The organism is Prolixibacter sp. SD074 (genome assembly GCF_009617895.1).
Classification (GTDB): Bacteria; Bacteroidota; Bacteroidia; order Bacteroidales; family Prolixibacteraceae; genus Prolixibacter.
In genome coordinates this window covers 2306516-2364186 of sequence record NZ_BLAW01000001.1, presented here as the reverse complement: position 1 = coordinate 2364186, position 57671 = coordinate 2306516, and the positions used below count along the sequence as shown (strand labels likewise).

The window sequence follows — 57671 nt, the reverse complement described above, 5'->3', positions numbered from 1 at the left end:
CCACTGTTCAATTGCAAGCGTTGCATATCCTGATCGGAAACGGGGCCAAATTTGGCACCAAGTACTGAGAAGGATTCTTTGAGAATACTTGTGTCTCCTCGTGTATTACGGAGGACTACTTTATATTGTTTCAGTTTCCCATCCCTTTTGATGGTTAAGGTTACCTGGTCGCCCGGACGATGTTTGGCAAGTTGTTCCATCAGTTCAGGATTGGTGTTCACTACTGTATTGTCTATCTTCAGAATAACATCGCCTTCGCGAATTCCGGCTTCTTTTGCGGCGCCATCTTCTGTAACTTTGCCGATATAAATACCTTCAACTTTGTCCAGGTCGTGTTCTTTTGCTACTTGCGAGGTAACTCTCTGAATTGTTACGCCAAGTAATGCACGCTGAACTTCACCATATTCCTTCAGGTCACTGACCACTTTCTCAGCGATGGCTGATGGAACTGCAAAAGAGTAACCTGAATATGAACCGGTACGGGATGCGATGGCTGTGTTGATACCGACCAGTTCTCCGCGCGTATTAACAAGTGCACCTCCGCTGTTCCCCGGATTTACGGCTGCGTCGGTCTGGATGAACGATTCCAGCGGCATTTTTCCGGCATTAATGCCGATGGCACGGCCTTTTGCACTGACAATACCTGCAGTAACTGTTGAAGTAAGATTAAATGGGTTTCCTACAGCCAGAACCCATTCACCTAATTTCAAGGCATCAGAATTTCCCCAGGTAAGGTAAGGAAGATTTTTTGCGTCAATCTTTACGAGGGCTATATCTGTATTGGGATCGCGGCCGATTACTTTCGCATCGTATTTTTTGTCATCGTTGAGGATAACCTGAATGTTCTCCGCACCGTCGACTACATGGTTGTTTGTGACAATGTATCCATCGGAACTGATGATGACACCGGAACCCGATGCCCGGGTGTATTGAGGCTGTTGCTGATATTGTCCTCCGCGGTCGCCGAAAAAGAAATCGAAAAAGGGATTTCCGCTGCCATTACCATAGCCCTGATTTTTTATCATGGTCTGGATATGGGCTACCGCATGTACCGATTTTTCGGCGGCAAATGTTAAATCGGGTACCTGCCCCTGAGGTGCACTGGGAAGACTGGTTAGTTGCACCGATTGCGAAGGTTCCTTAACGGTGACAACTTTTGTTTTGCCAACTGTCGTTGAATAAACAGCTATTGCGATGATTGCTCCTGCAAAAGCAATAAGTAAATTTGTTGTTACTTTCTTAAATTTATTCATACTCTGTATTTTTAGAGATTAACTATATTTCTGCGAATGTTGCCAGCAATTTATATACCATTGCCGGGCAAATTTATTGAAACAAACAATTTAAATGGATGTTGTATCGTCCTGATTAACATATTTTAACTAACTTTTTGAGCTGTTAGAACTTATGAAAACAAAGTTTTACAAATACCAGGGAGCAGGAAACGATTTTGTCATCCTCGATAATCGTGATGGACACTTCGACGGGGACAATGTGGAGCTGGTTGCTTCCATTTGCGACAGAAGGTTTGGCGTCGGAGCTGACGGGCTGATGCTGCTGCAGGTGCATCCGGAGTATGATTTTGTAATGCGCTACTTCAATGCCGATGGACGGGAGGCCAGTATGTGTGGAAACGGAGGGCGGTGCATCGTGGCTTTCGCCCGGAAATTAGGCATTATCCATAATAATACCCGCTTTTTGGCCGTTGATGGTATACACGAAGCGGTCATTGATGATAATGATCTGGTTAACCTGAAAATGCAAAACGTCCCGGAGGTTGAAAGTGGGGGAGATTATTTCTTTTTGAATACCGGCTCTCCTCATTACGTTCGGTTTGCAGATGATGTTGATGCGATTGATGTAGTGAAAGAAGGTAGAAAAATCAGAAATTCAGAACGTTTTGCTGCAGAAGGAACCAATGTCAACTTTGTCCAACTTCGTGACAATGGAATAAAAGTTTATACCTACGAACGTGGTGTAGAGGATGAAACCCTTGCGTGTGGAACTGGAATTACTGCATCGGCTTTATGTGCGGCCCTAAAAACCGGAAAAAAAGAAGGTTCTTTTCCGGTGGAAGCCAAAGGCGGGCAGCTGGAGGTTGCATTCAAACGTACCGGGAATCAATTTGCCGGGATTTGGTTAAAAGGCCCTGCCACTTTTGTTTTTGATGGAACAATCGTAATTGACTAATCCCTTTATATTTAATATTTTTCGATGAAAGAAAAAATGCGGGAACACCTAAACCTTTTTAAGTCGGTATCGATGCCCGGTTTTTTCGGTCGCGCGTTTTTTATTACTTTTTCGGTTACCTTCCTTTTAGTCTTCATCGTTTATAATTTTTCTGAGTGGTATAGTTTCCGGGTAAACAGAGCACTGCGTATTAACCAGATTTTTAATCAGGAAAAGTCAAATCTTGAAACGAAAGTGGATGGTGAAATTGATTATATCACTTATCGTCGGGCGGAATACATTGATAACCTGAAATCATCCCTCTCCCGAAGTGTTGAATCGGCTGCTAATATGGCTACGGCCATGTGGACCAGATACCATAATGTTTATCCGGAGCAAAAAGTAAGGGAAATGATTCTCACCTCGCTCTCGGCATTTATTGGGCCGGGAATGAAGGGGCAACTTTTTGTCAATACACTTGGCGGGAAGAGTGTCATCTTTCCGGGACACGAAATGGATACGGGAAAGAATCTAACGAGTTTTCATGATTCGCTGGGAAATTACGTCGTTAGAAAAGAGTTAAAACTACTTCGAGAGAAGGATAGCGGATTTTTGGAGTATTATGACGCGAACAATCAGCATCTGGATAAAATAGCTTTCGTTAAACGTGTTGATGCTTTGGGATGGTACATCGGACACCGGGTTTACCCGGAGGACTTTGTGGGCGAAATACAGAAAAGCATCGTTCATAAGTTGACTGAACAATGGAAGAACTCGGGTGATGTTATCTTTATCAATAAATTCGATGGAACCCCCATCATCGTGGATGGTTTACCTTACAAGGGGAAGGAGAATTTGTTAACCAATGCTCCTGAAAACAAAATCACAGTATTCCGGCAAGAGCTGAATTTGGTAAAGCAAAATAAGAATGGTGGTTTTTTCCAGTGTAGTTGGTACAACCAGGTACGCAAAACGTCTGACAGTATCATGGTTTTTGTGCATTCGGTTCCTGAATGGCACTGGATTGTCGGAGGTGTCGCTTATATGTCTGATGCCCGAAAACTTGCAGAAAAAGAGGATCAGCAACTAAAGAGTAAGTACTTTAAAACAGTTGTGACCACGTTGGTTGTTTTATGTGTTTTCTCACTCATATTTTTCTTCTTCCTGAATTTTTACTACAAACGGTTTTACGACGATATCAACTGGTTTATCAGTTATTTCCGGCACCCGAAAGGACGTTATATTCAGACCGGGAAAATTCATTTTAAGGAAATTCGCGCTTTAGGCGAATCCGCAAATACAATGATGACGGCCCGATTAAGAATCGAAGATGAACTGATTTTCAATCAACGTGCCCTCAAACATCTGTTTAATGTTGCTCCGGTAGCAATGGTCGTGGTTGTTGACGAAGACCAAATTGAAATGGCTAATCACGCCTTTGAAAAGCTTTTTGAGTTTTCTCAGCAAGAAGTGATTGGTAAATCGTTGAATTCATTGGTTTGTAAAGATGCATCGGATAGGATTTCCCTGAAAGACATTGGAAAGGAAGGTAATCGGGCCGGATTGGAACGTGAACTTATCCGTTATACACGTACAGGCAAGAAGTTGCTTGTTTCCGCCATTTTTACATTGCTAAACAGCCATGAGGGAAAGCATCAAATGCTTCATATTTACCGGAATATTACGGATGAACGCGAGCGGGAGAAACAATTGAAAAACGCATTGCACAAAGCGGAAGAAGCCGATAAACTAAAATCGGCCTTTTTAGCCAATATGTCGCACGAGATACGAACTCCAATGAATGCGATATTTGGGTTCACTGAATTGTTGGGTGATTCGGATATCCCTTCAGATGAACAGCAATTGTATATTACATACATACAGAAGAGCGGTGATACCTTGTTGCATTTAATCGATGATATCATTGATTTTTCGAAAATCGAAGCCGGACAGTTGGCACTGACCAAAGCACCTTTTACGGTGAACGGGGCATTAATTGATTTGATTCGACTCTATCAGAAAATGGTAGCTGACGAAAAGGGTGGAAAAGTAGAGATGCGTTTTCAACCAGGCCTTCCTGGTTCCTTTAAACTGAATTCTGATGTGGTACGCGTTCGACAGATTTTGAGTAACTTATTATCTAACGCATTCAAATTTACTTCAGAAGGGCATATTGTTGTAACGTATGAGGTGAAGGGGAATTACGTGGTATTTAAGGTTGAAGATACCGGTATCGGCATTGCTAAAAAGAATCAGCAACTTATATTTGAACGTTTCCGCCAGGCGGAACCTGCTTATAACCGGAGTTTCGGAGGGGCCGGACTGGGATTATCGATTTGCAAAGGCCTGGTAGAATTACTCGGCGGTGAAATTGGCGTCGAATCAGAATATGGCAAGGGTTCCGTCTTTTATTTTACCATCCCGCTAGACTGATATTTACTATTTTATTTTTCCCCCGGAACGTCAAACCATTTGGTTTTGAGCTCTTCAGGTTGGTAGCTTTTTACATAATTCATGGCATCTTGTGCGTCAGTTGCCACATAATACATCTTCTTGTATTCCTCCCGGGCAAATATTTCATCGTATGAGCGTTGAAACTGTTGTAGCAGTGCGTCATAGAATCCGTTTGTATTGATAAATACAATGGGTTTATTGTGATAATTGAGCTGCTTCAAAGTGATTACCTCAAGAATCTCTTCAAGTGTACCAAATCCGCCCGGAAGAGCAATAAAAGCATCCGATCGTTTCCGCATCAGGTATTTGCGCTCACGCATGCTGGGCGTTACAATCAGTTCGTCGTCGTACTCCGAAGCCAGGTTGCGGTCGTGAATGGATTGCGGAATAATGCCCAGCGAAACGGCTCCTGCCTGTCGTGCGGCATCAGCACAGGTGTGCATCAATCCAACATTCGAACCACCGTATACAATGTTATGGTGGTTGTCACCGATTAAGGTTCCCAGTAACCGGGCTTCCCCGAAATAAACATCAGCAATGGCATTGCTCGAAGAGCAGAAAACACAGATATTCACGGCTCAACAATTTAAAAATGAAACATAAAAAAAGGCTGGCTTTTGCCAGCCTTTAGGCTTATATATCGATATTCGCGTATGTGGCGTTGTCCTCTATAAACTTCTTTCGGGGTGGTACATCGTCTCCCATAAGCATGGAGAAAATGTGGTCGGCTTCGGCAGCGTTTTCAATGGTTACCTGCCGCAATGTCCGTTGTTCGGGATTCATCGTGGTATCCCAAAGCTGCTCGGCATTCATCTCACCCAAACCTTTGTATCGCTGAATATGCAGGTTACTTTCACTTCCACCTCCCCACTCCTCAATCAGGACGATGCGTTGCTGCTCCGTCCAGCAGTAGGTTTCTTTCTTGCCTTTTCGAACCTGATAGAGTGGTGGTGTGGCAATGTAGATGTATCCGGCCTGAATCAAATCTTGCATGTAGCGGAAAAAGAAGGTCATGATAAGTGTTGCGATGTGAGAACCATCGACATCGGCATCGGTCATGATCACAATCTTGTGGTACCGCAATTTTTCAATATTCAGCGCTTTCTGGTCTTCTTCGGTTCCTACCGTGACACCTAAGGCTGTATAGATGTTGCGAATTTCTTCACTTTCGAAAACCTTGTGCGACATGGCTTTTTCCACGTTCAGGATTTTTCCCCTTAAAGGAAGAATTGCCTGGAAACGACGATCACGGCCTTGTTTGGCCGTTCCGCCTGCCGAATCACCCTCGACGAGGAAAACCTCGCATTGTTCGGGGTCTTTTTCCGAGCAGTCAGCCAGTTTTCCCGGTAGGCCGCCTCCCGATAAAACAGTTTTACGCTGAACCAGTTCCCTTGCCTTGCGGGCAGCATGTCGCGCCTGAGCCGCAAGAACGACTTTGTTCACAATGGTTTTGGCATCTTTAGGATGCTCTTCCAGGTAATACGAAAGCATTTCGCTCACCGCCTGATCAACAGAAGCACTAACTTCCGAGTTCCCCAGTTTGGTTTTTGTTTGTCCTTCAAACTGAGGCTCTGCCACTTTTACCGAAACAACAGCAGTCAATCCTTCGCGGAAGTCGTCACCACTAATGTCAAATTTCAGCTTGGCAAGCATTCCGCTGGCTTCCGCATAGTTTTTCAGGGTACGGGTTAACCCGCGACGAAAACCGGTCAGGTGCGTACCTCCTTCAATGGTGTTAATATTGTTGACGTATGCGTGAATGTTCTCGGTGAACGAGGAATTATACGTCATCGCAATTTCTACCGGAACACTGTTTTTCTCTGTTGTAATGTGAATGGTCTCGTCAATCAACCGCTCCCGCGTACCATCCAGGTAATCAACAAATTCGGACAAACCAGCTTCAGAGTAGAATTCTTCTCTTTTAAATTCGCCGTTTTCGTCCCGCTCGCGTTTGTCGAAAATAACCAATCGGATACCGCTGTTCAGGAAAGCCAATTCCCGCAGGCGAGCCGAAAGAATGTCGTATTTATATATCGTTGAAGTGAAGATGGTATCATCGGGGCGAAAGGTAATAATGGTACCGCTTTTATCTGTTTCACCAATAATTTTCGTTTCATTGATGGGGACGCCCCGCTGGTACTCTTGTTCCCAAATTTTTCCATCGCGGTGAATTTCCGCACGAAGGTGCGAAGAGAGCGCGTTTACACACGATACACCAACACCATGCAATCCACCGGAAACTTTGTACGAGTCTTTGTTGAATTTACCCCCGGCGTGGAGAACGGTCATTACCACTTCCAATGCCGATTTATTTTCCTTGGTGTGGCGCTCAGTCGGAATACCACGTCCGTCGTCTTTTACTGAAATGGAGTTATCTTCGTTAATGATAACTTCGATGTTTTTACAGTAGCCGACCAGCGCCTCATCAATGGAGTTGTCAATTACCTCGTACACTAAATGGTGCAATCCTTTGACGTTAACATCACCGATGTACATTGCGGGGCGCTTGCGTACAGCCTCAAGGCCTTCCAGTACCTGAATACTGTCGGCCGAATAATCGGAGTTGTTATTCAATCCGTTATTTTCAAATTCACTCATTCTATGAATTATTTAAATTCTCAATCTCGCCGGAATCTTTCCGATTCCAACCCTAACCTGATTGCCAAAAAAACAAAATTGGTTTGCGGAGAAGGCCTTACACGCTGCCCCTATATCGACAGGTTAAGTACCGCATTTCCAGGTCGTTTTTCATGGAAGGCAAATATAGCAAAATAATCCGGGTTAACCTGATGTTTTGGCCCTAAAAACCGGGTTTTTATCAACAAATCATGGCAGGTTAAGTGTCAGATTATCAGATAAAAATAAACCCCGAAAAAGCTTCGGGACAAAACAGGACTGAAATGTCTTAATATGCTTAAAACGACCAGCTTGCACCGACCATAAATCGCATTCCCTGCGAAGTGTATCCCAACCATCTGTCATAGTGTTGGTTAAATACATTGTCGAGGCGGCTGAAAAGCTTCAAACGATAGGGTAATTCATACTCTGCTCCGAGATTCATATTCACAATCGGATCAAGGGAAACGGTTTCCCGGTAAGGAGAGGGCCTTGCTGAACTCATTGGATTGTATTGATACAGAATAATGGCCTTCCGGTTTCCGGTAATATTCATGTCGATGAAGCCGGTTAGCCGCTGGGTAAACCTTACTCCTGACGAAACCGTCGCGTCGAAGTTGGGCTTGTACGATGCAACATTCAGGCTGTCGAGCGTATAACTGTAATAATTGGCTTTGATTTGCAGGTAGTAATCGCTTCCGCTGAAGTAGGAAACCTCGGCATTCAGATTGAGGATACCGGCATCATCGTATTCCACATCGAAATCGTTCCGGTACAGCCATTCGTTGGTGGCAATGGGATACGTTGGATTGAGTACGGTCGGGTAGGCATTTGTGACAAAGAAATGCATATTGTGTGCCTTGCTGTATTTTACGCCGGCTTTGTAACTGATTTGCGGACTGATTTTTCCTTTGAAACCACCGAAGACGATGTATTTGTAGTCGGTGTTCCGGATATCGTGCCGTGGGTTGGCCCATGGGTTTTCTTTCGCTATCGCGGAATAGTTGTTATTCTGCAAAAATCCGTCGGCTCCGATATACAGCGTCATGATATTTCCCACCGGCTTCAATTCGATGTCGAGTTTGGGATACACTTTAAAAATGGCATTCCGGTCGTCATCTGAAACCGACCAGGTATTCAGTCCGGCACGAATTTTCCATGCATCGCCTCTGAGCAACACGGAGGGATTCAGCTTGAACCAGATACTGTTGCGTTTGAAGGATGCCGGATTGTCGAAATTGTCAATGCCGTCTGTCGAATAATAATCGAGCGACGATTCCAACAAACCATGCAGGTTGCCGAAATCATTGTCAAACCCGGCAATCATTCCGGCGTTATTTTCTGTTTGACGGGTCTTCGTGGTGAAGTTGGAATAATGCAAGCCGGCTTTGTATTGCAACTCACTCCGGGAGTTCTGGCTGCTTTTCAGTCCAACATTGAATCTCCAGTTTTGCATTCGCTGCTTGTCGTTAAAATAACCATAGCCGTTATTCTTAATGTAAGCAGGAATTGAATCCGGGTAACCGTAAAACTTCACCACGTTCCGGTCATAATTCAGGTTAACTGAAAATACCGATTTCCTGAAAAAGTATTTCCCGAAAATCTCCAGGTTGTTGTGGCTGTAAGGCGCATCGACTTTTTCGCCACTGCTATTCAACTTCACCCTTCCGGTTGAAGAAAGATGGCGGTAATGGGCTCCGAACATGGAGTTCTTGCCTTTGGGCTGGTTGAAGAAGAATTCCCCGTAAGGGGTGTTGTAAGTTCCCATTCCTAGTTTCAGATATCCATAACCGTTTTCAGTTGACTCGTGCAGATTGATGGCTGCAGCAGAAACGGGTACGGTTTTAAAGCCGGTTGTTACAGGCTCGCTGTCGATGTGATAGTCGAATTGTGGCCTGAAATGGGTCGTATCGTCAATTTCAGGCATCGGGCTGATTTTGTAGGCATCCGACACACTTGGGCGATAAGCTTTCACCACTTCCACCTGCTTGTTGATGGTCGTATCTTGTTTCTGGGCAAAAATGGTTGCTGCACTTCCCAGCCCAATTGCCGCAGTTAAAAATATGCTGAGTGAAATATTTTGATGTTTCATTATGCTTTTCGGATTATTGGTTGGAACGAATGGAACCGGTTGAGGAAGTTGTAACAGCGTCCTGCTGGCTTTGTGCAGCCGATTGTGCTTTCTGTTTTGCTTCCAAATCTTTCAGATAAAGTTCCGACTCCTTGATGATCCCATCGTCGGGCTCCCCGTAATTTTCGATGATACTCCGGAGGGTGTGTGTTGCCTGAAACAGGTCTCCTTCTTTTTCATACACATGGGCCAGCAGGATGAAACTTTTGGCCAGCCAATATTGGTGCGGCGTATTTTTATCGATGAAATTCATCACCTCATCTTCCGCGGCCTTCAATTGGTTGTGATCGTAATAGTATTGGCACACCTGGTATTTCGCTTCGGCACCCTCGGCCGTTTTGGTGTCCTTCGATAACTTGCGGAACAACGTGTAAGCTTTGGTTGGTTCGTTGAGTGCCTGGTAAGCTTTGGCCGCCTTGTATTCCGCTTCGCGCGAAATTTCTTCCGGTACTTTCTCTGTATTCCGGATTTTCCAGCCCGCTTCAGTCACTGCCTGGTATTTTTTCAATTCGTAGTTACAATGGAGTATTCCGGTTAGAGCAATCAAATTGTTTTTGGAATTGTTGGATTGCTTTTCGAGACGAGTGTACAAGGCAAGCGCTTTCCTGTAGTCTTTTTCCCGGTAGGCAATTTCAGATGCTTTGACCAGCGCCTGCTCAGAGAAGATATTTTCACCACGACTTAGTACGTAGTCGTAATCGGTGGCAGCCTGTTCGAGGTTTTGTTGATTGTAAAATAGTTCGCCACGGTAGAAATGTGCATTGATGGCAAATACTCCGTCCGAAAAGCGGCTGAGATAACTTGTCAACGCATCCATTGCTTGGGGGCTTTGCTTCATGTAAAGGTTTTCAGCCGAAGTATACAGCAGCGAATCTTGTTCTGATTGCGAAGGTGTGGCGGTTTTTCCTAAGCTTTGGGCATACGTGAAATAATCCTCTACCTGGTTCAACTCTACATAATTATTCCGGATACCCGTCAATGCTGCTTTTGCTTCCGGTGTATTCGGATATTTCTCAACGACCTGCTTGTAATACGAAAGCGAGTTGTTGTAATCATTTTCGTTAAAACTTAGGAGTCCCAATTGTAGCAGTGCTTTTGACTGATATGGACTGTTCGGATAATTGACGATCAGATATTTGAAGCTCTTCTTCGCATTGTCATCGTTGTTTGCCCGTTCCCATGCATGACCCGTTTCAAAAATGGCGTCATCGCGGTAGCGCGAATCGGGGAACTGAACCTGCAGTTTATTCAGGTCATTGATTTTTTGCTGTTGCTTATGTAGTAATCCATAGCAAAAAGCCGTTTGAAACAATGCGTAATCTGCATCGTAGGTGTTCATGTGGTACGCTTTCTGATACTGTGCGGTTGCATCCTGGAAATTGCGCTGTACATAAGCACAATCGCCTAACCGGTTATAGGCATCGGCTACCTGCTTCGGATCTTTGTCGTGCGGGAAGGTGAGAAACTTACGGAACCAACTGGCAGCCTGACCGTACTTTTCCTGATCGAAATAGGCATAACCGATGTTGTAGTTCGAAAGTGCATATTCTTTTTTCATCCGGTAAGAACCAGCTGTCGCCTGGAAACGACGGTAATCGAGGATAGCGGCTTCCTTATCGTTCAGGCGGTATTCCGCTTCCCCTTTCCAGTAATAAGCCAGCGCTTTCAGTTCGTCGTTGTATTGATTGTATTGTAATGACTTATTGAATAACCCAATGGCCTGCTTCAGTTTCGTATCGCGGAAAAATTCCAGCGCACGATAGTAGGCTACCCGCTGATACGCTTTTTTGATGGCCGGACTTTTTACTTTGATTTTATCCAGCGAAGCTAACGCATCTTTGTAGTTGCGTGTCGTCATGAACACTTTCACCAGGTAGTCATATGCCACATCGTTACGTTCCGAATTGGGATACAGTGTGATGTACTTATCGAACGCCTTGATGGCTTCGTTAAACGGCGAATAGTCGAGTTCGTAAGTAATTTTGGCATACTGAAACAGTGCATCTTCCTTTATTTTGGGATCGAAACTCATTTCCGACGCATTCGAAAAAGCCATCATCGCTTTTTGCTTTTGATCTTGTTTCAGATAAGCTCCGGCCAAATGGTAATAGGCGTTCTGTGCCACCGCATCTTTGTCACGTGTGGCCCGTTCCAGATCGGATATGGCCTGTTTATCGTCGCCGGTTTTATATTCACAAATCCCGATAACATAGTAATCGTCAGCTGTTGGTTTAGCCGTATTTTTCATGTAATCGCTCAGATACGGAAGCGCCTTGCCGTACTGTTCAGTTTGAAAATAAGAGTTCCCGATGATTTTGGAGATGTCGATTTTACGCTCCGGTGATGCGGCTTGCAGCAACGGAGGCGCCATCTTGATCACCTCATCATATTTTTTCTGCATGAAATAGATCTGTGCCGTGTAAAACGGGACAATCCCTGAATACTGCCGGTCGTCTTTCAGCTTTTGAAATTCCAGCAGTGCCGTTTCATAATTTCCTTCGAGGTAATTAATGTGCGCCCAGTAATAGGCTGCCGCATGGGAAAATTTGCCTCGTTTACTTTTCAAATCGTAGAAATAGGTTTTGGCTTTTTCGTTCTCTCCGTTGTCCAGATAGCAATAACCCAGCTTGAATTTATACTCGTCGCTTTCGGCTTTGGGCAGAAGGTAGGCATCTGTTTTCTCGTAATCCTTTATCGCCTGTCGGTAGCGTTTGTTGGCAAACACCACATTCGCCAGACGAAAATGAGCCATGGAGATCTGCGGAGAGTTGGGATATTTATCGATGAAATCTTCCAACTCCTGTTTTCCGTTTCTGTTTCCCATTTCCAGGGCACAAACAGCTTTATAGTAAACTGCTTCGGCATACATCCCCGATGAGGGCCCGCTTTGTTTGATGATCTTATCAAACTCCTGGTAAGCAGAGCTGAATTTTCGAGTTTGGAAAAGCTCCAGGGCTGTCCGGTAATTTTCGTCAATACCGGTTGGACGGGTTACCGGCTGAGCATAACCCGCCATGGTGACGGCCAATACCAAACAAAGCGTAACGAACGATTTAGATATGAATTTCATGAGATTTTTTTCAGTTCTGATTTTTGCAGGGCGTAATCAGTTTAAACACTGTTTGTTTCGGTTTAATGAAGAGAATCCACACAATTGTTCCGCAAAAAAACTTAGTTTTGTCTGAAGCTGCCTCGTACAAAAATATAATTTTCACTTAAACTTTCGATTACTAGTGGAAGCAATCATTGAACTGAAAGGTGCAGATATTTATCAACGTGAGAATCTCATACTGAAAGATGTTAATTTTCAGGTGGAAAAGGGCGAATTCCTGTATATTATCGGGAAAGTGGGAAGTGGCAAATCCAGCCTTCTGAAAACTTTTTATGTCGAATTGCCTCTGATTGTGGGAGAGGGTGAGGTTGTCGGGTACCAGTTGCAGTCCATAAAACGGAAAAATGTTCCCTTTCTTCGCAGGAAACTGGGAATTGTTTTTCAGGATTTTCAGTTATTGATTGACCGTAGCGTATATAAAAACCTGGAATTTGTGCTGAAGGCAACCGGTTGGAAACAGGAGCGGGCTATTAAGGATCGTATCCGGGAAGTGCTGGAGATTGTCGATATGCCCCATTCGGGCTCAAAAATGCCGCATCAGTTGTCAGGGGGCGAGCAGCAACGCATTGTTATTGCACGGGCTTTACTAAATAATCCGGAAGTTATTCTGGCCGACGAGCCTACCGGAAATCTGGATCCGGAAACTTCGGAAGCGCTTCTGAACGTTTTGAAAGGGATTAATCAGGAAGGAAAAACCGTCATCATTGCTACTCACGACTATCCGTTGATCAGGAAATTCCCGGCAAGGAAATTAGCCTGCGAAGATGGTACTGTTCGGGAAGTAGGCGAAGAAGAGGAAACGATTGATTTCGAATCGTTACTCAGCGACGGGCTGTCCTGATTCTTCGAGGAATGGCGCATAAATGGCCGCCAGTTTTTTCTCTTCGTTTTCCCAACACAATTCCCGTGATGCCAGCGATGCATTCTCTTCCAATATTCTACGGTGTTCTTTTGCCGAGAATAATTCGTTGATTTGTTGGGCTACCGCTTTGGGTGTCCGCTCTTTTAGTATTTCACCCACGTTGTAATTCTCCACCAGACGGCGCATTTCCGGCAAATCGGAAACAAGTACCGGAATGCCGGCGTGGATGTAATCGAAAAGCTTATTGGGCAGCACAAAGTGATAACTTAATCCCAGATCTTCTTCCAGCGAGATTCCTAAATCGGCCTGTGGTGTCAGGAAGTGTAGTTCAGAAAGTGATAATCTTCCGAGGAAGATCACTTCGCCTCCCAGATTTTCCCTGATGACCAGTTCCTGTAGTTCCTCTTTTTTGTCACCGTCGCCGGCCAGCAATAAAATACTTTTGGGGATATACTTCATGGCCTGAACCATCATCTCCAAACCACGTCCCATATTCAATGCTCCCTGGTAAAGAATGATTTGCTGATCGCCGAAATCCATCTGTCGGTCGCCCGGAATATAGGTTACCGGAGAAAATCGGGGCATATTCCGGATAACGGTAAATTCTTTCCGGTAAACGGACGAAAGGCACTCGGAAATGGACTGGCTTACCGTGTACGCGGAATGAACATGGGGCACCGAAAGTTTTTCCAGCCGTCGCCACACGCCTTGTACCCACGGGCGCTTAATCACTTCAGGAACTTCGGTGAAAAGTTCATGACTGTCATAAATTACAGGTAACTTACGCAAACTGGCCGCTACAGTTATTCCCGGAAGGGTATCCAAATCGTTGGCGACCAAAACGTCGTATTTCCCGAAAACGATGTGAAAAAAGAGCCGGATATTGAAAATTGCGTAAAAGAGCGGCCCTTTATTGAAAAGCAAGCGGAACCGACGGGTTTGGTAAGGTCGGGACAAGGACCCGCTTTTCCGGAAGCGTCTTCCCAAAAGTGTAACTTCGAAGCCCATCTTTTGCAAAGATGAGGCGACTTTATGTACACGGTGATCGGTGACGAGATCGTTTGTTACTGCCAGGAGTATTTTTCGCACAGTTGTGAAATTCTAGTTGTAAAGATATGCAGTTACAAAAGGAAACGTAAATATCCCTGCTTCTATTATCTTTGCCTTCAAAAATTTAATGCATGTTTATCCTCTACCATGATTATTCCCTGTTAGAACGGAACACATTTGGCATCGATGTCAAAGCTAAATCTTTTCTTTCTTTTTCGGATGCCGAAGGATTGATTCAGTTTTATCAATCAAATCCAGAATACCGGAATGTGGAGCATCTTATTGTTGGGCAAGGAAGCAATTTGCTTTTTCTGCACGATGTTGATGAGTTGGTGTTGTCTTCGGACGTTTTTGGAATTGGGGTTTTGAAAGAAGACAAGGAATCGGTTTGGATAGAGGCTGGAGCCGGCATCGATTGGGATGAGTTTGTTGCATTCTGTGTGGGAAATGGCTGGGGAGGAGTTGAAAATCTTTCGCTGATTCCTGGTAAGGTAGGAGCAGCTCCGGTTCAGAATATTGGCGCATATGGCGTGGAAGTTGGTCCTGTTATCCGGGAGGTTCATGGCGTTGATCTGCAAACACTGCAGGAGAAAACGTTTACCCGTGAGATGTGTCAGTTTTCCTACCGGAACAGTATTTTTAAACAAAAGTGGAAAGGACACTTTGTCGTTACGTCGGTGGTGTTTGAATTGAATAAGAAGCCAGCGTTTCAACTCGATTATGGTGATGTGGCAGTTGAAGTGGAACGTTTGGGAAAAGTTTCACTCTCCAACATTCGAAGAGCGGTAATTGCCATCCGTGAACAAAAGTTACCCGACCCGGAAACAATTGGAAACGCCGGTAGTTTCTTCAAAAATCCGGTGATGGAGGAAGAAAAAACCCATACGTTAAAAGCAAAATATCCGGATATCCCGCTCTATCCGGCTGGCGCCGGAAAAGTGAAAATTGCGGCAGCCTGGTTGATTGAACATGCCGGCTGGAAGGGAAAGCGTACCGGTAGGGCCGGCGTACACGATCGCCAGGCGCTTGTGCTGGTTAATCACGGCGGTGCCACAGGACAAGAAATCTTCGATTTGTCCGAACAAATTCGTAACGATGTGGAAAAAAAGTTTGCAATTCAGCTCGAACGCGAGGTGAATGTAATCGGTTAAGCCTACTTCTCTTATTTGAAGATGCGGTTTTTGTTCAGCGCCCGTTGGTAACGTGCTGCATTCCGGTTGTGTTCCCGCAAGGTCCTGGAGAAATTGTGGTAACCCGAAAAATCTTCCTTCGCACAGAAATAGAGATAGTTACTTTTCTCGTAGTTCAGTACCGCTTCAATGCTTTTGGGATTCGGGAAATTAATGGGGCCGGGAGGCAATCCTTTGTATTTGTATGTGTTGTATGGCGATTCAATTTCGAGGTGTTGATTGAGAATGCGCTTAATACTAAAATCTCCGACGGCAAATTTAACGGTCGGGTCGGCTTGTAACCGCCATCCACGTTTCAATCGGTTGATATAAACGCCGGCAATTTTATGCATCTCATCCGGTTTAACCGTTTCCTCCTGAACGATAGATGCTAATGTTGTTGCCTGAACGGGGGTCAGGCCTGCCGCTTCAGCTTTCTTTTTCCGTTCATCAGTCCAGAAGCGGTCGAACTCTTGTTTTATCCGGTCCACAAACTCTACGGGTGTAGTGGTCCAGTAAAACTCGTAGGTATTGGGAATAAACATGGCCGGGAATGAGGCATATGTGAAACCATATTTCCTGGCCACAGCGGTATCGGTTAGCTCTTTCAGAAAAGCAGTAGAATCAGCTTCGAGATAATGCGACAAGCGGGCCGCTAAATCTTTCCTGAATCGAATGTTGTTGAAGGTTACTTTGATCGGGGCCTGAGCGCCGGATCGTAAAACATCAATCAGTTTGTTGTTGCTCCAGTTCTTTTCAAGTTTGTACGCCCCCGGTTTGATTAAATCCGGATACTTCTTTTTATTGGCTACCCATTTTATGGACTTGTAGTTGGCCAAAAAATCACCAGCCTTCAGCGAGTCAATCACTTGATTATAAGTCGCATCATCGGGAATGTAAACAAAGCCCGTGTGTTTCACATTATTCTCGAAAATATACCCATACAGCTGAAAAGCACGAATGCCTGCCGCAATAAATCCAACGCTAACTAATATAATGACCCATTTTCCCACGCGAGGGAACACCATTAGCCTATTTCTGCGCTCAATTCCCATACTTAGTCTTTTTACGGTGGGTAAAAATAGTAAATTCAGTCGAATTCCCCATTTCATGCTCAGAGGTTGTTTATTTATGTTTTGTTGACAATTATTCAACGGTTTACAGCCAAATATTTTATATTTTCGTGACTAAATCTGAAAACCAAAAAATCGTTAACTGTTTGGAGGACAATTTTATGCATCAGGTAAAACTTGCAGATGAAATTTATTATGTAGGAGTAAACGACCGGAAAACACGTCTTTTCGAAAATTATTGGCCGCTTCCGCATGGAATGGCTTATAATTCGTATCTCATTGTGGACGAGGAGGTCGCGTTAATGGACACTGTTGAGCGTACGTTCATCGACGAATATCTTTCGAATATTAAAAATATACTGGGTGACAGGAAGGTTGACTACCTGGTTATTAACCATATGGAACCTGATCATTCCGGCGCAATCCGCAGTATTGTTGCCGAATATCCTGATATCACCCTCGTCGGGAACAAGAAGACTTTCCCGATGCTGGAAAACTTTTACCAGATTAAGGAAAATACCTTGGAAGTAGGCGATGGTGATGAACTTCCGTTAGGAAAAAATACCCTTGAGTTTTATACCATCCCGATGGTACACTGGCCCGAAACGATGGTTAGTTTCGAAAAGGCTAACGGTATTCTTTTCTCTGCCGATGCTTTTGGTGCCTTTGGAACGCTAGATGGCGGAATTTTCGATGATGAGCTGAACCTCAGTTTCTACGAAGAGGAAATGATGCGCTACTTTACCAATATTGTCGGAAAGTACAGTCCGCATACGCAACGTGCGATGAAGAAGCTGAGCGGTTTGGACATTAAAATGATTGCCGCACTTCATGGTCCAATCTGGCGTTCACATACCGATTTTGTGCTTTCGCGGTACGATAAATGGAGCAGTTACCAAACGGAAGAAGGTGTCGTGATTGTATACGGCAGCATGTATGGTAACACCGAAAAAATGGCCGATGTAATTGCCCGTCAACTAGCCGTTCGGGGGGTAAAAAATATTCGTGTTTACGATGCCTCGAAAACGCATCCGTCATACATCATCAGCGATATTTTCAAATACAAGGGATTTATCGTGGGAAGCGCCGCTTATAACAACGAAATGTTCCCAAGTGTCGAAGCGCTGGTGACCAAGATTGAGCACATGGGTATTAAAGAGCACCTGTTGGGTGTTTTTGGCTCGTTTTCGTGGAACGGTGGCGGTGTGAAAAACCTGATGAAATTTGCCGGGAACATTAAATGGGATGTGGTTTATGAGCCGGTGGAAGAAAAAGGGGCTTTAAAAGCAGACAAATTCCGGATGTGTATTGATTTGGCGAATGCCATGGCTGACCGCTTGAAAGCAGAGTAATTCATACAGAACGAGATAAAAAAGGCTGCCTTCAGAAATGAGGACAGCTTTTTTATATGTTCCGGTGTTGGCGTTCTTAAAGGGTTACGCCCGATTTGAAAATGGCCATTTCGCGAAAACCACTTTTTTCATGGTCCAGTTTTTCGCCGCTGGCCACGTTGATCATATATTGTACAAATTCTTCCAGTAATCAATCGGTAAATGGGCATAAAAAGTTGCTATAAGTTAATGATAAATTAATTTTATCTGATGCGGGAAGATGTTCAATCCAGATGCAAATGCATATTATTTCTAAATTAGGAGCAGAAATCAGACGAAATGGTATATGTTTTGACTGGTGGTCCCGGATTTGGTAAAACCGTAATTGCGGAGGAGCTTGCGTTGGAAGGATACCAAATTGGTTCCGAAACCGCACGTGTATTGATTGACGAGCAATTGAAAAAAGGGGGCGAGATTTTACCCTGGCGGAATTCCCGCAAATTCGAACGCCGGGTGATGGAGGCGCGCATCCGTTTTTTAGAGCAGGTTCCTGATAAAGAGATTGCTTTCGCCGATCGCGGATTGCCGGATCAGGTCGCCTTTTCACTTTATAAGGGAAAACAGGTTTCAGGGCCATTAGCTGTAGCAGTAAAGAACCATCGGTATGCCGAAACTGTTTTCATTACTCCTCCGTGGCGTGAGATATACACTGAAGATGAAATCAGGAAGGAAACGTTTGAAGCGGCTTGCCGAATTCATGAATGGATTGTAACGGCCTACCGGGAAGCAGGATACCGTTTGGTGGAAATCCCGAAAGGTACTGTTGGCGAGCGGGTGAAGTTTATTACGGATTTTGTTTCATCGACCATTTGATAAGTGAATTTCCTTTGTATTACAACATATTAAACGATAAAAACGAAGCGCATGAAAAGAACCGATCGCCGCGAATTTTTGAAACAAACGGCCATAAGTGCCGGAGCCCTGGCTGCCATCCCCGGAATTATTGCGGCTAGCGCGAAATCTGCTGATGCACAGGTGGAAACTGAAATATTATCTGAAGTTTTCCTGAAAAAAAATGATGTGATTCTTTTTCAGGGAGACTCCATTACAGATGCCGGACGCGATAAGAAAGATCAACAACCGAATGATCCCTGGGGCTTTGGTCCCGGTTATGTTTTTCTGGCTGCATCGCGCCTGCTCGATCACTTCGCCAAAAAACATCTGACCATTTACAACCGCGGTATTAGCGGAAACAAAGTTTTTCAATTGGCCGATCGTTGGGCGCCCGATTGTTTGGAGTTGAATCCGAAACTGCTTTCTATCCTGATTGGCGTGAATGATTACTGGCACATGCATGACGGCAAATATGACGGTACTATTGCTGTGTATGAAAATGATTACCGTGCGCTGCTAAAGCGCACAAAAGCTGCTATGCCCGATGTGAAGTTAGCGATTGGTGAGCCTTTTGCTGTTTTGGGTTGCAGTGCTGTGGATAACACGTGGTTTCCTGCATTTAATGCCTACCGGGAAGTTGCCCGTAAACTGGCCCAAGAGTTCGACGCGATATTAATTCCATATCAATCGGTTTTTGATGAAGCATCGAAACAGGTGGACCCGACTTACTGGACCGCGGATGGTGTTCATCCCACGGTGGCGGGATGTCATCTGATGGCTGCAGCCTGGTTGAAATCGGTCTTTGGAATGGAATAAGAAATACCTGGAATAAAAAATCCCCGGCCAAAGCGACCGGGGATTTCCATTGGTAACAAGTGCAAGTTATTTTCCAAGAAATGCTTTTACTTGTTTGTATACGTTTTCGCCGTTGAATCCCAATTCTTCATCAAGCACAGTATAAGGTGCAGAGAATCCAAAGGAGTTGAGGCCCCAAACAGCGCCGTCATCACCAACAAGTCTCTTCAGGGTAACCGGCAATCCGGCTGTCATACCGAATTTTGGAATGTCCGCAGGAATCACTTCTTCCTGATAAGTTTTATCCTGGTTGCGGAAAAGTCCTTCGGAAGGTACCGAGACTACCCGAATTTTCAAGTTGTCGCGTTCGCGGAGCAGGGCAGCGCCATTCACGAGCGTAGCTACCTCTGAACCGGAAGCCAGCAGAATAACATCCGGATTAGCATCGTTTTCAATAATGTAAGCTCCTTTTTCTGCCTGTAGCGCTTCGGTGTAACGCTCGCTTTTGGCTGGCAAATCTTTGATATTCTGACGAGACAAAATCAATGCGGTCGGCGTATCAGTATTTTCCAGCGCCATTTTCCATGAAGCGGTCGTTTCCGGTCCATCAGCCGGGCGCAGAACCAGCATGGAATTTTCGCCGTGGTGATTTTTCAATTGCTCGAGCAGACGAATCTGTGCTTCCTGTTCCACCGGCTGGTGCGTAGGACCATCTTCTCCCACACGGAAAGCATCGTGTGTCCATACATATTTTACCGGGAGTTCCATCAGCGCTGCCAAACGAACGGCGGGTTTCATGTAATCAGAGAATACGAAGAAGGTCCCGCACACCGGGATTACACCGCCGTGCAGCGCCAGGCCGTTCATTACACAAGCCATGGTGAGCTCTGATACACCTGCCTGTAGGAAAGCTCCTGTGAAATCGTTCTTGGTAAACGGATGTGTTTTTTTCAGGAAACCATCTGTTTTGTCGGAGTTTGACAGGTCGGCGGAAGCCACAATCATGTTTTCAATTTTATCAGCGAAAGCGGCTAAAACAGCACCCGATGCAGCGCGGGTTGCTGTATTGGCTTTTTGTTCCAGCGCGGCAAAATCAAATTCCGGAACATTACCGGAAAGGAACTTTTCCAGTTTTTTAGCCAATTCCGGATTGGCTTTTTCCCATTTTTCTTTTTCGGCTTCAAATTCCTTTATCCATCCGCGTAACTCTTCCTGACGCTTTTTATAAAGCTCTTCCACTTCCGGGAAGATTTGGAAAGGCTCTTTCGGATCGCCGCCCAGGTTTTCAATGGTTTTGTCAAGTGAAGCGCCTGCTGCGGAAAGTGGTTGCCCGTGGGTCGAAACTTTCCGCTCGAAGCTTTCTCCTGCTTCGGTAACGGCACCTTTGCCCATAATGGTTTTACCAATGATGAGCGTAGGTTTTTCCTTTTCTTCGTTGGCAGCTTTTAGCGCGTCGCGGATTGCATCCGGATCGTTTCCTTTGATGGTCATTACTTTCCATCCCCAGGCTTCGTATTTTTTTGCAGTGTCTTCGTGAGTGACTTCATTGGTCTCGGATGAGAGCTGGATGTCATTGGAGTCATAGAACATAACCAGATTGCTCAATCCGAGGAAACCGGCCAGACGACCTGCTCCCTGAGAAATCTCTTCCTGAACACCACCATCAGAAATGAATGTATAGATTTTGTGTGCCATCCATTCGCCAAAACGTGCGACGAGGAAACGCTCGGCAATGGCAGCTCCAACAGCCATGGTATGTCCCTGTCCCAACGGACCTGAAGTATTTTCAACACCGCGTTCGGGATCCAGCTCCGGGTGACCGGGAGTTACTGAACCCCACTGACGGAAATTTTTCAGATCCTCCATCGAGAATTTTCCCGAAAGGGCCAGCACGGAATAGAGCATGGGGGACAAGTGTCCAGGATCGAGGAAAAACCGATCACGAAACGGCCACTCCATGTCATCCGGGTTATATTTTAAAAATTCAGAATACAAAACGTTCGCGAAATCGGCTCCGCCCATGGCGCCGCCCGGGTGACCTGATTTTGCTTTGTCGACCATAGCGGCCGATAAAATCCGAATATTGTCTGCTGCTTTATTGGTTAAATTGTTCTTCATCTGATTGTGGTTAAAATATTTTCGACGTAAAAATAGAAATTTTTGATTCGTAAAATGGCAATAATAGCTGTAAGCGGTACACTTTACTTTTGCGGTTCTTACAGACTGATTTTATATGCATCTATATAAAAAAGGAAACACTCCAAAACAGTTAAGGTTTGGAGTGTTTTCTTATTTAATTATTAACGATTTTTTATTTCTGCCCGGGAAGAATGCGGACCATGAAGATCCCTTCAATCTCGCGAAGTTTATCGCCGACTTCGGGATCCAGTTCATTTCGGTCGATATCGATGATGTTGTATGCAATTCCGCTGCGGTTACGGTTCATCATATTGGCGATATTCACGCCGTAGCCAACCAACAGGGTAGAAATCTGGCTTACCATGTTCGGGACATTTTTGTTCGCGATAAGAATGCGGGTACCACCGTTGCGGTTCATGATTACATCGGGGAAGTTCACCGAATTACGGATGTTCCCGTTTTCGAGGTAGTCACGTACTTCGCGTACTGCCATCACGGCACAGTTGGTTTCCGATTCTTCGGTAGAAGCTCCCAGGTGCGGAATAGCAATCACGTTTTTCATGTTCAGCACCTCTGCATCGGGGAAGTCTGTTACATACCAGGCAACTTTACCGTTTTCGAGAGCCGGTTTCAAATCGGCGTTGGAAACCAGGCCGCCACGGGCAAAGTTCAGGATGCGTACCCCATTTTTCATCATGGCAATCTTCTCGGCATCGATGAAGTTCTTGGTTTTGTCCATCAGTGGAATCTGCAATGTTACAAAGTCAGCCTGGGCCAACAGTGCCTCGATGCTTTCGGCACGGGCGATATTCTGGTTCAGCTCCCAGGCATGCTCAACGGAAATATACGGGTCAAAACCAATCACGTTCATGTCGAGTGCTTCGGCTGCGTTTGCCACCATCACGCCGATAGCTCCCAATCCGATAATAGCCAGTGTTTTCCCTCTGATTTCGTTGCCGGCAAAGTTCGATTTACCTTTCTCTATCAAAGCAGCCACGTTGTCTCCTTCACCTTTCAGTGTTTTGGCCCACTCAATGCCGCCGGCAATGTTACGGGAAGAAAGAAGCAAACCGCCAATCACCAGTTCTTTTACTGCATTGGCATTAGCGCCCGGGGTATTGAATACGACAATCCCTTTGTCGGTGCATTTGTCTATCGGAATGTTATTGACCCCGGCTCCGGCCCGGGCAATGGCTTTCAGCGAGGATGGAAGTTCCATGTCGTGCATTTTGTAACTGCGCAACACAATGCCTTCGGGGTTGGTTATCTCACCGCCTACTTCGTAAGCATCAGCCGGGAAAAGTTTTAATCCCTTTTCGTCAATTTTGTTCAGTGTCTGAATTTTGTACATGTTGAGTGGTGTTTCGTGGGACGTATTTTACTGTGGAATGACAAAGGTCATAAAAAGTATGGAATGATTTAAGCGAATAAATGATTTATTGTCTATCCTTAAGAATTTTTTTACTTAAACGAAAAAACTAATGCCAAGACAAAGAACTAATCCCGAAACTGAGATGATGGTTTCCATTACGGTCCACGATTGCAGCGTTTGTTTTTCGTTGATGCCGAAGTATTTTCCTACCAGCCAGAATCCACTGTCATTTACATGCGAAAGAATGGTCGCTCCGGCAGCAATGGCCAAAACAATCAGTGCCCGGTGAGGTGCAGAGAGGTCGAAGACTTCGAGAACGGGCGCCATGATGCCTGCTGCAGTAATCATGGCTACAGTGGAACTTCCCTGCGTAACACGTACGACTGCCGCTAAAAGCCAGGCCAGTAATAATGGAGGAAGGGCAGAACCCGCAATGGAGTTGGCCAGCATTTTCCCAACACCTGAATCGATAAGGACCTGCTTGAATACGCCGCCGGCTCCGGTTATCAGGATGATGATACCGGCCGGGCCCAGTGCTTTCGTGCTAATGTCCAGCAACTCTTTCCCGGATACGCCTCGTTTGGTTCCCAGAAAATAAAGCGAAAGCAGCGTCGCCAGCGTCAGGGCCGTAAAGGGATGCCCCAGAAAAGCGATAATGTCAGTCGTTGTGCTGGCGCCAATAATTTCTTTACTTACCAGTACGCCGGAAATGGTGTTGGCCAGAATCAACAGCAACGGGACACCAATCAGCGCAGCGATAATGCCAAACCCAGGCAATTGCTTGGTATCCGTTGGCTCTTCCTCTTCATTACTGAAAGCGAGCGGAGAGCCGGCAATCCGTTTACTGATGTATTTACCGAATACTGGTCCGGCGATGATGGCGGTGGGTACTCCGATGATAAAACCAAGTAAAATCACCCAACCCAGGTTGGCACCGACAATTTCGGCGACAGCCACTGGTCCCGGGGTCGGTGGAATAAAACTGTGCGTAACCGCGAGTCCTGCCAATAGCGGTATGCCGTAATACAGTACCGGTTTACCAGTATCCCGCGAAAGCGCATACACAATAGGCACCAGGATGATGAATCCTACATCGAAGAAAACAGGAATGGCCACGATAAACCCGGTGAGCACCATGGCCCACGGGGCCCGTTCGTATCCGAACTTCCCGACCAGGTAATGGGCCAACGAACGCGCTCCGCCGCTATGTTCCAGCAATGCTCCGAAAATTGCGCCAAGGCCTACCACGGTGGCTACAAAGCCGAGTGTGCCGCCCATTCCGTTCTGGATGCTTTCCAGAACCTTATCGGGTTTCATGCCGGTTGCCAGGCCAACATACATGCTCGTAACAATGAGCGCGATGAAAGCGTTGATTTTGAATCGGAGGACAAGAAGTAAAAGGAGGGCAACCGCCGAAATGACAATCGCCAGAAGCATCAACTTGCTCATATGAATTAGTTTACCAGGTTGAAAATCGGTTCTTGTTACCGCCGTCTGGAAAACCGGCTGAACAGGAATACGCCTAAAAATAGAAAATATAACAACCCGCCCACAATGGCGAAGACGAATCCTAATTCATACAGCGAGGGAAGGGCCGCCATGCGCACCAAACAAAACAAGGACAGAAAAAACCAGGTAAGGGAATGGAACCAGCGCAGCACAAAGTTCATAAACTTATCGATCCGGGTTTTGACCGGAAGCGGCCGGGGTGCGTAACGTAAATAGATGATGGCAATGGCCATGCATCCGATAAAGAGCCAGGTCCAATTCATATTGCAGGTTTTTCCTGCTAAGATAATGGTTTTGGGAAATTGAAACACCAAATCTGAAGCTGGTGAACTGCTTCCGGAAACGAACGGACTTCATTCGAATCTGATTTCATAGCTCCAGAAACGGAGGAGTTAAATTTGAATCTGATTTAGCCCCTTCCGTGGATTCAGGAGCCAGATCGGAATCTGATTTAGTGCTTGCCGAAACGGAGGAGTTAAATTTGAATCTGATTTAGCCCCTTCCGTGGATTCAGGAGCTAAATCGGAATCTGATTTAGTACTTGCCGAAACTGAGGAGCTAAATCGGGACCTGATTTAGTACTTGCCGAAACTGAGGAGCTAAATTGGGACCTGATTTAGTACTCCCCGGAACTCAGGCGTAAAATCAGAAACGGATGTAGTACCTCTGTGGGCTGTAAGGATGCCATCCCTCCGAGGGATGGCATCCTTCAATCAGCATTGCTAGAATTTCACAGTTGTAGCAGGTTAATCCTTTATATCGCGATCCGAAGCCCGATATGGAAACTTCTTCCCGGTTCTGGTCGGCAGCAAAACGGCCGTGTATGCGCGTTTGCACTTTTTTATTTTCGAAGGCGATAAAGCTGTTAACCGTGAACGGGGGTATTTCCGGAAGCGGCTCATTGAGCGTACTGTTCTGTGCATACGTGTAGGCTGCTGAAAGCGAATAGGTAAAATTGTTCAGAAACTTTACTTCGGCCCCAGCCCCGAATCCGGTCATAAAAGCCTTATCGATATTGGTAAATATGTTGGTCCCGTAAGGCGGGTTGCACGCCATAAACTTCTTATGAATCGAAGTGTCCAGCTTCGCGCTGAATGTCGTTGTTGTATTGCGCTTTGAAATCGTCGGCCGGATCGTTGATTTGGTAAGAAGTCCTGTCGGCACGCAATCCGGCTGTCCATGAAACTTTTTTGCTGACTTTCAAACGGTTTTCAATAAACAGGCCCACATTGTCCTTCTTGCTGTCCTGCCAGATTTTATCAACGACATCCATCGGCGATGGCAGTGTGGCTCCGGTACACGGATTGATGATTACCTTACGGTTCCCTTCAGGTTTTGCTGAGAGACTACGAGTACCTCTTCAATGGCAATGCCCCGGGTTTGGATGATTAACGGTTATAACAACAGAAACCGCAAAGCCCAATTTGAAAACATCGGATGTGTCTAAAAATCCTCCTCCGGCCTGCCGGCCACCTCCTCCAGCGGAGGACATGTCGCGAATGATAGCTCTATTAGTCCATCGAAGACGTAAAAAACTGACAAAATTGTGAAACAGGCAGGCTACATCTGGCTGGTTGGTTGGCGGGCTGTCCCCCTTAGGAGGGGGAATGAAAGGGGGAGGATAATTCAATTGAGATGAATCTTTGCATCATATTTGAAAAGCCCAACCTGAAACCTGAAATTTTTTCTGCACAAAAAATCCCGGAAAGAAAGCTCTTCCCGGGAAAGAAATATTTTATAATCGTACGTTACACGTTGTATGTCGACGAGGCGGTGTCGCCACCGTGGCCGGTCCAGTTGGTGTGGAAGAACTCGCCACGCGGTTTGTCAACCCGCTCGTAGGTGTGCGCTCCAAAGTAGTCGCGTTGTGCCTGCAACAGGTTGGCAGGTAAGCGCTCGCTGCGGAAACCATCGAAGTAATTCAGGGCGGTGGTCATCGCCGGAGCGGGTACGCCGTTCATCACAGCAGTAGCCACTACACGACGCCATCCGGCCTGTGCTGCTTCAATTTTTCCTTTGAAGAAATCATCGAGCAGGAGGTTTTCCAGATCGGGATTTTTATCGTATGCTTTTTTGATATCAGCCAGAAATTTCGAACGGATGATACATCCGCCGCGCCACATCAGGGCAATGCCTCCGTAGTTGAGGTTCCAGCTGTTCTCCTTGGCTGCCTCACGCATCAGGTCGTAACCCTGTGCGTAGGAGATAATCTTTGCGGCGTACAGCGCGTCTTTCAAATCTTTCAGGAACTGGGCGCGGTTGCCGTCAAAGTTCACTTTCGGTCCACTCAGCGTTTTCGATGCGGTGACACGCAAATCTTTCTGAGCCGACAGGCAACGGGCAAATACAGCCTCGCCAATCAGCGTCAGCGGGATGCCTAAATCGAGCGCCGAAATACCTGTCCATTTTCCGGTGCCTTTTTGTCCGGCGGTGTCAAGGATTTTTTCTACCAGCGGTTCGCCTTTCTCATCGCGGTAGCCGAGAATATCGCGGGTAATTTCGATGAGGTAGCTGTCGAGATCGCCTTTGTTCCACTCGGCAAAAACGTCGTGCATTTCGTCGTAGCCCATGCCCAGCAGGTCTTTCATGATCTGGTAAGCCTCGGTAATGATTTGCATATCGCCGTACTCAATACCGTTGTGTACCATTTTCACGAAGTGACCGGCGCCGTTTTCGCCTACCCAGTCACAGCAAGGGGTTCCGTCTTCCACCTTAGCGGCAATCGACTGGAAAATGTTTTTTACAAACGGCCATGCTTCGGGAGTTCCGCCGGGCATCATCGACGGGCCGTGCAGGGCGCCTTCTTCTCCGCCCGAGACACCGGTTCCGATGTATCGCAATCCTTTGCTTTCGACATATTCGGTACGGCGAATGGTATCGGGGAAGTGCGAGTTGCCACCATCGATGATGATGTCGCCCTCTTCGAGGTGCGGAATGATTTGTTCAATCAGCTCATCTACCGGATTTCCGGCTTTCACCAACATCATCACTTTGCGTGGACGCTCCAGGTTGGTTGTTAACTCTTCGATAGTGTGGCAGCCAATGAAATTTTTACCGGCACCGCGGCCATTGATGAATTTGTCTACTTTTTCGGTCGTACGGTTATATACAGCAACGGTAAAACCTTTACTTTCCATGTTGAGCACGAGGTTTTCGCCCATTACTGCGAGGCCGATGAGGCCAATGTCTGCTTTTTGCTTCATGTGCTTATTATTTTTGAATACGATTAATGTGCTTTTTATTTATCTTGTTTTAAAACCGAACGTTTTAAGTCGTTTTATTGTTTCCGGCGAACTGTTAAGAAGCGTTGTGTGGTATACGGGAAATTCCCGGCGGACAGGATAGTCGCCTCGTTGTTTCTCGAAGCTTTCGGGCGAAAGCCGCAACTTTTCATCATCTTCCCGGATGTCGTAGGTTTTCAGAACCGCTTCTTTTAATACTTCTTCGATGCTTTTACTTGTTTCGTCTATGGTTATTTCGGTCGTAGCCGGAAGCTCTACATTTTTGCAGGTCCAGTTGTCGATGCCCAAATCGAAAAACCTGCTTACAGCCTGCACGCTCATGGCGGTCCCGTTAGCCTTCCCGTCTTTGGAATAACCGGCAATGTGCGGGGTTGCGATGTCGGCTCTATCCAGCAATTCGCGGTCAATACCCGGTTCGTTTTCCCAGCAATCGATAACCGCACCGGCCAGTTGATCTGATTTCAACGCGTTTTTCAGTGCTTCGGTTTCCACCACTTCGCCACGGCACGAGTTGATGACGAATGGTTTTTTTTTTCGCTTTCGCGAAGAAGGCGTCATCGGCCAGGTGGAAGGTTTTATCTTCCCCGGCCATGTTTAGTGGAACGTGCAGTGTGATGATATCGCTCTGCGCCAGGATTTCGTCCAACGAAACAAAGTTGCTTTTCCCTTCTGCCCGTTCGCGTGGCGGGTCGTTCAGCAAGACCTTCATGCCATAAGCCCCGGCAATGCGGGCCACTTTCTTGCCGACATTGCCGGCCCCAACAATGCCGAGGGTTTTTCCGCTGAGCGCGAAATGGCGCTTTTGACTGAGTACTGCCAGCGCCGAAGCAATGTATTGTTCTACCGAGCCCGAATTGCAGCCCGGTGCGTTGGTCCACTCAATTCCTGTTTCGCTGCAGTATTCGGTATCGATATGATCGAAGCCGATAGTGGCTGTGGCAATGAATTTCACGCCGGAGCCTTCCAGCAACTCCCGGTTGCATTTGGTGCGTGTCCGGGTGATGAGCGCACCGGCATCTTTTACTACTTCCGGGGTTGTTTTGCTTCCCGGCAGGTAGACCACCTCGGCAAACGGTTCCAGCGCTCCTTTGATGTAGGGTATTTTGTCGTCTATTATAATCTTCATAATTCTTTGCATACTATCGTGTGAATAACACGTTGAGCAGGTCCGGGGTTCGATAGCTATTTACCGGAATAAAAGTTGCTGACCATTTCATCCATCACACGGCTGGTGCGGGCGGCGCTTTCGCCTGTCGATGCAGCTTTTCCGCTACCGCGAAGTTCATCGACGATGGTTCGCAGTAAATTTTGCTGAACATGCACTGGTGCAGGGAAGGGGAATTCCTGTTTCCCGGATGTTGTTTCCAGGATGACCGGTGTGAACTCAAAAGTTGAAAGACGGATATTCCCGCTGCTACCAATGATTTCGATTTCGTCGAGATTTTTTTGCCCAGATGTGGTGAAACACCAGGTTCCGGTCCCGGCAACGCCCGATTCATGCAACCAGTTTCCCAGCACCATATCTTCTGCCGGGTATGCTCCGGCCTGGTTGAATGCCTGACCATGAACATCACGAATCGGGCCGAACCAGTCGTCCAGAATATCAAGCTGGTGCGCGGCTAAATCGAAGAACAGTCCGCCTCCGGCTTTTTCGGGAATCACCCGCCAGGGTAACCCATTGCTGTATTCGTCCTTGTTAAACGGACGGTAAAAACGAATGTTAACCAACCGCACATCGCCGATAGCTTTGGCGGCAAGCAATTCTTTCACTTTCAGAAATCCGGGTAACCGGCGACGGTAATACGCCACAAACAGCGGCATCCCGGTTTCCTTCGAAACGCGGTTCATCTCTTCGCATTCACGGTAGTTGAGCGCCATCGGTTTTTCCACATAAACCGGTTTGCCGGCTTTCATGGCCTGAATGGCATATTGTGCGTGCGTTTCGGGCGGTGTAGCAACATAAATGGCGTTCACTTCCGGATCGGAGATGAGTTCATCCGCGCCGCTATACCATTTGGGAACGTTGTGCCTCCGGGTATAATCTTCCGCTTTTTCAGCCGAACGGCGCATCACTGCTACCAACTTTGAGTGCTCAATTTTTTGTAGCGCCGGGCCGCTTTTTACTTCGGTCACCTTTCCGCACCCGATAATTCCCCACCTGATTTCTTCCATGAATATTTTGATTGGCAATTTGTAATTAATCCTTGAACCGATCTTTGTGCGCCCACAGGCCCAGCGCCGGATTTGGGACGTAAAATATTTCTTCGCCATTAGGCAATTGGTTCCATCCATCGTTCAGCTGACGCGGATCGTATACCTGCATCACTTCGTCAAGGGCTTTGTATTGAAATCCCACACTTTCTATCTCTTCCTGCGTAAGGTTTTCTTCATTGGCGCCCGGGCAGTAGGTTATCGTGAAGCGTCCTTCAGAACTACCGTGAATGAGGTGCGCCGCGGCACTGAGATTCTTCCGTAAATCGGAATTTTTCTCGACCATTTCCAGGGTGCGCGGTGTGCCGTGATAACCGTATTTCCTAATCAGTGTGTCAATTTCCGGGTCTTCGCCGAATTCCTTCAATGCCGGAGCCAGAATAATTAGTTCGGCATTGTCGGCCAGTGCCATCCGGGTACGGTAAATGGCTTTGTTTCCCAGCCATGTTGATTTGAACTCGGTTGGGTCGAGGTAAACGACGGCCTTTTTAATTGGCTTATCGAGCATCTCGAAATTGACCTTCACCGAAAGTGCTGCGGCCTTGTCGAATACTGAAAGATCGTCTCCGATGAATAAGCCACGCACTTTCAGTTTTCCGTTTTTCGTCGCTTCCACTACCGTGAGCACATAAACGATGGGCAATTCTGCCGCTACTTTTTCGCTGGCGTAGTTAAACATCCGGCGGACGGGTGTATCGGCGCGGCCCATCATTTTTTCCATGCCGTAAACGGCCCCGATGAAGTGGCTCTTGTTGATCCCTTCTGTTCCTCCGGTTCCCACAAAGATGTTTTTGTTGTAGTTGGCCATGCCAACCACTTCGTGCGGAACTACCTGTCCGATGGAGAGAATCAAATCGTGGCCACCGTCGCGCAGCAGTTTGTTGACCTGCACCGGCCACGCATAGTCGATGGCTCCTTTGGATACTTCCTTCACATATTCACCGGGAACTTCGCCCAGGGTAACCACGTCGTTTCGCCAGTCGTGCTCGCGAAACAGTTCCATCGGAGCCTGTCCGAACATGTGATGTATCTGTTCTTCCGTCATGGGACTGTGCGTTCCCAAAGCCGGAAGTATATCGGTGAGTTTATCGCCGTAATATTGCCAGGCAAATTCGGTCAACTCACCGGCGTGTGACGGATAGCGAGTGTAGTCGGGTGGAATGGCCAGTACCTTGCCAATATCCCCCAATTTATCAAGCGCCGTAAACAGGCCTTCCTGCAGGTCGACTGCACTCAATTCCTGTTCGGGCGATCCTGTTTCGTAGTAGATCATGTTTTTTGTTTAAGGCTCAGGCAGAGGCAAAGTATACGAAAGCCTTCGCCTGAGCCTCTGTCTTATCTTTATCTTTTTACTCTTGCATTTCCTTCCCAAATGCTCCAAACCATCTCTTCGTCGGCTGGCTGGGCGTAGTCTGTCAGGAATGTAGTGGCCAATGCACCGGTAGCCCATCCAAACTGCAGCCATTTTTCGGCGTCCCAGCCTTTCAGGATACCATACAATAAGCCACCAACAAAACCGTCGCCACCGCCGATTCGGTCGAGAACGTTGATTTTGCGTGGCTCGATGACCTGCCATTCGTTGCCGGAGAGCATGACGGCGCCCCACAGGTGTTCGTTCGTGCTGACTACCTGACGGAGAGTTGTAGCGAATACCGAAGCATTCGGGAACGATTTTTTCACATTTGTGATAAGACCTTTGAAGCCTTCGATTTCGGCTTCGATTCCCTGGCCGCCGGCTTTGGGCCCTTCGATACCAAAGCAAAGCTGGAAATCTTCTTCATTCCCGATAAGGATATCGGCTACAGCAGCAATCTCTGTGAAGTTTTTACGCAACTCTTCTGCACGGCCTTTCCAGAATGAGGCGCGGTAGTTCAAATCGAAGGAGATGCGGGTGCCGTGTTTTTTTGCAGCGCGGGCGGTCTCCAGACAGAAAGCACTGGTTTCGGGCGAAAGCGCTGAAATTAGTCCCGACAGGTGAACAATTTGGACACCTTCTTCGCCGAAAATGCGTTCCAAATCAAAATCCTTCACATTCAGGGTACGTCCCACTTCGCCGGCGCGATCGTTCTGAACACGTGGTCCGCGGGAACCATAACCGCTGTCGGCAATGTTAAACTGGTGACGGTATCCCCACGGATCGCCCTGGGCTACTTCCGGCCCTTCGTAATCCATGTGCCGGCTTTTCAGGTTACTCTTGATAAATTGTGCAACCGGACTTCCCTTCACGAAAGTTGTCAGCACCTTGACAGGCATCCCGAGATAGGAAGCAATACTGGCCACATTGGTTTCGGCGCTGGTAGCCTGCATTTCGAAAAGATTGCTGCTATGTACCGGTTGTCCGTTTACCGGCGTAATCCGTACGCCCATGCTGGTCGGAACCAGCAGTGAATATTGACAATTTTGTTTTAATTGAAGATCCATTACGTGTGGTTCGATTGAGATGATTGGTTATTTACTGTCCAATCATCGGTCATTCATAATTTAATTTTCTTATACGCCGCTGTACGCGTTAAATCCTCCATCAACGGGAATAACGACTCCTGTTACGAAGGACGAGAGTTCCGAAAGCAGGAACAAAACAGTACCCTGAAGATCTTCCGGCTCACCGAATTTACCCATTGGGGTGTTGGTGACAATCTTTTGTCCGCGTTCTGAATAATCACCGGTTTTTTCATCCAGGACCAGGAAGCGGTTCTGATTGGTGATGAAAAAGCCGGGAGCGACAGCATTAACACGGATGCCCATTTTTGCCAAATGAACTGCGAGCCATTCGGTAAAGTTATTTACGGAAGCTTTGGCCGCCGAATAAGCTGGTATTTTGGTTAAGGGATGATAGGCATTCATTGACGAGATATTCAGCACGACACCTGATTTTTTTTGCAGCATGTCGCGTGTGAAAACCATGGTAGGCAATACAGTTCCCTTGAAGTTGAGTGAAAAAACTTTGTCGAACCCTTCCATCCCGAGTCCGTAAAAGGTGTTTTCCAGGCTATCTAAATCAGTATCCTCAATTTGTTCCACGCCGGTAGTTGCTTGTGGGGAATTTCCGCCGGCACCGTTGATCAAAATATCGATTGGCCCGAGTTGCTCTTTAATCGATTGATGAGCCTGCTCCAGCTGGGCTTTGTCCAACACGTCGCCTTTGATCCAGATTACCTTTCCTCCGGTTTCCCGGGAAATTTCTTCAGCAACCTGTTTTCCTTTTCCTTTACCCCGTGAAACGATGGTAACTTTTGCTCCAACAGTCGCCAGGGCATAAACAATTGCTTTTCCAATAACTCCGGCTCCACCGGTCACTACACATACTTTCCCGTTAAGGTCGTCGAACGTAAAGTTTTTCATGGATCAAATATCTTGTAGATTCAGTTTTTCTATTTTAGATTATTTGGCACTATAGTAATCCAGATTTTCTCTGGTAATGATATCGATGGAAGTGAAATTCTCTTTTTCCACTGGCAGTTTTCTCAACACATTATCAAACAAAGCATTTAGTGCCCGGTATCCCTGTCCTTCCGGATTCTGACAAAGCAGGAAATCGATGGCATCTTGCTCCAGCATTTTCACGTTGGGCGGAATCAGATCGTAGCCCACAATCCGCGGATGCAAATTCAGCGATGAAAAATAACCGGCAATCAGGTGAACCCGTGAATTGGTGACATAAATGCAATCGACTTTTTCAGGAGATAATCCTTTTGCAGCCATCTGCTGTTTTAACTCGGTTTCACTTTCCTGAATCTCTATCTTGATGATATTCTGTTGAATCGATTTTTCGTTGAAGTAGTCATAAAATCCTTGTTCGCGCTGGTGCAGATGATTTTGGTTGTCAAGCTCGCGGCCTACGTGGACCAACAAAAACGTCCTCTCTTCCGGCAGGCCGTAATTGAGCAACTTCGCTGCCAAATGGCCACTCTGAAATGAGTTTTGCCCGATAAAACTTACCGGATGGGTAGCCTTGAGGTTGGAATCGATATATACATAGGGAATTCCTAATGCATCCAGCTTTGAAGTGAATAATCTGGCTTCGCGGCTTATCCAGGGAGCGAGTAGCACGCCAGCTGGCGGATTTTCCAAAATTTCGGCGGTCTTTTCAATAAATGATGCAGCCCCTTCAGTATCGAAAAGAAAGAGTTCGAGTTTCACACCAAACTGGCTCAGTTCGTCAGCCGAGCGTGTAATGCCTGACATCGGCCGCGTCCAATAGGAATCTTCCGACGGCGCTTTGGGTAACAAAACTGCAAATACAGTCTCTCTCTTTGATGCCAGGGTGCTGGCCAAAAAATTAGGCCGATAATTCAAATCATTGACAATGGCCAGGATCTTCTCTTTCGTCACGGCTGAAACCTCTCCGCGGTTATGCAACACGCGGTCAACCGTACCGATGGATACGCCTGCTTTTTCCGCAATGTCTTTTATGCGGATTATTTTTCGTTCCTGTTTGATAAGTCAAAAATTTTTAAGGTTCAATGTTCAGTTCAACAACAAATCTATGAAAAAAATGATTTGTCGTGTACGATAACGGCATAAAACTATTTTAAAACATAAAAAGGCGATCTACTGGGGTTTTTGATTTTAAGTTCAGGAAAAAGTTACTACTTTCGTGAACGAACACGGAAAACATGTCTTTGTAAATTCAACTGAAAACTAGCTGATTATGAAACTTGGGAAATATAGCTTTGGTATTGGTGATCGGTTTGCCAGGGAGGGTGAAGCACAGCTTCGGGCCATCCTGAAAGCACAAAAAGCAGGCATCGATATCAGTCCGGTCTGGAACAAGTCAAACCGGGAACACACGATCGTACATTCGAAACCGGAAGATACCCGGAAAGAAGCGGATGCCGCAGTGTCATCACTCGGATATAAGGGCCCCTATTTTGTTGATGCCGATCATGTTGGCCTTGGAAATGTGGAGGGCTTTCTCGAATCGTCCAACTTTTTCACGCTGGATGTTGCTGCATTTATTGGAAAGCCTTCTTCAGCCGATGACGTGGCTGATTTTCTTGATGCATGTGAAAAATACAAAGGAGAATGGCAGATTCCCGGAATCGATTCTCCGTTTGAAGTGGATGATATTTTTCTGAAGGAAATGGGCGACCGTTTTTTAGCTGCAGTCACTGAGGCTGGCAATATATATCGTGCTATCAAAGCCCGGAAGGGAGCAACCAATTTTATTACCGAGGTTTCAATGGATGAGGTGGAGGCTCCGCAAACTCCCATTGAAATGTTCTTCATATTGAAAATGATTGCTGATGAGGGGATTCCTGTGCAAACGATTGCGCCAAAATTCACGGGACGTTTCAATAAAGGCGTCGATTATCTAGGCGATGTGAAACAGTTTGCCCGCGAGTTTGAAGAAGATATTCTTGTCATCGACTTCGCAGTGAAAGAGTTTGGTCTTCCTGATACACTAAAGCTGAGTGTTCACTCTGGCTCCGACAAGTTCTCCATTTATCCGGTGATGGCTGAAATTATCAGGAAATACGATAAAGGCTTACATATTAAAACAGCCGGAACTACATGGATTGAAGAGATGATTGGCCTTGCACTCGCTGATGGTGAAGCGTTAGAACTGGCAAAAAACATTTATAAAAAGGCGCTGGAACGCAAGGATGAATTGTGTGCGCCATATGCTGACGTCATCGATATTAATGAGCAGTTGCTGCCATCTGCTTCCGAAGTTGATAGCTGGGGCAGCAGGCAATTTGCGAACGCCTTGCGTCATATTCCCGGTCATCCGGAATACAATCCAGACTTTCGCCAGTTGATTCATGTTGGCTACAAAGTGGCTGCTGAATATGGCGAAACGTATACTGGCCTGGTTGAAAGATACAAAGAACTGGTGGGCCGTTGTGTGGAGGAAAACTTGTTCGAACGCCACCTGAAACGATTGTTTAATTTGTAAAGAGAATATTGTATGAAACCTTTTCTTGGGGACGATTTTTTGTTGCAAACCGGTACAGCAAAGCAATTATATCATGAACATGCGGATAAAATGCCCATCTTCGATTATCACTGTCATATTTCACCGAAGGAAATTGCCGGGAATAAATCATTCAGTAACCTGACGGAGATTTGGTTGGCAGGCGATCATTATAAATGGCGTGCCATGCGCACCAATGGCGTGGATGAACGCTATTGTACCGGCGACGCCACCGATGAGGAGAAGTTCATGAAGTGGGCGGAAACCGTACCTTATACATTGCGGAATCCGTTGTATCACTGGACCCATTTGGAACTGAAAAAGCCTTTTGGCATTAATAAATTGCTGAATCCAAATACGGCGCAGGAAATCTGGGCCGAAGCCAATGAAAAGCTGAATACGCCCGGATTTTCCTGTCGTGGAATTATTCGCAAAGCCAATGTACATACTATTTGTACAACCGATGATCCCATCGATTCATTGGAATATCACAGGCAAATTAAAGAAGATGGTTTTGAGGTGAATGTGTTGCCGGCCTGGCGGCCCGATAAGGCAATGGCTATTGAAAATACAGAAGCTTTCAATGCATATATCGACAAACTTTCGGCTGTAGCCGGAATGGATATATCGACATTCGTCCAGTTGATGGAAGCATTGGATAAACGTCATGCCTTTTTTCATGAAAATGGATGTCGGTTATCTGATCACGGCTTGGAAACCTTGTATGCCGAATCATATACAAACGCCGAAATTGTGGCGATTTTCAGTAAAGTACGTGGAGGCGGAAAGGCCAATAAGGAAGAATTGCTGAAATTCCGTTCGGCCATGTTGTATGAATTTGCTGCCATGGATCACAAGCGTGGTTGGACGCAACAATATCATTTGGGGGCGATGCGTAACAACAATCGCCGTCTGTTTGAGAACCTGGGACCGGATACCGGTTTCGATTCCATCGGCGATTATTCGTTGGCCACTCCCATGTCGCGCTTTTTCGACCGACTTGATTATGAGGAGAAACTGACGCAAACCATTCTATATAATTTGAATCCGCGCGATAACGAGGTTCTGGCTACCATGCTGGGAAATTTCCAGGATGGTTCGGTACCTGGAAAATTTCAGTTTGGCTCCGGTTGGTGGTTCCTCGACCAAAAGGATGGTATGACCAAACAAATGAATGCCCTATCGAATCTTGGATTGCTGAGCCGCTTTGTTGGGATGCTGACTGATTCCAGAAGCTTTTTGTCGTACAGTCGTCACGAGTATTTTCGCCGCATTTTGTGTAATCTGCTCGGAAATGATGTGGAGAATGGAGAAATTCCTGCCGACATGGAATTGCTTGGACAGATGGTGGAGAATATCAGTTTTAATAACGCGGTGAATTACTTCCACTTTTAAATGAGAAAAATTCAAACCAAAGAATATTAATTGATATAAGAAAAGCTGCTTAACGATGGATAAAAAAGTGGTCACTTTTGGTGAGATCATGTTGCGATTGGCTGCCCCTGGATATTTGCGGTTTAGCCAGGCGAATGTTGCTGTTTCGCAGGGAGCCGCCGATGTGTTGTCCGAAGGAATTGGCAAAGCCAACGAGATGGGGGTAACCGTTTCGTGTGACTTGAATTACCGGAAAAATCTCTGGAAATATGGAAAGACAGCCGGAGAAGTGATGCCGGATCTGGTGGCAGGTACTGATGTTGTTCTGGGAAATGAAGAGGACGCTGAAATGGTTTTGGGGATCAAACCCGAAGGTGTTGATGTGACCGGAGGCCATGTTTCCGGGGCTGCTTATGAATCAGTGTCAAAACAAATCATGGCAAAATTCCCGCGCGTGAAGAAAGTGTTCACAACGCTTCGTGGTTCTATCAGCGCTAACCACAATAGTTGGTCAGGCGTGCTGTGGAACGGAAAAGAGCTGTTCGGAGCGCCCACTTATCAGATTACGCACATTGTCGACCGTGTTGGCGGCGGCGATTCGTTTATGGGCGGACCTTCGTTTGTGAAGGCGATAAAGGGGCCTTGTCCGTGGATCAGCCTGATGCCGACGGGTGGTGTTGAAACTACCGAAGAAAGCTTAAAGGCCTGGTTTGGTGCCGGTGTCACTTGCGTGGGAATGGGTTCACAACTGATAACGAAAGAAATTATTCACAAAGGAAATTATTCGGAATTAACGAATAAAGTAAAGCAGGTATTTGAGATACTGGATGAAATCAGAGAGTGAGCCACAGGCTTTTTCCCTTTTGAAAACCAATAAATCATGATAAAATCCAAACCAATATTTTCTTTTCTGCTGCTGATAGGATTATTCATCTTTTCGTCCTGCCAGCAACATCAGAAAGTGACAGTACTAAAGCTTGGGCACAGTTTGGCTCCGACAAATTCGGTACATAAGGCGATGGTTTACATGGATAAGCGGTTACAGATGTTATCCGGCGGCACCATGAAAATCGAGATCTATCCTTCCAGTCAGTTGGGTGGGGAGAGTCAGTGTCTTGAGCTTCTGCAAATAGGCTCACTGGCGATGACCAAAGTTTCGGCTGCCGCGCTCGAAGGTTTTGCACCGGAATTTCAGATACTCAGTCTTCCATACATCTTTAAGGATAAGGCACATGCATTCAAGGTCCTTGATGGCCCGATTGGAAAGGGAATGTTGAAGCAAGCCCAGAAATTCTGGTTGCGCGGATTGTGTTATTACGATGCCGGAAGTCGTTCCTTCTATACGAAGGATACACCAATTTATTCTCCTGCTGATTTAAAGGGGTTAAAAATCAGGGTGATGAAAAGCAATACGGCGGTGGAGATGGTAAAACGTCTTGGCGGTTCTCCTACGCCTATCTCGTTTAGCGAATTATACACGGCCTTGCAGGGCGGTGTGGTGGATGGTGCCGAGAATAACCCTCCCAGTTTCTATCTTTCGCATCATTACGACGTGTGTAAATACTACTCGCTTGACGAGCATACCATGGTTCCCGATGTGCTGCTTATCAGTACAATTGTGTGGAATAAACTGACACCCCAGCAGCAAAAATGGCTGCAGGAAGCGGCAAATGAATCGGTTCCTGTTCAGCGTAAGCTCTGGGCCGAATCGGTAAAGAAGAGCCTGGAAGCTGTACAACAAGCAGGGGTGAAAATTATTCATCCGGATAAACAGCCTTTCATTGACAAGGTGAAAGGTATGTACGAAGATTATCGTAGCGATTCGACCTTGTATTCTTTGATTAAGCGGATTCAGGCCGGTGATACAATGGATTTATCAGGAACTGATAATGGAAAATAGTTTTCACGGCAGTAGATGTTTCATGACTAAATGTACTCGAAATGAAATTGCGTAGAATTGTAGATAAAATACTTGGGCAGGCAGTAATCATCCTGATGGGAACGCTTGTGTTGGATGTGCTGTGGCAGGTGGCCAGCCGTTATGTTTTTCAAGATCCCAGTTCCTTTACAGATGAACTTGCCGGATTCCTGCTGATTTGGGTGGGATTGCTTGGAGCTGCATGGGCTGCAGGAATGAAGCACCATCTGGCGATCGATTTGCTTGCTCAGAAACTCTCCCCGGCCCGTAGACGATATCTCGATATTTTGATTAATCTGCTGGTGATGTTATTTGCCCTATCGGCGATGGTAATTGGCGGAATATGGCTGGTATACACCCGGTTTTATCTCGGACAAACATCGGCTGCCATGCAGATTCCCATTGGGTATGTTTACCTGGTTGTACCGCTGAGTGGGTTCTTCATTATTTACTTTAGCATAGATGAGATTGTCCGACTGGTTAGAAATCCAAACGCCGATAATATTTGATTCATGGAAACATTAGGAATATTCGTCCTGGTTATCTCATTCGTTATTTTTCTGGCTATTGGCGTGCCGATTGCCTTCAGCATTGGACTGGCAGCCCTGCTTACACTTTTTTTGAGTGCCGGAATGTTGCCTGCAGTGACAACCCTCGCTCAACAGATGGCTACCGGATTGGATAGTTTTGCCTTGTTGGCGATTCCGTTTTTTATATTGGCGGGGCAGCTTATGAACAGGGGCGGAATTGCGATGCGATTAATCTCTTTTGCCAAAGTGTTGGTGGGACGGCTCCCCGGCGGACTGGCATTTGTGAATGTGCTGGCTAATATGCTTTTCGGAGCAATTTCGGGTTCAGCTGCTGCTTCGGCTTCGGCCATTGGAAGTATTATGGGACCTGAAATGGAAAAAGTGGGATATGACAAAAACTTTAGTGCAGCTATTAATATTACCAGTGCCACAACGGGGTTGAGTATACCGCCCAGTAACATACTGATTGTCTATTCGCTGGCGTCCGGAGGTGCCTCTATTACGGCGCTTTTCCTTGCGGGATACATACCCGGGATTCTTACCGGGGTGGCTCTTATGATTGTAGGCGCTGTTTTCGCTGTAAGGAAAAAATACCCGCTTTGCGAAAAATATACCTTTCGGCAGAGCGTGATAACCTTTATTCAGGCCATTCCAAGTTTGTTGTTGTTGGTGGTGGTTATTGGTGGAATTATCGCCGGAGTTTTTACGGCGACTGAAGCTTCAGCTGTAGCGGTGTTGTACTGTTTTATTTTGGCCATGGCTTACAAGGAGATAAACCTAAGCGATTTACCCGGAATTCTTCTGAAATCGGTGGGAACTACTGCCATTGTCCTTCTGTTGGTGGCAACCTCTATGGGCCTCTCCTGGGTGATGTCGTCCCAGAATATTCCGCAGGGAGTAAGTAATGTGCTACTTAGTGTTTCAGGCAATCCCATCATTGTTTTGCTGATCATCAATTTTATCCTGCTGTTTGTTGGCGTGTTCATGGATATGACACCGGCCGTGCTGATTTTCACGCCTATTTTCCTGCCGGTTGTAACCTCGCAGTTAGGAATGGATCCGATTCACTTCGGAATCATCATGGTAATGAACCTTTCAGTAGGACTCTGTACACCACCTGTTGGTTCGGTGCTGTTTATCGGTTGTAGTGTGGCGAATACGAAGATTGAGCATGTCATCAAGCCTTTATTGCCCATGTTTGTGGTGATGATTATCACGCTACTTTTGGTAACTTATGTACCGGAGCTGAGTTTGTGGTTACCTCACGCATTTGGATTTTAAGACTCAGATGGGTAGATTGATTCATAGAAGGAAAGGGAGGAGCCGGGAATTTGGCTTTCCTCTTTTTTTCTTTCGGAAAAAATGAAGTCGTCTTTTAGCGTTTACCAGCCAGTTCTTTTATCCAGATTTTAAGGCTTTCGCCGATATCTTCCTGCTCCATGCCAAAGAGGACGTTTGTTTTAATGAATTCGAGTTTGTCTCCGATATCGAAAAGTTCACCCTGCAACTTTACGCCAAAGATTTTTTCGTTATGCAGTAGCGCCTGCATGGCATCGGTAATTTGAATTTCATTGTTTTTTCCAGGCGGTGTTTTTTCCAGGTAACTGAAAATTTCGGGCATGAAAATATAACGGCTGGCGATGGCCAGATTGGAAGGCGCTTCCTGAACGGCAGGTTTCTCAACGAGTTGTTTTGCCTGCCAAATATTGTCTTGTAGATGGGTGCCGTCGAAAATGCCGTAACGACTGACCATATCCCCTTTAACTTCTTCGAGCCCGACCACTGAACCGTTGTATTTTTCTGCTACCTCAGCAAGCTGAAGGGTAACCGGTATTTTGCTGCGAAAAATGGTATCTCCCAGCAAAACAGCGAAAGGTTCGTTGCCTACATGATCGCGTGCATGCAGAATCGCGTCTCCAAGTCCATTCATCTCCTTTTGCCACACAAAATGGATGTTAGCCATGTCGGTGATGCGGCGGATGGCGTTCAGTTCTTTGAACTTTTTCTTTTGCTCCAGCAGATGTTCCAGCTCAAACGAACGGTCGAAATGCTCCTCCACCGCCCGTTTTCCGCGACCGATGATCATTAAAATGTCTGTAATTCCTGACGCAACGGCTTCTTCCACCACATATTGGATAACCGGTGTATCGACAATCGGAATCATTTCTTTGGGCTGTGCTTTGGTGATGGGAAGAAAGCGGGTCCCAAACCCGGCAGCTGGTATAACGGCTTTTCGTATCATGGTTCAATTGCTATTTCCGGTTTACTAAATAAAAAATATCCGGAATCGTTCAATTTTAGGTTGACCTATTCCGGATACGAATTAGTTGTTTACAGCGTTCCGTTCCATTTGGCGACTGCTTCCATATTCATCGGATTGATGATATTTCTGGCTTCAGCGGTATAGAGAAATTCCAGCTCTTTACTGAAATATTCGATGATTTTATCACGTACCATTTTCATGGTGCTGTTCATCAAATGATTTTGCTCGGTAAAGGCTTCCGGAAGAACGGCAATTGTGGCCGGTAGCCAACGTTCGGGAAATTCACCTTCGTATTTTCCGCCTTTGCGGTATGCATCCACTTCCTGTTTGATAATTTCCAGCGTTTGTTGATTGCCTTCTTCCGTTCCCGGCTCGATGTTCATCTTTTGCAATTTCCGGTTGATGGCGGCAATATTGGGAATCAACATTCCGGAAGTAAAAGGGTCCTGGTTGTTATATAGCATCGCCTGATCGATAAATTCTGATTGGTCGACCAATGCTTCTTCAATGCCTTCCGGGCTGAACTTCTCACCGTCGTTTCCAATCAGCAGACTCTTGAAACGCCCCAGTACATAAAGAAATCCATCTTTGCTCATATAGCCCATGTCTCCTGTATGTAGCCAGCCATCTTTCAATGTTTCGGCTGAGGCTTTCGGGTTTTTCCAGTAGCCTACCATAACATTGTCGCCCTTAATGACGATTTCGCCTTTTTCACCGACTGGTAACTCCTGGCCATCTTCGTCACTGATTTTCAATTCAAGATCCTTTACCAACCTTCCGGATGAACCAAATTTGATGGCATGCAACGCGTTTGAGGAGATAACCGGAGATGCTTCTGATAGTCCGTAACCCTGACATACTGGTACGCCGATGGCCGCAAAAAAGCGCTGGAGCTCAATATCGAGTAAAGCACCGCCACCTATGAAGAATTTCAATTCGCCACCAAAGGCCTCCCTGATTTTGGAGAACAAAATTTTATCGTAGAAGGTGACTGCTGGTTTCATGAATGCACGCCAGCCTTTGCCTTTGTTCCAACCATCGCCATTATAAGCATAGGCAACTTTTAGTCCCTGTTTGAAAAGCTTTTCGGCTGTTTTTCCTTTTGACTGAATATTTTTTTCGATGGTTTTCCGGAAATTCTTCGAAAGAGCAGGAACGCTCATCATAATGGTTGGTCTCAGCTCTTTGAGGTTGTTCGGAACATTTCGCAACGTTTCCATTGGTGAACGGCCAATTTGCACTGAACCAATGCTGGCGCCATTTACCATGAAACTATAGAGGCAGGCAGTGTGCGCAAATGAGTGGTCCCACGGAAGAATGGCCAACGTCCTGAAACTCTCATCAATGTCCATTAATGAATTAGACTGTGCCACGTTCGCTGAATAGTTCAGGTGCGAAAGCATAATGCCTTTTGGATCGGTAGTCGTTCCGGAAGTGTACGAAATATTGGCCAAATCATCGGGTTGAACGCCTTGCCAGATAAGCTCGAAGGTTGCTTTCTTTTCCGGATCACTGAGATAAGCTTTTCCTTCCTTAACCAGATCGTCGTAATTGAGATCGTTCGGTCCCGGATTTTCTTTTCCATCGATGTAAATGACTTTCTCCAGAGTAGAAACCTCATGTCGGATTCTTTCGATTTTTTCGGCCTGCTGACCTGAAACAATAACCATTCGTGCACCGGAGTGCTCCAGCCTGAATTTGAGTTCGGAGGGTTCCAGTTTTACCGACAATGGGACATTGATAGCATCGCAATACAGTATGCCCAATTCACTCACCAACCAGGCATTCCGGCCTTCGGATAAAAGTCCGGCCCGATCACCCATTTCGAGCCCCTTGGAAAGAAGCCCGGCTCCGAAGTGATGAACTTGTTCATGAATTTCACGGTAAGTGGAAGGTTCGTATTTGTCTTTTGTTTTTTCCCAAAGTAGGGGATTGTCAGGAAATTTAGCGACGCTTTGCTCAAAGAGCTCAATCAGTGTCTTCATCGGTTGTTTGTTTTTTCTATCGGCGGAAACCGGAGTAAAGGAATTTTTTTTGTTAAGCAAGATCCAAAATTATGGAAATTTCCGGTAATCAGAAAAATATTTTAAAGCCTGAAATAAACGTGAAACAGCCTGATTTTGTGTATTCAGGCTGTTGTTTGCGGGTATGTTATTTATTTCGTGCCAAAGCGATAGACGGTTTTCGAATGGAACGGGCCACCGGGCCGTAACTCTGTGGATGGAAAATCCGGATGATTTGGAGAGTCAGGATAGTGCTGTGTTTCGAGGGCAACACCAGCATACTGACCGAATTGTTCGCCGTTTTTACCTTTTATGTTTGGGATATAATAACCAGTGTAAAGCTGAATTCCTGGTTCGGTTGTCAATACCTCAAGGGTCCTTCCTGTCGATTCTTCCGACAATACAGCTGCTTTTTTCAACTTTTTCCCATCGCTATCCAGTACAAAATTCAGATCGTACCCATCTTTCAGCTCCTTAATTTTTGAGCCCAGTTCACGTTCTTCAGTAAAATCGAATGGGGTTCCGGTTACCTCGTTTATTTTCCCGGTAGGTATGAGGGTTTCATCGGTTTCGGTACAACGACCGGTATGGAGTTTCAGGTTGTGGTGCAGAATATTTTCCTGTTTTCCCGTTAGGTTGAAGTATATGTGGTTTGTCAGGTTAACCACGGTTGGATGATCGGTTTCAGCTTTGTACTCAATCCCAAACTCGTTTTTGTGGTTCAGGGTATAAATAACGGTTACATCCAGGTTGCCAGGATAGCCTTCTTCCATATGAACACTGCGGTATTTCAGCTCAACGCCTATTATGTCGGGTTTTTCAATCTTGTGTGGTGCCCACAGTACTTTATCAAAACCGGTTATTCCCCCATGCAGGTGATTTGGGCCATTATTTACAGCTAATGTGTATTCCTTTCCATCGAGGGTGAATTTGCCTTTAGCAATCCGGTTGGCATACCGTCCGGCAACACATCCAAAATACGGGCAGTTATCGAGATATTCTTTGCTTAAATAATCACTCAGTGATGAAAATCCCAGTACTACATTGTCGAATTTCCCCTTCTTGTCAGGAGTTTCGATCGATGTAATGATGGCGCCGTAATTTGTTAGGTTGACGGTAATTCCATTGTCATTACGTAGTTTGTAAAGGAAAACTTTCTCCCCTTTAGTTGATTTTCCGAATTCTTCTCGTATTAATTCCATGGGCTTATTGGATTAGAGTATTTCATTAAAAATTTTGCGTAAATTTAAACATACTGGTAGGTACCAGTCGTAAAATTATGCATTTTTTTTCACCTTTGTAGTTAATAAATATATTGTTTTTGGTCATGAATTACGTGAAATTAAAGCATATATTCCAGATTGACGAAAATGCCGGTATTCCAAAATACAGGCAAGTCATTAGTTCGGTTTATAAGGCAATTGAACAGGGAAACCTGAAAAAGGGTGACAAAATTCCCTCGCTGAATGAAATATGTCAATCGTTTGATTTATCGCGTGACACCGTAATGGTTGCCCTTAATGAATTGAAAGCAAGAGGAGTTGTGTCTTCGGTTCCTGGGAAGGGATATTATATAGACAGTACGGTCCTCGATTATGAGAAGCGGATATTTGTCCTTTTCGACGAATTAAATGTCTTTAAAGAAGATTTGTATAATTCGTTTACCAGCCAGCTGGACAACAAAACCAGTGTCGATATATACTTTCATCACTTTAATTTCAACCTGTTTGAAAAACTGGTAACGGAAGCCGCAGGAAAATACAGCGCGTATGTGATTATGCCTGCCACCTTCGATAATACGAACCAGGTAATTCGCCATCTTCCCCACGATAGGGTTTATATTCTCGATCGGGAAAAAGCCGATCTGGAAGGGTACCCCGTAATTTATCAGGACTTTGAACAGGATGTTATTGATGCACTGCAGGATGGAAAAGATCTGCTAAAAAAGTACGATCGGCTGGTGATGCATTTTCCGGGTGGGAAGGAACCGGAAGGAAGGGTTGATGGTTTCAAACGCTTTTGTGAAGAAAATGAAATTGAATACGAGGTTATTTACTCGCTTAGTAACCGGAAAGTGAAAAAGGGAGAAGCCTACTTCGTGATGTCGGATCGGAACCTGGTGAGAATGGTGAAGAAAGCAGCCGAAGCGAAATTGAAATTGGGTGAAGATTTGGGGTTGGTTTCTTTTAACGACACGGTTTTGAAGGAAGTTGTTGCTGGTGGAATTACAACAATTTCAACGGATTTTGTGCAAATGGGAAAAACGTTGGCCAAGATGATCTCGGACCGTTCCAAATTACAGTTAAGTAATCCATCTTCGTTGATCCGGCGAAAATCATTGTAGTGTGTTTTATAACACAAAAAATTGGTCAGGGAAAATAACAATTATCCATAAATTAGCCTACCAGTACCTACCAGTTGGATAAAAATTGAGGAAATGAGTAATTTTAACAGTAAAGATCATCCGCACACCCGGTTAAACCCGTTGACAAATGAATGGATATTGGTTTCTCCCCACCGCTCAAAACGGCCGTGGCAGGGACAAGTTGAAAAGGCGTTGGTGGGCGAAAGGCCCAAATACGACCCGTCATGCTATTTATGTGCCGGTAATGAAAGGGCAGGGGGACATAAAAACCCGGATTATAAAGGAACGTTTGTTTTTACTAATGATTTTAGTGCCTTATTGAGCGATACTCCGGATGGAGGGGTGGATGAGGGCGATCTTTTTCAGGCTAAAAGTGAAAGTGGAATTTGCAAGGTAATTTGCTTTAGTGAAGATCACAGTCAGACTATCCCCGAAATGGACGTGAAAGATATCCGCAAAGTTGTAGATGTTTGGTGCGAGCAGTATGAGGAACTGGGACGTAAAGACTTTGTTAATTATGTCCAGATTTTTGAAAATAAAGGAGTTATTATGGGCTGTTCGAATCCTCACCCGCATGGTCAAGTCTGGTCTTCTTCATCAGTACCGGTCGAGCCAGCAAAGGAATCGGTTGCCCAGAAAGCATATTTCGAAAAGCATGGACGGACACTATTAGGGGATTATCTGCAGGCAGAGCTGGAAAAAGAAGAACGGCTACTTGTTCAGAACGATTACTTTCTTGCTCTTATACCCTATTGGGCAGTTTGGCCATTTGAAGGAATGATTATCAGCAAACGCCCGGTTCAAAACATTCTTCAGTTAAACGAAAATGAAAGAGATGGGCTGGCTGATATTTACAAGAAGTTGACAGTGAAATATGATAATTTGTTTGAAACGTCATTTGCTTATTCTGCCGGATTGCACCAGGCACCTACTGATGGCAAACACCATCCGGAATGGCATTTGCACATGCATTTTTATCCGCCATTGTTGCGGTCGGCCACGGTAAAAAAATTCATGGTGGGTTACGAAATGCTGGCAACCCCGCAGCGTGATATTACGGCAGAACAGGCCGCACAACGCTTGCGTGACCTGTCGGATGTACATTATAAAGCGCAAATCAATAAATAATTAAACTTCAATAAAACTATGGCAAAGATTAGTGCATTAATTGAAAAAATAAATGGTGGGGAGAACTCGTTGTTCAACGAATTGTATGGAACGAACGCAGAAACGTTAAGTGAACAGGCTGACCGGTACGCCCGTTTAATGGACGAGTTTAAAAAAATGTACGGACAGGACGATGTCGAATTGTTCAGCTCGCCCGGGCGTACCGAAATTGGCGGGAACCACACCGACCACAATCACGGCCGGGTTTTGGCCGGAGCTGTTAACCTGGATATGATTGCTGTGGCTGCCAAAAATGACAGCAATATTATCAAAATAAAATCTGCCGGGTATCCAGAATTTCAGGTCGATCTTTCCAACCTTGGTATTGACGGATCACAGTTTTATACTTCGTCTTCGTTGGTTAAGGGGATTTGTGCCCGAATGAAAGAAAATGGTTTTGAAATAGACGGGTTCAATGCCTGCATTGAAGGCCGTGTCCCTAAAGGCTCAGGCCTGAGTTCATCTGCCTCTTTTGAAGTTTTGATTGGTGCCATAGTTAACCATCTATTTAATGATGGAAAGATGAGCGCTGTTGAAAACGCCATGATCGGTCAATGGTCTGAAAACAATTTTTTTGGAAAGCCTTGTGGCTTGATGGATCAGACAGCTTGTTCCGTTGGCGGTTTGATTACAATCGATTTTAAGGATCCGGCGAACCCAATTGTAAAAAAAGTTGACTTTGATTTTGTTTCGACGGGTTTTGCACTGGTTATTACCGATGTTGGCGGCGGCCATGACGACCCTGCTTCACAAGCTGAATATGCATCGTTGCCAACCGAAATGAAAGCAGTTGCTGCTGAGCTGGGAGCAAAAGTGCTTCGGGAGGTTACGCTGGAGCAAGTAATTGATAAGATTCCGGAAATTCGCAAAAAAACTGGTGACCGTGCTATTCTTCGGGCGATTCACTTCCATGGTGACAATCAACGCGTGGTCGATCAGGTTGCTGCACTGGAGAAGAACGATTTTCAGGCGTTTCTGAAAATGGTTGTGGAATCGGGATACAGTTCCTACATGTACAACCAAAATATTTTTGACGTCGTCCATAAAGATGAACAAGTTGTTTCATTGGCCCTGGCATTGAGCGAACTGGTTTTGAAAAGAAGCGGAGCCTGGCGTGTTCACGGTGGTGGTTTTGGTGGTACCATTCAGGCCTTTGTTCCACAAGATAAGCTGGCCGAATACGTTAAAACATTAGAGCACGTGTACGGAAAAGGGAAATGCCATACTTTATTCATTCGCTCGAAAGGTTCGATTAAGTTAGAGCTCTAATCAATAATACGAAATCTTAAACTATACAAAATGAGTAAAAATAAGTATTTGTTCCCGTTGATAGTCATGTCGGCACTGTTCTTCATGATTGGCTTCATGACTACCATGAACAATTCGATGATCGACTTTCTAAAGGATGCATTCAGGCTTGATAATCTCCCCAACGGAAAAGTATTGAAACAATTACCGAATTCATTTTTTTATGGTGCCTATGCCTTGTCTATTCCTGTAGGATTTCTTATCCACCGGATTGGTTACAAAAAAGGTGTATTGCTGGGGGTTGCCCTGCTTGCCGTTGGGGTAATTTCATGTATTCCACTAGTAGCAGTTGGGTACATTCCATTCTTATTTGGTGTTGCCATATTTGCTGTTGGAATTGTGATTCTGCAGGTCGTGGCCAATCCTTATGTAAATGCTCTCGGCCCCGAAAAGACTGCTGCAAGCCGCTTGACGCTCGCTAACTTCCTGAATTCAGTGGCAACCGTTATTGCCCCGATTTTTGTATCAATGTTGATTATTTCTGACAGCGGCTCATCAGGTGTGATGGAACCAACGCAGGTACAAAAACCTTTTGTTGTCCTGGCAATTATTGCTGTGGTTATTTTGGTTATCCTGTTTTTTCTGAAACTTCCTGAAATTGAAGAAGAGGATAAAGATCAGGCAATTAAGCCGAAGAAATACAAATCTAGTGCATTCAAATATCCGCACGTTTGGTTAGGTTCCCTGGCTATTTTCTTCTATATGGGAATTGAAATTGGTATTCCCAGTTTCTTTGCTGATTATTCCAGGGAGCTCGGCCTTCATCTATCAGCTATTGAGCGTACCGACATGTTGAAATATTACTGGGGTGGTTTGATGGTTGGCCGTTTAGCCGGTGTTTTCATACTTCGTCGGTTCACTGCCCGCCAGATTCTTACCTTGTGTGCCATCGGTGGTATTATCTTGTTAGGTGCTTCACTGTCTATTGGCGTTAATGCAGGACAGGTTGCCCTGATACTGTTCCTGGGTACCGGCTTGTTCCACTCTATCATGTGGCCTACCATTTACAGTCTGGCGCTGGAAGATTTGGGGCCACTTGCCAAAGTGGCATCCGGAGTGATTTCTACTGCGGTAATTGGTGCGGCTATCCTAACTCCCATGATGGGGGCCGTTCAGGATTATTTAGGCATTATTGCTGCTATTAGCTTACTGTTCATCTATTATCTCTATCTGATTTTCTTTGCGGCCAAAGGGTCGAAAATCCGCACTGTTTAATTTATTGTGAGCCAAAAATAGTCGAGGCCGTCTGTATGTTACACAGGCGGCCTTTTTGGTCAAGTCGACTATACATAAAGAGATTGTCTGTTGTTTTATATTCTCCAATAAATATTTTTTAATTTTACTGCCCATGAAGGATACAACTCCATTCTACGATATCATTGGTGATGTACATGGTTACGCTGAACTGTTGAAGAAGTTACTCAGAAAACTCAACTATGAGCAAATCGACGGGATTTGGCGGCATAAGAAACGCATGGCTGTTTTTGTAGGCGATTTTATCAACCGCGGACCAGAGATCAGGGAAACCCTGGAAATTGTCAGGGGAATGGTCGAAGCCGGAACTGCTCATGCTATTCTGGGAAACCATGAATATGCGGCTGTTTTATATCATATAAAGGATTCAGGAGGAATGTATCTGGGCCGGCATATTTCCGGCAACCGAAACCAAATCAGTAAAACACTCAATCAGTTTAAAAACGATAAAGCGCTTTGGAAAGATTACCTGAAGTGGTTGCGGACGCTGCCTCTTTTTCTCGATCTGGGGGAAATCCGGGTGGCGCATGCTTATTGGAATGATGCTGAAATTGATTATTTGAAGGAAACCCTTCCAAATGAAAGGCTAAAGAAGCGCTTCCTCCGGGATATACATGAAAACGGCCATCCTGCATCGGAAGTAATTTATCACTTACTGAAGGGCCTTGAATATCGCACTCCGGCTGATTTGATTGTTAAAGACACCCGGGGAATGCCCCGGAGGACTTTCCGGATGAACTGGTGGGAACCGCCTGCCGGGAAAACATTCAAAAGCCTGTCTTTTGGCAATAAGTTTGTTTTGCCTGATTATTCGGTCCCTCCGGAAATTATTCCGCGTTTTGAACCTTACTCCGAAGACCAGCCACCCGTATTCTTTGGACACTATTGCCTTTCCGGTTGCTGTGCTATTCCGCAGTCCAATCTATGCTGCGTAGACAGTTGTGTAGCAACAACCGGAAAATTGACTGCTTATCGCTGGAAAGGCGAGAAAATATTAACGGAGGAGCATTTGATTTCCGTGGAGGATTGATATGGTCTGATCCGGCTCGCTTACATCTTCTGTGAATTGTTGAATGGAATGGGAGCGTATCGCTGAACAGGATGGATGTGGGCACTTCATAAAACACAAAAGCCCAGAAATAATTCCGGGGCTTTTGCGGTCCGGACGGGACTCGAACCCGCGACCCCATGCGTGACAGGCATGTATTCTAACCAACTGAACTACCGGACCAAAATCGTTTTCCTTTATTTTTTTATTGGCGGTCTGGACGGGACTCGAACCCGCGACCCCATGCGTGACAGGCATGTATTCTAACCAACTGAACTACCAGACCGTGTGTTTTCAGGAAAACGTTCACAAAATATGAAAGAACCGGACATTGTGCCCTGCCTTATTTTTAAAGGCGATGCAAATATATAGCTTGTTTCTTTAACTGCAAATCTATCCCCGTTTTTTTTTACCAATTTTCCGTAAATAAACAGGGAAACGATTCGATGAAGATACTTAATCTTTTTCTTGTGAAAACATTGAAAAATGAACACTTCCATATTTACGCAATTCTGAAAAACGGGGATGTGACTCAAAATGGTTTGCTTTTCCATGTTCCAGGATGAAAATACCCCCGGATGTCAACAACTCATGCTGGAATATCAGGTTGGGCAAGGTTTCCAGGTTGGGAAGAGCATATGGCGGATCGGCAAATATTAGATCATACTTTCCTGCACTCTTTTCAAGGAAGCGAAATACATCGCCTTTTATCAGGTGAACTGCCTTTTCAGCACCGAGTGTTTTAACCGTTGACTGGATAAACGAAAAGTGGCGGTAGTTTTTTTCCACGCAGGTAACTTTTCCGCATCCGCGTGAAACGAACTCCAGTGTGATGCTCCCCGTTCCGCCAAACAAATCCAACACGGACATCTCTTCCAAATCAATCTTGTGGATAAGAATGTTGAACAGGTTTTCCCTGGCAAAATCGGTTGTTGGCCTTGCTTTAAAGTTGGAACCGGGACTGAAATGCCTTCCTTTGAATTCTCCGCCGATTATTCGCATCGATATAAACTTAACAGGGGTGCGTAATAGTGTTCGGGAATTTCGTTAAAGGTGTAACTGTATTGGTAGGTTGTATCGAGTTTAGCAAAGGACACCTTCCGAATGTACTTCTTTAGTAAATGGTAGTGCGGTGCCATCCGGGAAATGTATCCTGAAATAATCACATTCGCTTTCTCCGGGTTTAACTTGAGTTGCTCGAATATATACATCACGTAGTACAGCACATCATTTTCATCCCGGTAGGTGAAATTGTTGTATAATCTGAGTTTTGGCCCTTCAATGACAACTAAATCGAAATCGTGCCGGAAGAAATTCAGATGAACTTCGACCCGGTCTGTCTGCGATTTATTGCGTTTTAACGCACTTTCAACAATTGGGTAGATATGATGCCTGAGTGTTGCTTTGGGAAACCTGGAGAGAAGGAATTCGCGGAAGTTGACCGGAATTTCATAAAGCGACCAAGCCTCTGCTTTATGCAGATGCGTCTTTTCGATGGTAAAATTCTTTTCCAGCGGATGATTGAAAGCGAAAAATTTCTCAGCGGTCCCCCGCGAGTACATGCCTTCGGGAACAAGTGTCGACTTCCGGGTGGAATAGATGATGTCAATGCTCTTGTATTCGGGATTGAAAAGTTCCTCTTCTTCTATTACATCTCTCAACCGGTTTAGCAATAGACGCGGTCTTTTCAGGAATATCGGGTGGTTTCGGAGCAGGATATACTTCCCCTTGGGAATGTCGAGTATACAAAAAGAAAATCCATCCAGACTAATCTGGATGGATAAATGATATAGTAAAGATTGGGTACTATCAAATGTTTTGTCGATAAAACGAATATCCCGCATTAGCTAAACATTATTCCCAGTTTCCTGCATTGTTGTTTGCTTCGGTAAGTGAACCAACTTTCAAGCCCGGGTATTTTCCGTCAACCCTGCTTTTCTCATTCAGATTGATGATTTCCTGTTCGTATTCGTCTTTCAACTGATTCAGGATCATGTTATTGTGTGCACGGGCTTCAAAAACGGCAACATCAATTCCCGAACCGGTTTTCACCTTGGTTGCACCCAGGTAGAATTTTTTATTGTTCGTGTAAGGGATAATCGGCAATTTGTCGATCGGATAATTTTTACCGAATACAGAGTCAAGTACTGCAACTTTAACGGTATCACGGATGATTTTACCTTCTCTTAAAGCTTTTTCTTCAGTCCAGCCAGCATCAACCATTGAGTCAGTCAAAGAACCAATTTTACGTACCATCGGCAATGAATCGTCTTTCACGAACGTGAGCAGCGTATCCCAACTACCGGTGAATTTATTATTCACATCTTTGTAAGCCAGCTCTGCCTTACGAATGTCTTTCAGTTTATCGATGACCGCCGCATAGCGTTTGCTTTTCGCTTTCTCGAAATCAATCGGCTTACGAATGGTGTCGTAAATCATATAAGCCAGCACTATTGCTGCAATGATAAGAAAAACTTGTAGTAATATTTTCTTCATTTTTTTCCGAATGAATTTGTTGGTTTGCCTGCAAATTTAAAAAAAAAAATAAATCTTGAGGCGTGGAACTGGCTTAATTTCTGTGATATGTTAAAAAACCACGTTAAGAACTCAATATACGAAGCATTAGGTTTTGAACCAACTCAAAGTCAAGAAGAAACGATTGACCGGCTTTCGGGGTACATCACTTCGCCCCATGGCGATAGTGTATTTCTTCTGAAAGGGTATGCGGGTACAGGTAAAACCTCAGTGGTCAGTGCGCTGGTGAAAGTTTTGTCGGGTATGAAAATTAAAACTGTTTTAATGGCACCTACCGGGAGGGCTGCCAAAGTTTTGTCGCACTATGCCGGCGCGGGTGCCCTAACGATACACAAAAAGATTTACAGACAACAATCATCTGCCGACGGTACCGGACGATTTTCCCGCGACCGTAACCTTCATAAGGATACTGTTTTTATTGTTGATGAAGCTTCGATGATTTCGAATCTGGGACAGGAGAGTTCAATCTTTGGGTCGGGCCATTTGCTCGATGACCTGGTGGAGTATGTGTACTCAGGTAAAAATTGCCGTTTAATTCTGGTTGGCGATGTGGCGCAATTGCCTCCGGTGGGATTGGATATGAGTCCGGCACTTTATTCGCAAGAACTCGAATATTATAATCTGGAAGTATTGACGAGTGAGCTTTCCGATGTGGTGAGACAGGAGGCCGATTCCGGAATTCTTCACAATGCTACGCAAATAAGGAACCTGCTGGACCAAGAGGATGAATACGGCTTCTGGCCCATTGAAACAGAAGAATTCGACGATATTATCCGGTTGAGTGGGGATGAGCTTATAGAGGAAATTTCTTCGTGTTATGGTAAATATGGTATGGAAGAAACCATGATTATTACCCGCTCCAATAAACGGGCCAACAAGTTTAACGAAGGTATCCGCCGAACTGTTCTTTACCGCGAGGAGGAACTTTCTACCGGGGACTTGCTGATGGTGGTGAAGAACAATTATTATTGGGCAAGGGAAATTGAAGAACTGGATTTTATTGCAAACGGAGATATTGCTGAAATCCTCCGGATACGAAAATATGAAGAATTGTATGGTTTCCGCTTTGCGAATGTAACGCTGCGGTTTATTGATTACAAAGATGTGGAAATTGATTGCAAAATTTTTCTGGATACGTTAATGCACGACGGAGCGTCCTTTACATCTGCTGAAAATAAGCGCTTGTTCGAAGCGGTTGCGCAAGATTATCCGGATATCCGCAATAAGCGGCAACGGTGGGAAAAGATTCGCGAAAACGAGTATTTCAATGCGTTGCAGGTGAAGTTTGCTTATGCGGTAACTTGTCACAAAGCGCAGGGCGGACAGTGGAAAGCTGTTTTTGTCGATCACGGTTACCTTACCGAAGAGATGATTGACCGCGAATACCTGCGTTGGATGTACACAGCCTTTACACGCCCCACCGAACGACTTTACCTGGTTAACTTCCGAAAAGAATTTTTTGGGGAATAAAAAACGGGAACTAAAAAAGCTCCCGTTTCGTGTTTTATTTCTTATCGTCGAATTTCGTCAGAATATCTTTTACCGCAGCGCGGTTGATGGTGAAGCCCATCATTTTCAGCTTCACATAATCCTGGCTAAAGAAGTAATAGCCAAACTCCGGTGCGTTCGGATCGTTGTTGCGTGAACCCGAGCTGGAATCTTTAATCAGGTACCAGTCTTTTCCATCACCATTGAAGTTCGCGAGGTAACCGACCAGGTGCATACCGTGATCGTCCGTCGTGCTTTCGTTGGCAAAGCGGAATTCACGGGCATCGTCATTGATGTATGCCGATGGAATATCGAAATCGGGCACAATGGCACATTGTGTGTCACGCGAGAAGCCTGCTTCCGAAACATCGCCGCCAATACTCATGGTGTAACCTTCGCGAATTGCATCGTGGATGATTTTCATGAAAACATCAAGCGGTACATTGTAATATTCTTTGCTGTGCCACCAGTTGTCCGGTACTTCGTATTCCACTTTCTGCCAGTAAGGCTTTTGCTTGTACGAAAGGATTTCCACGAAATCGTTCGGATCGAGTTTCAGGTCTTCCTTCATATAATCCATTGGCGTATAATCTTTGCCATCGGCCATGAAATGTGTCGGGGGAACGCCCATGTAGTGGTTCATAATATCTTTGATGGTTGCCAGCACCTCTTTTTCGTTCCAGGCGTTGTTCTTCTTCACCGATTCGAGGTAACTCTTCATCTCTGCAAACATTTTGGCATGCGAATGAAATTTGTGACCGTCAATCAGGCCGGTGTAAGCCGATTCAGGCATCAAACCGTACTGTTTAGCCAAACGGGCATCTGCATTTCCTTCCGAACCTTCATCGAACAGCGAGTTGCCCCGTTTTTCTACATAGCGGCGGGCTTTGGCTACATATTCCCAGTATACCATGTACATCTCCGACAGCTTCACTTTTTTACCGGTGGTGCGGTAAATTTCCGATTCGTAAAACGAAAGGGTGGAGAAATCCCAGCAAGTACCCGTGTTTCCTTGCGAAATAGGCGGATTGGCCCATTCACGTTGGTAAAGGTTTACTTTATTGGGAAGCTTCATTCCCGATTGGTCCATCTCGAAGTGATCGTAAGGCGCCTTTTTATCCAACGAATCGTTGACAGCCGTTACATCTTTCATGATGGTTTGGTAATAATAGCCTTTCCCCTGGGGAATTTCAACCATTTTGCCTTTGTCGCGATCCTGTGCAAACAAATTGGCCGAAGCCAGCAAAACAGCTGCTAAAAGAATTATTTTTTTCATGCAAGTTTGTATTTGATTATCGTTTCCCCTGCAACAGGTCAGAATGCACCGCTAAAAAGAGGAACATTATGACCTGTTCGACAGAATTTATTTTTAAAGATCCTAAAAATAGAGATTTTTGATAAAAGAAAATGCTCAGAATATTTCAAATGTAGTTCCGTCTTCAGCCGGATAACTCTCCGGGAAAACGCTTTGTGCATCATCTACGAGAGGCTGAATGTCGTTGTAACGGGCTGAAAAGTGTCCCAGGATCAGTTTTTTCGCTGCCGCCTTTTGTGCCATCGTTGCGGCCTCGCCGGCCGTGGAATGATACGTTTTGTGGGCCCAATCTGCCATGTCGTCGGCAAATGTGGCTTCGTGGTAAAGTAAATCGGCTCCCTGGATTGATGCAATAGCTGGTTCGTGATAAATTGTATCGGTACAAAAGGCGTAGGAGCGCGGTTTCTCCGCTGGTATGGTTAATTCTTTATGGGGAATGACCCGACCATCGGGAAGCATAAAATCACTTCCTTCTTTTATTTTTACCCGATCTTTTAGCGGAATATCAAGTTCTTCCAGTTTATCCTTGCGGAGATGCGGGAGTTTTGGTTGTTCGCTAAAGCGGAAGCCGCAACAGGGAACACGATGCTTCAGCGGGAATGACTCTACTTTTATCTTTTTGTTCTCAAAGACTACCTGCGGACGTTTGAAGTTGAGTGGATGAAAGACAATGCGGAAATCCATTTCGCTGCGAAAGAAAGTGGAGTGACAATCGAGTATTTCCTGTAAAGGTGAATGGGCATAAATGTGCAGGTCATTTTTCCGCCCGAGCAACGACATGGTCGAAAGCAAACCGGGCAAACCGAAAATATGGTCGCCGTGGAGGTGCGAAATGAAAATATGATTGAGTTTTCCAATTTTGGCTTTGTATTTCCTGAGCTGAATCTGTGTGCCTTCTCCACAGTCGATCAGGTAAGGCTGATTGTTGAGGGTAACAACCTGGGATGTTGGGAAACGTCGGGATGTTGGGAGGGCTGAACTGCTTCCAAGAATGGTGACGGTAAACGGGATCATACAATGGATGTTTGACCAAATATAAAAAGAAAGCCCGGCTTGT

48 protein-coding genes and 2 tRNA genes (1 of these 50 cut by a window edge) are annotated in these 57671 nt (G+C 45.5%); 19 read left to right on the top strand and 31 right to left on the bottom strand.

From position 1 onward, the window contains the following. Positions 1 to 1253: the 5' portion of a Do family serine endopeptidase gene (locus GJU82_RS10290; RefSeq protein WP_153632064.1), read on the bottom strand. 208 nt of this gene lie to the left of the window's left edge; only the first 1253 of its 1461 coding nucleotides appear in the window; the start codon lies at positions 1251 to 1253; its stop codon lies beyond the left edge, outside the window. A 154-nt stretch (positions 1254 to 1407) separates the two neighbouring features. On the opposite strand from GJU82_RS10290, the gene dapF reads away from it, so the two are divergent. Together dapF and GJU82_RS10280 are read left to right on the top strand one after the other, a co-directional pair. Beyond that, positions 1408 to 2190 (top strand): diaminopimelate epimerase, encoded by a 783-nt coding sequence (dapF, locus tag GJU82_RS10285; protein WP_153632063.1) that lies wholly within the window; start codon positions 1408 to 1410, stop codon positions 2188 to 2190. Positions 2191 to 2214: 24 nt separating this feature from the next. Further along, complete coding sequence (locus GJU82_RS10280; RefSeq protein WP_153632062.1) at positions 2215 to 4602, top strand: cache domain-containing protein; 2388 nt, start codon at positions 2215 to 2217, stop codon at positions 4600 to 4602. Between the two features lie 11 nt (positions 4603 to 4613). Here GJU82_RS10280 and GJU82_RS10275 read toward each other — a convergent pair whose 3' ends face one another. From GJU82_RS10275 to GJU82_RS10260, 4 genes are all read right to left on the bottom strand, one after another. Beyond that, the gene (locus tag GJU82_RS10275) at positions 4614 to 5198 is read right to left on the bottom strand and encodes a TIGR00730 family Rossman fold protein (RefSeq protein WP_153632061.1); all 585 of its coding nucleotides are present in this window, start codon (positions 5196 to 5198) and stop codon (positions 4614 to 4616) included. A gap of 58 nt (positions 5199 to 5256) precedes the next feature. Continuing rightward, positions 5257 to 7221: a DNA topoisomerase (ATP-hydrolyzing) subunit B gene (gene gyrB, locus GJU82_RS10270; RefSeq protein WP_153632060.1), complete on the bottom strand. Its 1965-nt coding sequence runs from the start codon at positions 7219 to 7221 to the stop codon at positions 5257 to 5259. Positions 7222 to 7537: 316 nt separating this feature from the next. Further along, entirely contained in the window at positions 7538 to 9331 is a 1794-nt protein-coding gene (locus GJU82_RS10265) for a TonB-dependent receptor (RefSeq protein WP_153632059.1), read from the bottom strand. A gap of 13 nt (positions 9332 to 9344) precedes the next feature. After that, complete coding sequence (locus GJU82_RS10260) at positions 9345 to 12440, bottom strand: tetratricopeptide repeat protein (protein ID WP_153632058.1); 3096 nt, start codon at positions 12438 to 12440, stop codon at positions 9345 to 9347. A 163-nt stretch (positions 12441 to 12603) separates the two neighbouring features. Between GJU82_RS10260 and GJU82_RS10255 the strand changes: the two genes are divergently transcribed. Continuing rightward, entirely contained in the window at positions 12604 to 13323 is a 720-nt protein-coding gene (locus GJU82_RS10255; RefSeq protein ID WP_153632057.1) for a cell division ATP-binding protein FtsE, read from the top strand. Here GJU82_RS10255 and GJU82_RS10250 read toward each other — a convergent pair. After that, a complete protein-coding gene (locus GJU82_RS10250) occupies positions 13300 to 14433 on the bottom strand; it encodes a glycosyltransferase (protein WP_153632056.1) in 1134 nt (377 codons plus the stop codon). The two genes, GJU82_RS10255 and GJU82_RS10250, sit on opposite strands and share 24 nt — an antisense overlap. Positions 14434 to 14525: 92 nt before the next feature. Here GJU82_RS10250 and murB point away from each other — a divergent pair, with 92 nt between their 5' ends. Next, the gene (gene murB, locus GJU82_RS10245; RefSeq protein WP_153632055.1) at positions 14526 to 15545 is read left to right on the top strand and encodes a UDP-N-acetylmuramate dehydrogenase; all 1020 of its coding nucleotides are present in this window, start codon (positions 14526 to 14528) and stop codon (positions 15543 to 15545) included. 11 nt (positions 15546 to 15556) lie between these two features. On the opposite strand, the gene mltG is transcribed toward murB, so the two are convergent. Next, a complete protein-coding gene (gene mltG / locus GJU82_RS10240) occupies positions 15557 to 16675 on the bottom strand; it encodes an endolytic transglycosylase MltG (RefSeq protein ID WP_228488657.1) in 1119 nt (372 codons plus the stop codon). Between the two features lie 107 nt (positions 16676 to 16782). Here mltG and GJU82_RS10235 point away from each other — a divergent pair, with 107 nt between their 5' ends. The 3 genes from GJU82_RS10235 to GJU82_RS10220 all read left to right on the top strand — a co-directional run bounded on the left by GJU82_RS10235 (position 16783) and on the right by GJU82_RS10220 (position 19677). Continuing rightward, positions 16783 to 17988 (top strand): FprA family A-type flavoprotein, encoded by a 1206-nt coding sequence (locus tag GJU82_RS10235; RefSeq protein ID WP_228488656.1) that lies wholly within the window; start codon positions 16783 to 16785, stop codon positions 17986 to 17988. A gap of 318 nt (positions 17989 to 18306) precedes the next feature. Continuing rightward, positions 18307 to 18840, top strand: coding sequence for an AAA family ATPase (locus tag GJU82_RS10225; RefSeq protein WP_153632053.1), 534 nt, complete (start codon positions 18307 to 18309; stop codon positions 18838 to 18840). A gap of 51 nt (positions 18841 to 18891) precedes the next feature. Continuing rightward, positions 18892 to 19677 carry an SGNH/GDSL hydrolase family protein gene (locus tag GJU82_RS10220; RefSeq protein ID WP_153632052.1) on the top strand — a complete coding sequence of 262 codons (786 nt, stop codon included), beginning with the start codon at positions 18892 to 18894 and terminating at the stop codon, positions 19675 to 19677. A 66-nt stretch (positions 19678 to 19743) separates the two neighbouring features. On the opposite strand, the gene GJU82_RS10215 is transcribed toward GJU82_RS10220, so the two are convergent. From GJU82_RS10215 to GJU82_RS10155, 14 genes are all read right to left on the bottom strand, one after another. Next, positions 19744 to 21774 carry a transketolase gene (locus GJU82_RS10215; protein WP_153632051.1) on the bottom strand — a complete coding sequence of 677 codons (2031 nt, stop codon included), beginning with the start codon at positions 21772 to 21774 and terminating at the stop codon, positions 19744 to 19746. Positions 21775 to 21967: 193 nt separating this feature from the next. Then, complete coding sequence (locus tag GJU82_RS10210) at positions 21968 to 23146, bottom strand: 3-phosphoglycerate dehydrogenase family protein (RefSeq protein WP_153632050.1); 1179 nt, start codon at positions 23144 to 23146, stop codon at positions 21968 to 21970. Between the two features lie 114 nt (positions 23147 to 23260). After that, positions 23261 to 24616: a gluconate:H+ symporter gene (locus tag GJU82_RS10205; RefSeq protein WP_153632049.1), complete on the bottom strand. Its 1356-nt coding sequence runs from the start codon at positions 24614 to 24616 to the stop codon at positions 23261 to 23263. 35 nt (positions 24617 to 24651) lie between these two features. Further along, positions 24652 to 24939 (bottom strand): hypothetical protein, encoded by a 288-nt coding sequence (locus GJU82_RS10200; protein ID WP_153632048.1) that lies wholly within the window; start codon positions 24937 to 24939, stop codon positions 24652 to 24654. Between the two features lie 382 nt (positions 24940 to 25321). Then, positions 25322 to 25732 carry a TonB-dependent receptor gene (locus GJU82_RS10195; protein ID WP_153632047.1) on the bottom strand — a complete coding sequence of 137 codons (411 nt, stop codon included), beginning with the start codon at positions 25730 to 25732 and terminating at the stop codon, positions 25322 to 25324. A 7-nt stretch (positions 25733 to 25739) separates the two neighbouring features. Next, positions 25740 to 25949 carry a hypothetical protein gene (locus GJU82_RS10190; protein WP_153632046.1) on the bottom strand — a complete coding sequence of 70 codons (210 nt, stop codon included), beginning with the start codon at positions 25947 to 25949 and terminating at the stop codon, positions 25740 to 25742. A 475-nt stretch (positions 25950 to 26424) separates the two neighbouring features. Then, entirely contained in the window at positions 26425 to 27879 is a 1455-nt protein-coding gene (gnd, locus tag GJU82_RS10185; RefSeq protein ID WP_153632045.1) for a decarboxylating NADP(+)-dependent phosphogluconate dehydrogenase, read from the bottom strand. 39 nt (positions 27880 to 27918) lie between these two features. Continuing rightward, positions 27919 to 28410, bottom strand: a complete 492-nt coding sequence (locus GJU82_RS17485; RefSeq protein ID WP_255473956.1) for a DUF3410 domain-containing protein — start codon at positions 28408 to 28410, stop codon at positions 27919 to 27921. Next, positions 28322 to 29044 carry a 4-phosphoerythronate dehydrogenase gene (locus GJU82_RS10180; protein WP_255473955.1) on the bottom strand — a complete coding sequence of 241 codons (723 nt, stop codon included), beginning with the start codon at positions 29042 to 29044 and terminating at the stop codon, positions 28322 to 28324. The genes GJU82_RS17485 and GJU82_RS10180 overlap by 89 nt, the downstream gene beginning before the upstream one ends. A 56-nt stretch (positions 29045 to 29100) precedes the next feature. Further along, positions 29101 to 30090 carry a Gfo/Idh/MocA family protein gene (locus tag GJU82_RS10175; protein ID WP_153632044.1) on the bottom strand — a complete coding sequence of 330 codons (990 nt, stop codon included), beginning with the start codon at positions 30088 to 30090 and terminating at the stop codon, positions 29101 to 29103. A gap of 25 nt (positions 30091 to 30115) precedes the next feature. Beyond that, complete coding sequence (locus GJU82_RS10170) at positions 30116 to 31402, bottom strand: lactate racemase domain-containing protein (protein WP_153632043.1); 1287 nt, start codon at positions 31400 to 31402, stop codon at positions 30116 to 30118. 68 nt (positions 31403 to 31470) lie between these two features. Beyond that, a complete protein-coding gene (locus GJU82_RS10165; protein WP_153632042.1) occupies positions 31471 to 32550 on the bottom strand; it encodes a sugar kinase in 1080 nt (359 codons plus the stop codon). A gap of 69 nt (positions 32551 to 32619) precedes the next feature. Next, the gene (locus tag GJU82_RS10160; protein ID WP_153632041.1) at positions 32620 to 33471 is read right to left on the bottom strand and encodes an SDR family oxidoreductase; all 852 of its coding nucleotides are present in this window, start codon (positions 33469 to 33471) and stop codon (positions 32620 to 32622) included. 39 nt (positions 33472 to 33510) lie between these two features. After that, on the bottom strand, positions 33511 to 34533 hold the full coding sequence (locus tag GJU82_RS10155; protein ID WP_228488782.1) for a LacI family DNA-binding transcriptional regulator: 1023 nt from the start codon (positions 34531 to 34533) through the stop codon (positions 33511 to 33513). Between the two features lie 247 nt (positions 34534 to 34780). On the opposite strand from GJU82_RS10155, the gene GJU82_RS10150 reads away from it, so the two are divergent. Genes GJU82_RS10150 through GJU82_RS10125 form a run of 6 tightly spaced genes read left to right on the top strand, consistent with a single transcriptional unit; the run spans position 34781 to position 41149 of the window. Further along, entirely contained in the window at positions 34781 to 36028 is a 1248-nt protein-coding gene (locus GJU82_RS10150) for a tagaturonate epimerase family protein (RefSeq protein WP_153632039.1), read from the top strand. Between the two features lie 12 nt (positions 36029 to 36040). After that, complete coding sequence (gene uxaC / locus GJU82_RS10145; protein ID WP_153632038.1) at positions 36041 to 37441, top strand: glucuronate isomerase; 1401 nt, start codon at positions 36041 to 36043, stop codon at positions 37439 to 37441. A 55-nt stretch (positions 37442 to 37496) separates the two neighbouring features. Further along, positions 37497 to 38264, top strand: coding sequence for a PfkB family carbohydrate kinase (locus GJU82_RS10140; protein ID WP_153632037.1), 768 nt, complete (start codon positions 37497 to 37499; stop codon positions 38262 to 38264). A 36-nt stretch (positions 38265 to 38300) separates the two neighbouring features. Beyond that, a complete protein-coding gene (locus GJU82_RS10135) occupies positions 38301 to 39320 on the top strand; it encodes a TRAP transporter substrate-binding protein (RefSeq protein WP_153632036.1) in 1020 nt (339 codons plus the stop codon). A gap of 41 nt (positions 39321 to 39361) precedes the next feature. Then, positions 39362 to 39847 carry a TRAP transporter small permease gene (locus tag GJU82_RS10130; RefSeq protein WP_194831027.1) on the top strand — a complete coding sequence of 162 codons (486 nt, stop codon included), beginning with the start codon at positions 39362 to 39364 and terminating at the stop codon, positions 39845 to 39847. A 3-nt stretch (positions 39848 to 39850) separates the two neighbouring features. Next, complete coding sequence (locus GJU82_RS10125) at positions 39851 to 41149, top strand: TRAP transporter large permease (protein WP_153632035.1); 1299 nt, start codon at positions 39851 to 39853, stop codon at positions 41147 to 41149. A gap of 94 nt (positions 41150 to 41243) precedes the next feature. Here the strand turns inward: GJU82_RS10125 and galU are convergent, their stop codons facing one another. The 3 genes from galU to GJU82_RS10110 all read right to left on the bottom strand — a co-directional run bounded on the left by galU (position 41244) and on the right by GJU82_RS10110 (position 45336). Beyond that, the gene (galU, locus tag GJU82_RS10120; RefSeq protein ID WP_153632034.1) at positions 41244 to 42110 is read right to left on the bottom strand and encodes a UTP--glucose-1-phosphate uridylyltransferase GalU; all 867 of its coding nucleotides are present in this window, start codon (positions 42108 to 42110) and stop codon (positions 41244 to 41246) included. A gap of 89 nt (positions 42111 to 42199) precedes the next feature. Next, on the bottom strand, positions 42200 to 44116 hold the full coding sequence (locus GJU82_RS10115; RefSeq protein ID WP_153632033.1) for a long-chain fatty acid--CoA ligase: 1917 nt from the start codon (positions 44114 to 44116) through the stop codon (positions 42200 to 42202). Positions 44117 to 44286: 170 nt separating this feature from the next. After that, positions 44287 to 45336: an aldose epimerase family protein gene (locus GJU82_RS10110; protein WP_153632032.1), complete on the bottom strand. Its 1050-nt coding sequence runs from the start codon at positions 45334 to 45336 to the stop codon at positions 44287 to 44289. 125 nt (positions 45337 to 45461) lie between these two features. Here GJU82_RS10110 and GJU82_RS10105 point away from each other — a divergent pair, with 125 nt between their 5' ends. The 5 genes from GJU82_RS10105 to GJU82_RS10085 all read left to right on the top strand — a co-directional run bounded on the left by GJU82_RS10105 (position 45462) and on the right by GJU82_RS10085 (position 51258). Then, entirely contained in the window at positions 45462 to 46478 is a 1017-nt protein-coding gene (locus GJU82_RS10105) for a GntR family transcriptional regulator (protein WP_153632031.1), read from the top strand. A 93-nt stretch (positions 46479 to 46571) separates the two neighbouring features. Continuing rightward, positions 46572 to 47627, top strand: a complete 1056-nt coding sequence (locus GJU82_RS10100) for a UDP-glucose--hexose-1-phosphate uridylyltransferase (RefSeq protein WP_153632030.1) — start codon at positions 46572 to 46574, stop codon at positions 47625 to 47627. Positions 47628 to 47645: 18 nt separating this feature from the next. Beyond that, a complete protein-coding gene (locus GJU82_RS10095; RefSeq protein ID WP_153632029.1) occupies positions 47646 to 48935 on the top strand; it encodes a galactokinase family protein in 1290 nt (429 codons plus the stop codon). Positions 48936 to 48965: 30 nt separating this feature from the next. Next, entirely contained in the window at positions 48966 to 50189 is a 1224-nt protein-coding gene (gene gluP / locus GJU82_RS10090; protein ID WP_153632028.1) for a glucose/galactose MFS transporter, read from the top strand. 133 nt (positions 50190 to 50322) lie between these two features. Then, positions 50323 to 51258, top strand: coding sequence for a metallophosphoesterase (locus tag GJU82_RS10085; RefSeq protein ID WP_153632027.1), 936 nt, complete (start codon positions 50323 to 50325; stop codon positions 51256 to 51258). A gap of 127 nt (positions 51259 to 51385) precedes the next feature. Here the strand turns inward: GJU82_RS10085 and GJU82_RS10080 are convergent. The 5 genes from GJU82_RS10080 to GJU82_RS10060 form a co-directional block, all read right to left on the bottom strand. After that, positions 51386 to 51459 (bottom strand) — tRNA-Asp (locus GJU82_RS10080). Positions 51460 to 51485: 26 nt separating this feature from the next. Beyond that, positions 51486 to 51562: transfer RNA gene (locus tag GJU82_RS10075), tRNA-Asp, on the bottom strand. Positions 51563 to 51732: 170 nt separating this feature from the next. Further along, positions 51733 to 52278 carry an RsmD family RNA methyltransferase gene (locus GJU82_RS10070; RefSeq protein WP_153632026.1) on the bottom strand — a complete coding sequence of 182 codons (546 nt, stop codon included), beginning with the start codon at positions 52276 to 52278 and terminating at the stop codon, positions 51733 to 51735. Then, entirely contained in the window at positions 52269 to 53120 is an 852-nt protein-coding gene (locus GJU82_RS10065) for a DUF3822 family protein (RefSeq protein WP_153632025.1), read from the bottom strand. Before GJU82_RS10065 ends, GJU82_RS10070 begins: the two co-directional genes overlap by 10 nt. Positions 53121 to 53130: 10 nt before the next feature. Then, on the bottom strand, positions 53131 to 53772 hold the full coding sequence (locus GJU82_RS10060) for a hypothetical protein (protein ID WP_153632024.1): 642 nt from the start codon (positions 53770 to 53772) through the stop codon (positions 53131 to 53133). An 87-nt stretch (positions 53773 to 53859) separates the two neighbouring features. Here GJU82_RS10060 and GJU82_RS10055 point away from each other — a divergent pair, with 87 nt between their 5' ends. After that, the gene (locus GJU82_RS10055) at positions 53860 to 55281 is read left to right on the top strand and encodes an ATP-dependent RecD-like DNA helicase (RefSeq protein ID WP_153632023.1); all 1422 of its coding nucleotides are present in this window, start codon (positions 53860 to 53862) and stop codon (positions 55279 to 55281) included. Between the two features lie 34 nt (positions 55282 to 55315). Here the strand turns inward: GJU82_RS10055 and GJU82_RS10050 are convergent, their stop codons facing one another. Together GJU82_RS10050 and GJU82_RS10045 are read right to left on the bottom strand one after the other, a co-directional pair. Continuing rightward, a complete protein-coding gene (locus GJU82_RS10050) occupies positions 55316 to 56575 on the bottom strand; it encodes a C1 family peptidase (RefSeq protein WP_153632022.1) in 1260 nt (419 codons plus the stop codon). Between the two features lie 135 nt (positions 56576 to 56710). Further along, complete coding sequence (locus tag GJU82_RS10045; protein ID WP_153632021.1) at positions 56711 to 57628, bottom strand: ribonuclease Z; 918 nt, start codon at positions 57626 to 57628, stop codon at positions 56711 to 56713. Between the last annotated feature and the right edge of the window lie 43 nt (positions 57629 to 57671).

Excerpts from the sequence above, each read along its gene's own strand:
- GJU82_RS10165 (WP_153632042.1), bottom strand. The coding sequence starts at position 32,550 with ATGGATCTTCAATTAAAACAAAATTGTCAATATTCACTGCTGGTTCCG.
- GJU82_RS10110 (WP_153632032.1), bottom strand. The coding sequence starts at position 45,336 with ATGGAATTAATACGAGAAGAATTCGGAAAATCAACTAAAGGGGAGAAA.
- GJU82_RS10175 (WP_153632044.1), bottom strand. The coding sequence starts at position 30,090 with ATGGAAGAAATCAGGTGGGGAATTATCGGGTGCGGAAAGGTGACCGAA.
- dapF (WP_153632063.1), top strand. The coding sequence starts at position 1,408 with ATGAAAACAAAGTTTTACAAATACCAGGGAGCAGGAAACGATTTTGTC.
- GJU82_RS10045 (WP_153632021.1), bottom strand. The coding sequence starts at position 57,628 with ATGATCCCGTTTACCGTCACCATTCTTGGAAGCAGTTCAGCCCTCCCA.
- gluP (WP_153632028.1), top strand. The coding sequence starts at position 48,966 with ATGAGTAAAAATAAGTATTTGTTCCCGTTGATAGTCATGTCGGCACTG.
- GJU82_RS10215 (WP_153632051.1), bottom strand. The coding sequence starts at position 21,774 with ATGAAGAACAATTTAACCAATAAAGCAGCAGACAATATTCGGATTTTA.
- murB (WP_153632055.1), top strand. The coding sequence starts at position 14,526 with ATGTTTATCCTCTACCATGATTATTCCCTGTTAGAACGGAACACATTT.
- GJU82_RS10085 (WP_153632027.1), top strand. The coding sequence starts at position 50,323 with ATGAAGGATACAACTCCATTCTACGATATCATTGGTGATGTACATGGT.
- GJU82_RS10210 (WP_153632050.1), bottom strand. The coding sequence starts at position 23,146 with ATGTACAAAATTCAGACACTGAACAAAATTGACGAAAAGGGATTAAAA.
- GJU82_RS10220 (WP_153632052.1), top strand. The coding sequence starts at position 18,892 with ATGAAAAGAACCGATCGCCGCGAATTTTTGAAACAAACGGCCATAAGT.
- GJU82_RS10055 (WP_153632023.1), top strand. The coding sequence starts at position 53,860 with ATGTTAAAAAACCACGTTAAGAACTCAATATACGAAGCATTAGGTTTT.
- mltG (WP_228488657.1), bottom strand. The coding sequence starts at position 16,675 with ATGAAATGGGGAATTCGACTGAATTTACTATTTTTACCCACCGTAAAA.
- GJU82_RS10280 (WP_153632062.1), top strand. The coding sequence starts at position 2,215 with ATGAAAGAAAAAATGCGGGAACACCTAAACCTTTTTAAGTCGGTATCG.
- GJU82_RS10195 (WP_153632047.1), bottom strand. The coding sequence starts at position 25,732 with ATGGCGTGCAACCCGCCTTACGGGACCAACATATTTACCAATATCGAT.
- GJU82_RS10180 (WP_255473955.1), bottom strand. The coding sequence starts at position 29,044 with ATGAAGATTATAATAGACGACAAAATACCCTACATCAAAGGAGCGCTG.
- GJU82_RS10200 (WP_153632048.1), bottom strand. The coding sequence starts at position 24,939 with ATGAATTGGACCTGGCTCTTTATCGGATGCATGGCCATTGCCATCATC.
- GJU82_RS10205 (WP_153632049.1), bottom strand. The coding sequence starts at position 24,616 with ATGAGCAAGTTGATGCTTCTGGCGATTGTCATTTCGGCGGTTGCCCTC.
- GJU82_RS10260 (WP_153632058.1), bottom strand. The coding sequence starts at position 12,440 with ATGAAATTCATATCTAAATCGTTCGTTACGCTTTGTTTGGTATTGGCC.
- GJU82_RS10225 (WP_153632053.1), top strand. The coding sequence starts at position 18,307 with ATGGTATATGTTTTGACTGGTGGTCCCGGATTTGGTAAAACCGTAATT.
- GJU82_RS10095 (WP_153632029.1), top strand. The coding sequence starts at position 47,646 with ATGGCAAAGATTAGTGCATTAATTGAAAAAATAAATGGTGGGGAGAAC.
- GJU82_RS10070 (WP_153632026.1), bottom strand. The coding sequence starts at position 52,278 with ATGCGAATAATCGGCGGAGAATTCAAAGGAAGGCATTTCAGTCCCGGT.
- GJU82_RS10150 (WP_153632039.1), top strand. The coding sequence starts at position 34,781 with ATGAAACTTGGGAAATATAGCTTTGGTATTGGTGATCGGTTTGCCAGG.
- galU (WP_153632034.1), bottom strand. The coding sequence starts at position 42,110 with ATGATACGAAAAGCCGTTATACCAGCTGCCGGGTTTGGGACCCGCTTT.
- GJU82_RS10160 (WP_153632041.1), bottom strand. The coding sequence starts at position 33,471 with ATGAAAAACTTTACGTTCGACGACCTTAACGGGAAAGTATGTGTAGTG.
- GJU82_RS10265 (WP_153632059.1), bottom strand. The coding sequence starts at position 9,331 with ATGAAACATCAAAATATTTCACTCAGCATATTTTTAACTGCGGCAATT.
- GJU82_RS10050 (WP_153632022.1), bottom strand. The coding sequence starts at position 56,575 with ATGAAAAAAATAATTCTTTTAGCAGCTGTTTTGCTGGCTTCGGCCAAT.
- uxaC (WP_153632038.1), top strand. The coding sequence starts at position 36,041 with ATGAAACCTTTTCTTGGGGACGATTTTTTGTTGCAAACCGGTACAGCA.
- GJU82_RS10125 (WP_153632035.1), top strand. The coding sequence starts at position 39,851 with ATGGAAACATTAGGAATATTCGTCCTGGTTATCTCATTCGTTATTTTT.
- GJU82_RS10130 (WP_194831027.1), top strand. The coding sequence starts at position 39,362 with ATGAAATTGCGTAGAATTGTAGATAAAATACTTGGGCAGGCAGTAATC.
- GJU82_RS10060 (WP_153632024.1), bottom strand. The coding sequence starts at position 53,772 with ATGAAGAAAATATTACTACAAGTTTTTCTTATCATTGCAGCAATAGTG.
- GJU82_RS10065 (WP_153632025.1), bottom strand. The coding sequence starts at position 53,120 with ATGCGGGATATTCGTTTTATCGACAAAACATTTGATAGTACCCAATCT.
- GJU82_RS10140 (WP_153632037.1), top strand. The coding sequence starts at position 37,497 with ATGGATAAAAAAGTGGTCACTTTTGGTGAGATCATGTTGCGATTGGCT.
- gyrB (WP_153632060.1), bottom strand. The coding sequence starts at position 7,221 with ATGAGTGAATTTGAAAATAACGGATTGAATAACAACTCCGATTATTCG.
- gnd (WP_153632045.1), bottom strand. The coding sequence starts at position 27,879 with ATGAAGCAAAAAGCAGACATTGGCCTCATCGGCCTCGCAGTAATGGGC.
- GJU82_RS10170 (WP_153632043.1), bottom strand. The coding sequence starts at position 31,402 with ATGATCTACTACGAAACAGGATCGCCCGAACAGGAATTGAGTGCAGTC.
- GJU82_RS10115 (WP_153632033.1), bottom strand. The coding sequence starts at position 44,116 with ATGAAGACACTGATTGAGCTCTTTGAGCAAAGCGTCGCTAAATTTCCT.
- GJU82_RS10135 (WP_153632036.1), top strand. The coding sequence starts at position 38,301 with ATGATAAAATCCAAACCAATATTTTCTTTTCTGCTGCTGATAGGATTA.
- GJU82_RS10190 (WP_153632046.1), bottom strand. The coding sequence starts at position 25,949 with ATGGATGTCGTTGATAAAATCTGGCAGGACAGCAAGAAGGACAATGTG.
- GJU82_RS10105 (WP_153632031.1), top strand. The coding sequence starts at position 45,462 with ATGAATTACGTGAAATTAAAGCATATATTCCAGATTGACGAAAATGCC.
- GJU82_RS10100 (WP_153632030.1), top strand. The coding sequence starts at position 46,572 with ATGAGTAATTTTAACAGTAAAGATCATCCGCACACCCGGTTAAACCCG.